Origin of the sequence: Azospirillum sp. TSH58 (genome assembly GCF_003119115.1) — a bacterium.
GTDB lineage: Bacteria > Pseudomonadota > Alphaproteobacteria > Azospirillales > Azospirillaceae > Azospirillum.
Genome location: NZ_CP022367.1, coordinates 225,136 through 278,774, shown reverse-complemented (window position 1 = coordinate 278,774; position 53,639 = coordinate 225,136). Strand labels below are relative to the sequence as shown.

Here is a 53,639-nt window from a genome sequence, read left to right as displayed (position 1 = left end):
TTTCCAGCGCTTGTTGGCGCGTGGCGGGATGTTGGGCGCGGCTCCCGCCTCTTCGATCTTCCGGCGAACAGCGGCACTGTCGTATCCCTTGTCGCCGTGCAGGAGATTGGTGGCGGGCATCCGGTCGAGCAGACGGTCGGCGGCGGTGCAGTCAGCCACCTGACCGCCGGTCAACAGGAAGGCGAGCGGCCGACCGCGCGGATCGCTCAGGGCGTGGATTTTGGTGGTTCTCCCACCTCGGGACCGTCCAATGGCCTGGGCGCGCTCCCCCCTTTCCCGCCACTCGCTGAACGATGGGCGCGGACCGCCGTGGAGTCGATCATCACCTGGGCTGGTGGGCCACCTGCCGCTGCCAACGCATGGAAGATGTCCTCCCACACGCCTTTGGCCGCCCAGCGGACGAAGCGGTTGTAGAGCGTCTTGCGCGGACCGTAGACCGGCGGTGCGTCCGCCCAGCGCCCACCCGACTTCAGCACATGGACGATCCCGCTGATCACACGTCGGTCATCCACGCGCGGCTTGCCTCGGGTATCGCGCGGAAGGTGTGGCTCAAGCCGTCCGAACTGCTCCACCGTCAACCAGAACTGACCGTCGTTCATAACAAAGCCCCTTTCCAGGGCTTTGAATCACAACGATTCCCTTCGGGAAAGGCTCTTTATGGGTCCGGACCCTAGGGCAAACCCGCTGTGGGGAGTTCTGTGGGGACTCTCTCACAGCGGAGGCGCCTGTATGACTGTCTTCAAGCGGGATGGTTCCGAGTTCTGGTGGATCGAGTTCCAATACAAGGGGGAGCGCTACCGGCGTTCCAGCGAGTCCGCCTCGAAACGCAAGGCCGAGGAATTGGAGCGCAAGTGGCGTGAGGAACTTCGCGCCAACGCCCTCTTGGGTAAGATCCCCGAATTGGCGTGGGGAGACGCCATAGACCGCTACTTCAAGACGGTGATTGAGCCGCGTAGGAACGAAGGAGCGGCAAAGCGTGACTTGTACGTTCTGAGCGTCCTCAAGGCGGAACTTGGCGCGGCTACCCTTATCAGCACTCTTACCGCACCTGCCATCGTGGAGTACCGGGGCCGACTCCTAGGCGTTGGCAAAGCGCCAGCCACGGCGAATCGGTACCTTGCGACTATCAAAGCGATTCTGCGCAAAGCGCATACGGAATGGGGTGCTCTAGCGGTTCAACCCTCTTTCAAGCTCCTGAAGCTCAGCAATGAGCGGTATCGCTGGTTGACCGACGAGGAGGAGGATCGACTCCTTATCCACTCCCCGGTCCATCTGCGCGACCTGTGCACCTTTCTCATCGATACCGGTGCACGGTTGTCGGAGGCTACGACGCTTACCTGGGCAAACGTCGATATGGAGCGTCACCCCCGCCCGTTGGTCAAGTTCATGGATACCAAGTCGGGAAAGCCCCGATCCGTGCCTCTGACCAAGCGCGTTGATGACATGTTCCGGCGCCTTCGCGCCAACAAGCCGAGCGGAGTGGAGCGGGTGTTTTTATACCGCCCCCTTGGGAATGATCGGCTACGGGAGGTGAAGAACGGGACGAAGGTCACACCGTTCCGTAATCCGCATGGTGCATGGTACAAGGCTACAACAGATGCAAGGTTGGATGACCTGAACCTGCATGATCTAAGACATACCTTTGCGTCTCGATTGGTCATGCGGGGGGTGCCGTTGCTGACTGTTTCAAAATTACTTGGTCATGCCACAATTCAAATGACAATGCGATATGCACACCTTGCGCCAGACGCTTTTGATGCAGCTATCGAGGCATTGGAGTGCAATCGTGTCACAGATACGCCGAATATGTGAGTTGAGGTGCAATAAAGTACTTTAATGAGTGCCTCTAGCGCTGAACATGGGCACAAAAAAAGAGGGTATACCGTCTCCGGTATACCCCTTGAGTTGCGCGGCGTCTCCGATATTACCGCCGCGAAGTCGATTTCTTGCCCTTTGTGCGGGCGGGCGTTGGTTCGGCTGGAGTGTCCTCAACAGCCTCAAACATGTCTGCATAGACGTGGAGAAATAGCATCTCGTGGAACTCTGCCAGCGTCTCCGCGTCGTCTTTGCAAGCCTCCCAAGCCTCGACAGGGAGGAACCATGCGGCATGGTCCGCGATCTTGTCGAGGAAGTCTTTTACAGCGGTCCCTTGTTCTACCAGGGCCTTCGTTGCGTCGTCAAAGCGTGGGATGAAATCGTTAAGCCGCTTTTCGGCGTACTCCACGGCTAGCCCTAGGAATTCGTCATAGCCTTCGCTGTCGATTCCGTGTTCCGCCATGTAGATTTCCGACCATGCACGCTGTAGAAGTGATTCGAATTTTACGTCGTGTAGGTGGGCGGGGATTTCACCAATCAACACTTGGTGATCTAGGAAGTACGCCGACGCGGCGAACTCTTGCGCTTGGCGTTGCCGTTCAGCCCTTCCCATAGGTCGGGGGTGATGATCTTGCGGGCGTACGCCTTGGCGAAGACGGGGAACCGGGCGGCGTTGTTGCGCTCCAGATGGCGCCCCTTGGTCTTGACGGCGTTGGCAGCGTGCGCGGACAGGGCGTTGACAAAGGCCGTATAGTCCGTGAATGCGGTTTGAATAAATTGCGTGGTCATTTGATATGCTTTCGTTTCGTCTAATGATGAGTCATGGGGGGATTAGTCCCGTCTAAACGACGGGACTGGGTAGGGCATTTCTTGCCGCTAGAGGCTATATTATACCAAAATTGGCCGGATGAATGAAGTACCAGGCACAAATATTTAGCCGAATAGAGCGTCATCTAGCTTTGAAGTGAAGGCTTCGCCACATTTGTGCGCGGCGTCATCAAGTTCATCCGTTCTTTTCTTCATATATTCGATGAGGCGAGTGCCCAACAGAGTGGCAAGAACGTTGTGAATTATGTCGCCATCCACGGTGAATTTCCGCCTGAATGGCGTACCCTTGAGCCAATAATCAGCTAAATCCTCGATTTGGTCGTTAAAGTCAGGGGTGGTTTCGATGAGGATGTGCGCTAGTTCTTCTTTGAGTTCTTCGAAGCGCTCGGGTGTTGGGTCGTACTTTAGTTCCCACAACATATCTTCCGCATGGTCTTCGAGGTTGCTAGTGCACTGTTCCATGAGAATGTTTAATTCGTGGAGGTATGCGCGGAGCCTGATGTTCTGTCCGCGCAATCCGTCGTTCTTCACGATCTTCAAGATTTGCCAGTCAGGAAGGCCCTTAAGCATGGGATACCCTCCGGAACTCCGCTACTTCGTCGGCGTTGGGGCAACCAAATTCCGCAGCGTGCTTGTCGTAATCCGGGTATAGGCCAACGATTCGCTGTTCAATCGCGTCTGGCGTGACGGTGGTACAGTGGATTACGCCACCGATGCACATACGATACCGATTCTCGGTAACCATCTCATGTTGGACCATCGCGACCTTGACCAGACGTTCGTCTGGCATCTCTGGAGGGAGCGGGCGGGTTTCACCGTTGAGGTGGGGATGTAGGTGCATCCCGTGCGGTAGGTCGGTGAAGGTTGATGAGTCGTCCGTGATCTCCCAGCGGTAGGCCGCGAGCCTCCCTTGCCGGGTGGACCAACCCATAATGACCGTCTCGGACGTTAGGTCGGGGGCCTCGGACGCCTTGCGGCGTGGGAGGTAGTCATACCAACGGTTCAGCAGCGGCGCGGCGCTATCAATGTCCTCGAACTCGTATAGGTTATTCAGGATGGCGGCATTGACCAGACATTGACCGCGCTGCGCAACGGCCATCGCGCCGATGATGTGAGTCTTTCGGTCGGTCAAACTCACTGGTGCATTCCTCCGATACTGCAAAGTATCAGAGGTGCATAGAATGCGATTGGGGTAGAAGAATAGGTTTACAACGCTCATGTTATGCTAGAGCCTTTTCAAGTTTCGCCCTGAATTTCTTTCGCGCCTCTGGCGTATCTGGAAATTCCTCGGCGCTAGTGGACATTTCTTCGAAGACGGCTTTTAGGCCGCTGGCCGTATCGGTCGCGTCTTTGCGTGCGCGTTCAAATGCCGTTTCGATTTCAGGGGTAAGGGCCTTGCCGGACTTTTTCAGTTCAGCGTAATGCCGCTCGATTTCCTTGAGCCGCGAAATGGCCTTCTCCTGCGGCGTAGCAGTCTCGTCCACAAGGTTGCGGGCGTAAGCGGCGGAATCGGCATAGGCACGGGCGGCTTCACCGGCTTCAAGGCGTAGGCGGATTTCTTCGCGGAGTGCGTCTAGCTCCTTGGCCTTGCTGTCCAATCCGAGTTCGCGGAGTTGCTTTTCAACAGCGATTTCGCGGGATACCCGTGCGTATGCTTCGGCTCCTTGTAGGGTAGATTCCGCTAGGTCCTGTTCTCAAACTCTGAGCCATAGTCGGATAGCCCCGATGTGGACCATGGCGAGGTAGTTGGCGGCGAGTTTCTCGTATCGGGTGGCGATGCGACGGAACTGTTTGAGGCGGTTGATCAGGCGCTCGATGGCGTTGCGGGAGCGATAGGCGGCCCAATCCACCAGAGCACAGGGCTTCTGGCTGGAGGGCTGTGGGATCACCACCCCGATCCCGCGCCGACGCAGGTAGCGGCGGATGGCTTGGCTGGAGTAGGCGCGGTCAGCGACCACGCGCTCGGGTCTTTCCCGCGGTCGTCCACCTGCCACTCGGCGCACTGCGACCGCCTCCATCAGCACCGTCAACGCGCTCTGGTCGGCGGCTTGACCGGGGCTCAGCACGAAAGCGAGCGGTTGGCCGTGGCGGTCGGCGCGCAGGTGGATCTTGGTTGAGAAGCCGCCGCGCGAGCGGCCAAGCGCTTGGTTCAACTGCCCCCTTTTGCGCCGGCGGCGTGCTGGTGGGCGCGGACCATTGTGCTGTCGACTTGGTGCAGGCTCCAGTCCAACTTGCCGGCCTCATCCGCCTCGGCCTGAACCAGTTCCAACACGCGCTCCCATACCCCGGCCTTGCGCCAGCGGTAGAAGCGGTTGGCCGCCGTCTGCCAGGGACCGTACTCGGCCGGAAGATCGCGCCAGGGCGAGCCGGTGCGGTTCACCCACAGGATCGCCCGCACGGTGCGCTCCAGGTCCCGCGCCGGCCGGCCCGTCCACGGGCGTTCCGGCGGAAGCAACTCCAGCAAATGCTGAAGCTGCTCATCGCTCAGTTCAGATCGTGCCATCCCCCTTCAACAGGGCACAGCCAAACCCTCACAGCCTTTGAGAACAGAACCTAGGGGAGTTGGTGGATGGCTTGGCCGAGGTTTGGGGGCTTCCGAGAACATCGGTGGACGCATACGCCAAGCCTCTGCGGAAAGCCGGCCTTATCTCGTCGTCAGGGCGTACCGGCCCTGGGGCGCCCGACATGACCGTCAATGATGCAACACATCTTCTGCTGGCGTTCCTGGGAGGCAGCACGACGAAAGCAGTCGAGAGGGCAAGGTACATTTCAGCTCTTCGATTTAGGCGTTTCACAAATGATGGGATGTCAGAGAATAAGGCTTTTTTAGATTTTCTAGGTATTACCAATAACCATACATTCTTTGATTTAGTTAGCTCTATGATCGAGATCGCCAGGGTTGGCGAGTTGGTTACAAGAATAGCTAGGAAGGTTACCCCAAGCACTCTTCCTATTGGGTATCTTTCGATAGCATTCGATGATTCCAAAGGATCAGTAAGTGTTCGATTTTTGTTCGGAGAGTACTCAAATAGTATTGAGTATGAAGGCGTTCTTCATGGCGACGCGGAAGATATTTTTGGTGTTCTGATTGGTGATGATCTAAGGGCGGTTGCGGATTACTCGTATAAATACAGCGAGTCTGACCTAACAGTATCAAGAAAGATCACTTCAAAGACCCTGAACAAGATTGCAGAAATACTCAACAGGTAGGACGACGATGCAGAATGCCGAACAGCGGGTAATCCCCGCCACTCATGAGCTTTGCCTTGCGGTCGCCAAGGCAACGGTTCGCAAGCCGACATCATCGGGTATGTCCATCGCCATGCATGTTGGCGACCATCTTGCCGACAGGTTGGCCGAGGAGCTGATGGCTATGTTGATTCAGGTCATCCCGGCCGCGATAACGGATACCATTTCCGCCGATCTGATGCCCGGCGCGGACAAGATTGCGGGATTTCTTGGGATGGATAGGCGGACCGTTTACCACCTCGCGCAAACCGGCAAAATTCCCGTCTTCCGGATGGGCAACACGATCTGCGCCAGGAAGTCGACGATCCTACGCTGGATCGCTGATCAGGAAAGCAGGGCCAGCGGTGGGACCGCCAGCATGAGCTGACGGTCCCACCACCTGACCGGGCGCCGCGCCAACGGCGTTCCAGTCGGCTCAATCGCATTGGAAAGGACACGAAAATGAGCGACCGCAATATGCGGGCGACGGGTGCGCTCGTCCACAATTCATGCGGTGATGGCACCACCATCGACCGCGCCCATACCGACCGCGCCACGCCGAAGCCCGCCGCCCAGATCACCAAGGCGGGATTCAGCGTTCCCGAGTTCTGTCATGGGGTCGGAATCGGCCGCAGCAAGGTCTACGAACTGATGACCGCCGGGGCGATCCGGTTCGTCACCATCGGGCGCCGCCGCATCATCACCGACTCCCCGGCTGAATTCTTGGCGCGGGTTGCCGATGCGGGGAGGGCCTGACCATGGCCGACACCAGCATCACCAACCCCGGCCATGTGACGTGGCATTACGCCGAGGGTGACGGCACCCGGGCGCCCGGCGTCGTTGGAATGACCGTCAGCCTCGGCGAGGGGCGGCACCTTTATGTCGGCGAGGTTTCGCAGGAACACCTCGCCGACCTTGACCCGAACCTGGACCTCCCCGCTGACCCCCGCGGATGGTGGATCACACTTGACACCGGGACCGGTCCGGATCTGGTCGCCAAGCCGATCGACATCTCGGCGGGGCATTGGCTGATTCAGACCCTGGGCGTTGCCATGGAGAGTTGCCGGCGGGCGGGCGGCTGCACGAACAATGGCAGCGAGATGGAGGCCGTCAACATCGGCGCCGGGGGTGCGGCATGACCGTGCTCGACAACAACAAGCTGGGCAAGGTGCTGGCGCTGGCCGGCTCCGACCAGGACGGCGAAGCGCTGGCCGCGCTGCGGAAGGCGCGAGACATGCTGAAGGCCGCCGGGATGACGTTTGGCGACCTGACGGTGAAAGGGGTGGACGCCCCCTGTTCCGTCGCGCCGACAGGTCCGGTTTTCACGAACCCCTTCGCCGGCTTCGAAGACCGCATGGAGGCCAGGGAACCCGGCTGGAAGGCGAAGCAGGCGGCGGCGCGCGCCGAGCAGATTCGCAAGGAGGCCGCGGAGCGCGAGGCGGTCCTCGCCAAGTACGGTTCGGAGCAGAAGGCCAAGCTGCCGAACGAGCGGGAACGGCTGCTGAACAAGGCCGTCAGCCACCTGTGGCGGAAGATCGGCAAGGACTACGCCAACGGCACGTTCAGCGTGGACAGCCTGGACGGATGGACGGGCAGCTACGGCGACAAAATGCCGGACACGGTGCGCGCCGCTGTCGAGACGGCCTACCTGATGCCGGTCACCCTTCGGGAGGCGCAGGATGAATACAGATTCTGGCGGGAGCGCGACCGTGAACTGGAGCGGGTGTGGTGTGCGCCCGGGGAGGTGGGTGGCGACACCTACCTGGACCTTCCGGCTCTCGCCCGCGAGCAGATCATCAACGACATGCTGCGCAAGGGTCCCATCGCCACGCTGGACGACCTGCTGGTGCGGATCGAGATGGCCGTCGAGTTGGACGGATTCGCCGAAGACGCCGCGCCAAGCATCCTTGAGGCCTTCAAGCGACTTGTGCCGAACATCCCTGCGCCCGCCGCTTTGAATGGACGGTTCAGTCTAGCCGATATCGAGGCAGATGCCGTCGGCGTCATCAAGTCCGTCGCCGTTGCGCACCCCGATCTGTGCTGGACCGGCTTCGGTCCAGATCCGCACGCGGTGAAGCGAGAGGGCAATGCGGAGATCGTGTTCAATAAGGCCCGCGCCGACATGACAGCACCGTGGCAGGTCGGCCAGTTCGTCCGGGCCGCGCAGTTCCTAGACCAGGCACCCCGCAGGAAATCTGTCCATCCCGGACGTACGTCATACGGCTGGAAGCACGCCGCTGAACGTTGGCACCGGCACCAGATCGCAGCCCGCACCGGCGTTCCGGCCAATCGCGTGATGGACGATGTCTACGTCTCTGATGGAATGCTGATCGCCGCCGCGCTGGCGCTGGGGTTTGTGGTTGAGCGGATCGGCGGAACAATCGATGCCCGAATCAGCCTGTCGGAGCACGCGGCGCGGGGGTTCTGATTTATGCATGACGCCCGCCACGCCACCATCCCCTTCGAGGACATCAACGCCGCCGCCCTGGCCGCCTATCCCGGCCTGCTGGCGGAGTGGTTCCCGGCCGGACGGCTGGCCGGTCACGAATTCCAACTCGGCGACCTCTCCGGGAAGCCGGGCGAATCGTTGTCCATCAACGTCAGCACCGGAAAGTGGGCCGACTTCGCATCCGATGCCAAGGGCGGCGATCCCATCAGCCTGTTCGCGGCAGCGTTCCATGCTGGCGACCGCGTCCAAGCCGCCCGTGAGCTGGGGCAAAGGTTCGGTGTCATGGGTGCACCGGCCCCGCGCCCGGCAGCACCCCCGCCGGCGGCACCCGCTGGCGAGGACTGGACGCCCCAGGTACCACCGCCCCCGGGCGCCCCTGAGGCGCCGCTCAAAAGCTGGGACCACGTCTACGCCTATCGCGACGCCGACGGGGCCGTTCTCCGCTACGTCGTCCGCCGTGACGCCCGCGCCGGCGCCACCGGTGCCGGGAAACGGAAGCAGATCCTTCCGCTGACCTACGGCGTCCTGAACGGCAAGCTGGGCTGGCACCACAAGCACGCATCCGCCCCCCGTCACCTCTACGGGCTGGACCGGCTGTCCCGCCCCAAGGCGGTCATCGTCTGCGAAGGCGAAAAAGCCGCTGATGCGGCGCACCGCATGCTGCCCGACAATCCGTGCCTGACCTGGAGCGCCGGTTCCAATGCGGTGCGCCTGACGGACTGGTCGCCCACGGCCGGGCGTGTTGTGGTGATCTGGCCGGACGCCGATGCCCCCGGACTGAAGGCCGCGGCCGAGATCGCCGACGTCTTGCGCGGCGTCGCGAAGAAAATCCTCTTCGTGGACACCACCGGCCTCGCCGATGGCTTCGATGCCGCCGATCTGGAGGTGCCGGACCCTGCTGTGTGGTTGCGGGAGCGGATGCGGGATGAGGCTCCTGCAGCGGCGGAATCCACGGTCGCGCCGACCACCCCAGCCGAGACCGCGGCACCACAGCCGGCTCAGGCTCCAGCCGCACGCACTGCTACACCATCCGATCCACGCCCGCCGGCCCATGATCCGCGCGACCGAGACCAGGACGGCGTTGAAGGGAACGCAGACGCGCCCTTTCGGTGCCTTGGGTACAACAAGGGCGTGTACTACTACCTGTCATTCGGTCACGGGCAAGTGGTCGCGCTGCCGGCATCCGGCCATTCCAAGAACACGCTGCTGACACTGGCGCCTCTGTACCACTGGGAATCGCATTACGCGGGCTCCAGGGGGTGCAACTGGGACATGGCGATCAATTCGCTTTTCCAGACCTGCCACGCCATGGGGGTCTTCGATCCGGAAACCGCGCTGCGTGGTCGCGGCGCGTGGCTGGACGAGGATCGTGCCGTCCTGCACCTGGGCGATTATCTGATGGTCGATGGGCGGCGCGTCGATATCAAGGATTTCGCGACCCGCCACGTCTACGAGATGGCGCCATCCCTGGCCGCCGCGCCCGCCGCCGCCCCGCTGAGCGCTGCCGAGGCGCACCGGCTCCTCGATCTGGTGCAAATGTTCCGGTGGGAGCGGCCTATGTCAGCCTACCTGCTGGCTGGCTGGTGCGTCATCGCGCCGGTCTGCGGTGCCCTGCGCTGGCGCCCGCATATCTGGGTGACCAGCCCAGCGGGATCAGGGAAATCGACCCTGATCGACGAGGTCGTGAAACCCATGTTGGGCGGCATGGCCCTGACCGTCATGTCGGTGACCTCCGAGGCCGGTGTCCGCCAGCGCCTCCAGAGCGATGCCCGGCCCGTGGTGTTCGATGAGGCCGAACAGGAGGATCTCGCCAGCAAGAACCGGATGAAGGGCGTCCTCTATCTAGCACGCGCCGCCTCCGCGGAGGTCGGTGCGGAAATCATCAAGGGGACGCAGTCGCAATCCGGCGCCAAGGCCTATCGGACGCGCTCCTGCTTCGCCTTCAGCTCCATCAATGTCGGGATCGAGCACTACGCCGACGAGACCCGCATCACGGTGCTTGGGTTGGAAAAGATTGATGGGTCCACGCCGGAGCGGCGCAGCCAAAACACCGAACATTGGCGTTCGCTCAAGGCCATGATCGTGGCCACGGTGAAGCCGGACTATGTTGCCGGCATGCTGGCGCGGACGCTGTCGCTGCTGCCGACAATCCGAGCCAACGCCGACACCTTCGCCGAAGCCGCCGCGCAGGTTCTGGGCAGCCGCCGCATCGGTGACCAGATCGGCGCCATGCTGGCCGGCGCCTATAGCCTGCACGGCGGCGGGCGCCTTACCGTCGATCAGGCCAGGGAGTGGCTGGTTCAGCATGACTGGGGCGAACTGACGGCGGCCGATGCCGAGAAGGACGAAAGCCGCCTTCTGGCCACGATCACCCAAGAGGTCGTTCGGGTCCAGATCGGCAGCAATCCGAACGCATCCAGGACGATCGGTGAACTGCTCAACGCGGCCCGAGACGCCGTGGATCGTGACATCGCTTCCGATGAAGCGGCAGCTCTGGGCAGGCTGGGCATCCGCGTCCATTACTGGCCCCCTAACCCAAAGGCGGCGGATGAAGCCCACCGGCCCGGCGGGTGGGGCTTCTACGTCAGCACGAGCCACAAGCAGCTCAAAGCCCTCCTCCGCGACACCCCATGGGGAGCGGGCTGGAGAAGGGCTTTGACCACGATCGACGGGCACCGCCGCCCCAACGGCAACATCAGCTTCGGTGGTGTCTCGACCCCCGCAGTGTGGGTGCCATTCACCGCCTTGTCATCAGACGCCCCCGGAACAGCCTCGGTTGCCATGAATGACTGAGAATTCGGAATTCAGACTCATCCGATAAGCCATTGATGCAGAAGAGAGAACGAGAAAATGAGAGAGAATGCGAAATCCACAAAGAGCTATACACACAGGCGCATATACACACATACACACACTCACACTCATAAATTCATATTATTATATATATCAATAACTTAGACCATGAATTGAGCCTGAATTTGGAATGAGCGCAAGAAAATTGCTCATTCTTGGCGCGACCGCATCCGCAGCTGGTCACTGCGCCTTACGAACCCATCCCGCCCAGACCCCATCCCGCCCAGACCCCATCCCGCCCGTCGAGGAATTCCGATGACGAACCAACCCCTGACCGACGAAGTCGCGGACCGCATCGAGCGGACCTATGACGCGCTGGAGCGGGCAATCGCCTCCGACGAGGCCAAGAGGGCGACCGCCCGCAAGGAGGCCCGAGCCGACTTCCTGGACGCCTTCGGGCGCCGCCGAAATGCCAACGGCGTCGTGGTCGATGTCCATGGCCGGGATCGCGGCACCGCCCAGACCAGGACCAAGCTGCGGCCTGACACGCTGGTCCTGCTGCTGAACCGTGGCCCGGAGCGCGGCTTGTCGCAGGAACAGTACGACGCCGCCCACCTGATCCGCACCGCGGTGCGGATCATCGTCGGCGGCATGGGCCTGAAGGCCTGCTCGATGGAGCGCATGGGAGGCGGTGGCCGCAGCGACGGCGAGACCGAGACGCAATGGGCGATCCGCGTCCAGGAGGACTACAACGCCTGGGTCGATGCCATGGCGGAGCGGGCGGTAGCGGCCAAACGGGCGCGCCGAGACAGCCGGGCATGGCAGACCGGCCCGGTGATGGACATCGTGGTCGACGGCATGACGTGCAACGAGGTTGAGGGAGCCCGCTGCATGCGCAACGGATCGGCCGCCGCGGCCTTGAGAGATGCACTGGACCTGTACCTTGATGTCCGCCGCTCTCGCAAAAGGGCTTGACCGACGGGGAACACTAACCTATCGTTAGAGGTACGTTGCAATACGCAGCGCTGAAACCCGCCCAGCCGCCGCTGAGGCGGGTTTTCTCATTCCGGGGCACCGATGGACGAACCGACAGGCGACAATCCGGCAGCGATCGCGGCGCAGGCCAGCGCAATGGTCCGGCTTACCGGCTGGGTTCCAGCCTCATAGAGCTGGACGCTCCGCTTGGTGATGCCGATGGCGTCGGCGGCTTCCTGTTGCGTCAGGTCCAGGCCCTTGCGCCAAGTCTTGAACTCGTCAGCGGTCATGATAACCTCTTCGGCAAGGAGGTGACGCGCTTCCGTCCTTCTGGGAGGTGGAGCCGGTTTTCCGGCCCCACCCTTAGGCCCCCTAGCTTCTGTCCCTGGTGTCCAGTTCAATCTCGGCGGTCAACCTGATCTTGAACCGGAATTTCGGGAAGAGGCTCTTGAGCCACCTCAGAAAGTCCACTGCGCGTCACCTCCCTTCGGTTTGTCGTCCGGGACCATCCCCGTCCGACAAGAGAAGAATAGGCGAAATCATTTCGCCAGTCAATCAGAAAAGCGAAACAATTTCGCCTTTTTGGCCCGCCCGGTCCGCCGCGGCGGGTTTCGTCGTCTCTGGGTTCCGGAGGGCACCATGACCGATCCCCTGACCGTCGCCTACATCGCCCTGGCCGTCTTCGTGTCGGTGCTGATCGGCATCGGTGTCCTGGCCGTGCTGACGTGGCGCGGCGTCTCCCGGTCCATCGCCCGCATCTCGGAGCGGATGGAGGCCCGGCGGGCGGAGTTCGAGCACGGGGCCGGGCTGACGGGGCGCCGCCTGCCGCTCTGAGGGCGCGTCGCCCCGAAAAATCGGCCATCTATGACCTTTTTCATAGTTGACAGACCGATGTTGCCCCGACCCGACCGAACAGGGCCGCGGGTCCTTCCCGGCGGCTGGGGAATACGGGTGGCAAAGGCGCGGTCGTCGTCCAGGTATGAAAATCCCATAGGGGGGTTCCGCTTCCGGTTCGGCCTTCCGGTGAGGTGTGAAGATGGCAACCCAAGCCGAGATCGCGGCGCACCTCGACCTGTCCGACCGCAGCGTCCGCGAGCTGAAAAACCGGGGTGTTTTCAGCGCCAACGGGCGCGGGCAGATGGATCTCGACGCCTGCCGGATCGCCTACATCCGGCACCTCCGGGAGCGCGCTGCAGGCCGCGCTTCGGATGACGCCGAAGCGGAAGGCCTCGACCTGACGGCGGAGCGCGCCCGGCTGGCCCGCGAGCAAGCGGACCACTACGCGATGAAGAACGCCGAGGCGCGCGGCGAGCTGGTCCGGGCCGGCGACTGCACCGCAGCGATGGTCTCGGTGATCGAGATGGCCAAGGCCAAGCTGATGCGCGTCCCGGCCAAGGTCGCCAAGTCCGATGGCCGCCTCAAGGACCGCATCGCCGATGCCCTGGAAGACGCGCTGGACGAGCTGAGCATGGCCCGCATCGAAGAGGAAATGGGCGGGGCCGGCAAGGATGGGGATGACGATGGCGACGAATGACGCGATCCATGTCCGCGGTCCGGTGCTGGCCGCCCAAGTCGCCCGATGGCTGGCCGCGTTGAAGCCGCGCCGCCGGATGACCTTGTCGCAGTGGGCGAACAGCCGCGCCCGGCTGGAGGACGGCACCCGCTACCGCCCGTTCCCTTTCCAGGTCGGCATCCAGGACGCCTTCACCGACCCGGAGGTGCGGCAGATCTCGGTGCTCAAGGCCAGCCGCATCGGTTACAGCCAGATCGTCAAAAACTTCATCGCCTACTGCGCCGATCAGGCACCAAGCCGGGTGCTGGTCTACCAGCCGACCATCGACGACGCCGAGGACTTCGCCAAGGACGACGTCGCCAAGTTGATCGCGTGGCCGGCGGTGCGCCGCCTGTTCTCGACCAAGACGCGGGACAGCAACAACACGATCCGCTCCAAGCGCTTCCCCGGCGGCTGGATCAAGATCAAGGGGGCGAACAGCCCGAAGGAGTTCCGCCGCATCACCGCCGACAAGGTGATCCTGGAGGAGGTGGACGGCTACCCCCTGACCGCCGGCATCGAGGGCGATCAGGTCGGGCTGGCCTTCAAGCGCTGCCTGACCTCGGACGAGCCGCTGAAGGCGGCGGGCTCAACCCCGACCGTGAAGGGGACGAGCAAGATCGAGTCGCTGTTCCTTCAGGGCACCCAGGAACACCGCTACGTGCCTTGCCCCTGCTGCGGCGAGATGCAGATCCTGGTGTTCGGCAACGGCACCGGGCCGGGCATCCGGTGGGAGCCGAAGGAGGTGCCGGCCAAGGCTTGGTACGTCTGCGTCAACGGCTGCGTCATCGAGGAGGACGCCAAGGCCGGAATGGACGAGCGCGGCGAGTGGCGGGCGCACGCCCCGCAGAACTGGCCGCATCGCTCCTTCCACGTCTGGGCCGGCTACAGCCAGTTCGCCGGGGCGTCCTGGCTGGAGATCGCGCGGGAGTTCGTCGCCGTCCGCAAGGACCCGAACAAGCTGCGCGTCTTCGTCAATCAGGTGCTCGCCGAGACCTACGAGGTGCGCGGCGAGGCTCCGGCGTGGCGCCAGCTCTACGACCGCCGCGAGGACTACCAGGGCGTTCCCGCCGGCGGGCTGGTCCTGACCGGCGGCATCGACGTCCAGAAGAACCGCGTCGAGCTGTTCGTCTGGGCCTGGGGCGCCGACTGGCAGTGCTGGCTGGCCGACCACATCGTGATCCCTGGCAATCCATACGAGGCCACGGTCTGGGACGAGGTCTCGCAGGCCATCCTGGGCCGCTGGCGCCACGCTTCCGGCGTGGAACTGGCGCTGTCCAAGGTCGGCGCCGATACCGGGTTCGCCACCACGCAGGTGGAGGCCTGGAGCCGCAAGCACCCCGGCTTGGTCATTCCGGTGAAGGGCGCCACCAGCCTCGGGGCGCCCTCCTTCTCGTGGTCGAACGTCCGCGAGGCGTCGCCCAACGGCAAGCGCCGGAAACGCGGTCTCCGCCTCGGCATGATCGGCGGTCACGCCCTGACGCTGGAGCTGTACGGCAAGCTGAGCCTCCAGCCCCCGACCGACGAGGAGCGGGCCGACGGCGCCGGGCATCCGGCCGGCTTCATCCATCTGCCCAAGCTGGCCACCGAGGAGGTGTGTAAGCAGCTCGTCGGCGACCAGTGGATGGAGGATCGGGGGGAGTGGAAGCAGGTCCACGCCACCGAGGCGCTGGACGGCTGGAAATACGCCCGCGCCTGCACCATCGCCATGGGCATGGAGCGCTGGACCGCGGCGCGGTGGGCCGCGCTCGCCGAAGAGTTCCCGCGGCCAATCGTCAAGCCCATCGAGAGCGGGGCTGTAGTTCCGATGTCGGCGCCGGCCGTTCAGCCCGCCGCAATTCCGGGGCCAACCGCCAAACGCCGCCGCATCCCAATGCCCAAGGCAACCTACGCCGACGATCCGTCTCTGTGAGGACCCAATGGCCGATCTCGCCACCCTTCAGGCCCGGCTCGCCGAGGCTGAGGACGCCTTGCATCGCCTGAACATCGGTGACCGGGAAACCCGGATCACCTACGACGGCAAGACGACCGAGTATGCCGACGCGCCGAAGCTGGAGCGCTACATCGCCGAACTCCGGGCGCGGATTGACCGCCTGTCCGGGAAGCCCCGCCGCCCGCTGTACATGAGCTTCTGATGCGCAACGCTGTCCAGATCCTCGACCGGCACGGCAACCCGATGCCCGCGCCGCGCCGCCGCGCCGCGTCCGACACGTCGTATGACGGCGCGTCGATGACGTCGCGCGAGCTGGCGTCTTGGCAGGTGCTGCCGACATCGGCGGACGCCGAATTGCTGCCCGAGTTGTCCACACTCGTGGCCCGTTCCCGCGACCTGTCGCGCAACAACGGCATCGCGGCCAGCGGCATCCAGGCCATCCTGGACAACGTCGTCGGCATTGGGCTTCGCCTGAATTCGACTCCCGATTACCGGGCTTTGGGTAGGGACAAGGCATGGGCCGACGCCTGGAGCGCCGCCGTGGAGGCGAAATGGCGGGCCTGGGCGGAGACGACGGATTGCGACGCCGCCCGAACCCTGAACTTCGCCGGTCTGACAATGCAGGTCGCCCGCGCCGGCCTGCTCAATGGCGAAGGACTGGCGTTGCCGCTCTGGCTGCCGAGCCGCGACAGGAAATACGCCACCAGCATCCAACTGGTGGAGGCGGACCGCCTGTCCAACCCGCTCGGCCAGCAGGATAGCGCCACGTTGCGCGGCGGCATCGAGATCGACCGATATGGCGCCCCGCAGGCCTATTGGGTCCGCAACAGCCATCCCGGCGACCTGCTGACCTGGGACCCCGGCCTCTATCAGTGGACGAAGGTTCCGGCCTTCACCCATTGGGGCCGGCGGCAGGCGATCCATGTGCATGACCGCGAGCGGACCGGACAGAGCCGCGGCAAGCCGTTGCTGAGTTCGGTCCTGGCGCAGTTCAAGACGCTGGACAACTACAGCAAAGCCGAACTTCAGGCGGCTGTGGTGAACGCGATGATCGCCGCGTTCATCAAGAGCACGGAATCGATCGATGACCTGAAGGAGTTGTTCGGGGGACCGGATGAATACCTTGCGGCCCGAGCCGAACACGCGGTCCGGCTGAAAGCGGGCGCGGTGCTGCCGCTGTTCCCCGGCGACGAGGTGCAGCCCTTTACCCCGGCCCGGCCCGCCGCGGCCTTCGACGCCTTCACCAAGTCGGTGCTGCGCCACATCAGCGCCGGCCTGAACATCCCCTACGAACTCCTGATGAAGGATTTCACCCAGACCAACTACTCCAGCGCCCGCGCCGCCCTGCTGGAGGCATGGCGATTTTTCAACGGCCGCCGTCAGTGGCTCGGCACCTATTGGGCGTCGCCGGTCTTCGAGCTGTGGCTGGAAGAGGCGGTGAACCTTGGCGAAGTCGAGGCCCCCGACTTCTACCAGAACCGCTACGCCTATTCGCGCTGCCGCTGGATCGGTGCCGGCAAGGGCTGGGTCGATCCGGTCAAGGAGGCGCAGGCCGCCAAGCTGCGGATGGAGATCGGCGTCTCCACCCTGGAGGATGAGTGCGCCGAACAGGGCAAGGATTGGCGCGAAGTGATGGAGCAGCAGGCGAGCGAGCAGGCTGAGCGCCGCCGGCTTGGCCTGCCCCTGTTGGCCCAGGCGCCCAAGCCGAACGGCGCCACAGTCGATCAGGCGACGCCCGACGATCAGACTGGAGACGAATGATGCTTCTGATGCCCGAACCCGGTCCGGCCCTGTTGGCGCCGGCCTGGGTGCCGCGCGCCGCCGCCGTGGTGGGCACGAGCGGTGACCCGCCCAAGGGGGCCGTTTACATCGGTGACATCGGCGCAGGAACGCGGCCATACGAGGTCGTCAACGGCGTGGCGGTGATCGGCGTCTCCGGCGTGATCGTGCCAACCTACTGGTATATCGGCTCGCCCTACGTCACCGGCTGCAATGGCCTGCGCCTGCAGCTCGCCATGGCCTTCGAGGACCCCTCCGTCCGAGCCATCGCCCTGGTGGTGAACAGCGGCGGCGGCCTCGTCAGCGGCATCGCCGATCTGGCCGACTGGATCACCGAGGCCAAGGCCGCGGCGGGCAAGCCGGTGGTCGCCATCCTGGCCGAGTTCGCTTATTCGGCGGCCTACTGGCTGGCCAGTGCCGCCGACAGCATCAGCGTGCCCCGCACCGGCGGCGTCGGCTCGATCGGCGTCATCATGGTGCATTGGGACCTCAGCGCCGCGCTGAAGGAGGTCGGCATCAAGGCGACGATCATCGCCGCCGGCGACCGAAAGGCCGACGGCAACTCCTATGAGCCGCTGCCTGACGAGGTCCGTGACCGCTGGCAGGCGGAGTGCGAGGACATCCGTCGGCTTTTCGCCTCCTCCGTGGCCCGATATCGCTCCGCCGCGGGCGCGTCACTCGACACCGACAGCGTCCTCGCCTCGCAGGCCAGGACCTGGGAAGGCCCGGCGGGGACGGCGGAAGCGGTCACGTCCGGCTTCGCCGATGCCGTGCTCGCCCCCGACCAAGCCTTCCGGGCGCTTCTCGACACCCTCACCACCTGATGGAGCTATCCATGAAGAACCTGTTCGCCCACCTCATGGGCGACACCAAGCCGGCTGCAGCCACGCCGCCCGCGCCCCCCGCGTCGCCGGAGGCATCCGCCCCGGAGAAGCCCGCCGCCGCGGCGCCGACTGGCGGGGCTCCGGCGGGGGAGGCCACCCAGGCCCCCGGAGACAAGCCCGCCGCGCCGCAGGCGTCCGCCGACGATGCGGCGGCCCGCGCCCGGCAGGACGAGCGCGCCCGTTGCGCGGCCATCTTCGCCGACCCCGCCGCCGCGGGGCGCGTCGCCATGGCCGCCACGCTCGCTTTCACCACCGATCTCACCGCCGAGCAGGCCGTCGCCGTTCTGAAGACGGCCCCCGCCGCGTCCACCACCACCGCCCCGGCCGGAAACCCGTTCTCCGCGGCGATGGGTGCGCTGGGCAACCCCGATGTCGGCACCGACACGTCGGGCGGGGATGGGGATGACCCCCAAGCCCTGGTCGCGCAGATCCTGAAAGCCGGCGCCTGACGCCGGCTTTCGCCTTTTCTGGAGAACCACGATGGGCATTTTCAAGCCGGGCGTCAGCTCGGAGAGCTACGCGCCGGACCTCCTTCTGGCCGGCGATTTCCCGCGCGTCACCCGCAGCGTGACCCTGGTGTCCGGACAGAACCTCGTCCGCGGCGCCGTCCTCGGCAAGATCACCGCGTCGGGCAAGTACGCCCTCAGCGCCTCGGCGGCGTCCGATGGCTCGCAGACCCCGGTGGCTGTCCTGGTGGACGACTGCGACGCCAGCGGCGGCGACAAGACGGTGGGCATCTACGAGAGCGGCGAATTCCTCGGCGCCGCGCTCACGCTCGGCGCCGGCCACACGCTGGCCTCCATCCGCGACGGCCTGCGCGACCTGAGCATCTACATCCGCTGACCGCCGGTCGGCCCCAGCCCCCGTGCGCCTCAGCGCCACGTCACAGGGAACGAGCATCATGAACATCTACGATACCGCCGTCCTCAACGGCGTGGTGCAGAGCCTGAAGCGCCCGAAGGCCTTCCTGCTCAACACCGTCTTCGGCACCATCCAGACCGAGACGGCGGAACAGATCGCCGTGGACATCCTGATCGGCAACCGCCGCGTCGCGCCCTTCGTCTCGCCGCTGGTGGCCGGCAAGGTGCTGACGCAGGACGGCTTCACCACCAAGCTGTACAAGCCGGCCTACATCAAGCCGAAGTCGGTGGTCGATCCGAACCGCGCCTTCAAGCGTCAGGCCGGCGAGCAGATCGGCGGCACGCTGAACCCGCAGCAGCGCCTGATGGCCACCGTGCGTGGCATCATCGAGGACCACGCCGACCAGATCACCCGCCGCCTGGAATTGATGGCCGCGGAAGCCCTGCGGCTCAGCCATGTCACCGTCACCGGCGAGGGCTTCGAGACCCAGGTCGTCAGCTTCGGTCGCAGCGCCGCCCTGACCATCGCCCTGACCGGCACCGACAAGTGGAGCGACCCCGCCAGCACGCCGCTGGACGATCTGGAGGCGTGGGCCGAGCTGGTGCACAAGACCGAGGGCGCGGTCATCAGCACCATCGTCATGGACCCGGATTCCTGGGCGGCCTTCCGCAAGAACGCCCAGGTCCAGAAGCTGCTCGACATCCGTCGCGCGGCGGGAACCCCGGTCGAACTCGGCCCCTCCACCTATGTCGGTGGCGCCCAGTTCAAGGGGAGCATCGGCTCCTTCGATATCTGGGTCTACAGCGAGTACTACGAGGACCCGGCCACCGGGACCGTCACGCCGCTGCTGCCCAGCGGCACCGTTCTGGGCTTTGGCCCGAACGTCGAGGGCGTGCAGGCCTTCGGCGCCAACCGCGACGAGGCGGCGGGCCTGCAGGCGCTGCCGATCTTCGTCAAGAGCTGGGTGCAGGAGGACCCGAGCGCCCGCTTCGTCATGAGCCAGTCGGCGCCGCTGGTGTACCCGCGCCGCCCGAACGGCTCCTTCGCCGCTACCGTGCTGTAAGGAAGGCTGACCATGAAGATCCGCACGCTCATCTCCGTGAAGCATGACGGGAAGCTCCACGCGCCCGGAGTGGAACTCGACGTGAAGGACGCCCTCGGCAAAGACCTGATCGAGGCGGGACGCGCCGAAAAGGTTCTGGTCGAGCCGCCGGCGGACACCGCCGAGACGGAGACCGGAAAGCCCGCTCCGGCGAAGAACTCCAAGGCGTAACAGCCAACCACAGGGGCGAGCGAAGGCGGCCCGTTGGCCGCCTTTCGTCGTTTGGAGGACTATCGATGTCCAGCCCTTTCCAGCGCTCAATCGACAGCGTGTTCCGACGGTTTGGCGTGGACGCCGCCTACACCCCGCCCCGCGGCGGCGCTCCGATGCCGTGCCGTGCCGTCTTCACCCAAGGCGACAAGGAATGGCGCTTCCGGGAGGCCGGCGCTTCCACCCCGGCCCGCATCGCCGAGGTGCGGGCGTCGGAAGTCCCGGTGATGGAGGAGGAAGGCACCCTCACCATCGGCGGGCGGACCTGCGTCATCGGCAACGCCACCCAGCCGGACGCCGACCGGCTGGTGTGGCGCCTGGAGTTGCAGTGATGCCGACCTCCGTCCGCGAACAGGTGCTCGCTGCGTTCGAAACGCTGCTGGGCTCCGTCACCGCGCCCAATGTGCCCGGCACCTTCGCCGTCTACCGCGGGCGCCGGAAGGCGGTTCCCGAAACCAACCTTCCGGCGCTGGTGATGCAGGCCTCCATCATCTCGCAGGACCAATTCAACGCCGGGGTGGTGCGCAACCTGGAGCGCGTGGCCGTCTCGGCGCTGGTCAAGGAAACCACCGATACTGCGCTTGACCAGGCGCTTGCCGACGTCTCAGCCGCCGTCCAGAAGGCCGTCGAGGCGGACCCGACCCTGGGCGGGCTGGTGGTGGACACCAACCTCAGCGAGGCCGATCAGGCGACGGCCAACGACGAGGGCATCGGGGGCATCGGCGAGGCCTTCCTGGCCTTCACCGTCGAATTCTGGACCCGCCCCGGCGACCCTTACACCGCGGCGCCCTGACCACACCCCACACACCGAGGACACTATGAACATCCCGGCCCATCGGGCGGCGGCGGTGGAGCCGACGCCTGCCGATTCCTTCGCGATGACGGAGGACGGCAAGACGGTCATCAACCTGACCGAACAGGAGCGCGCGGCCCGTGCCGCCGCCGAACAGGAGCGCGCCGAGCGCGAGGCCGCCGAGCAGGCGGAGCGCGAAAAGCAGGAGCCCGCGCCGGACGCCGCGCCCCCCGCCGAGCCGCCCAAGCCGGCCAAGGCCGCCGGATCGGCGAAGGCCACCACCACCCAGACGAAGGAGGCCTAACCCATGCCGCTTCGCAGCCGCAATCAGGCCCTGCTGGCCAAGATCGAAACGACCGAAGGCACCGACGCCAACCCCGTCGCTGGCACCGATGCCGTGCTGGTCGAGAACCTGCAGCACAGCTACAACCCGAACATCATCCAGACCAACGAGCACACCGGCAGTCTGGACAGCCGCGGCCCGATCACGGGCGGCATGACGGTCCAGGTTACCTTCGACGTGCTGCTCAAGGGCTCGGGTGCCCCCGGCACCGCCCCGGAATGGGGCAAGCTGCTGCGCGCCTGCGGCTGGGCTGAGACGATCACCTCCACCGCCGTCCCGGCCGCCGCCGAGGCCTGCGCGGCGGGCGGCTCCACCACGACGGCGGTGCTGGGCTCCTCCGCCGGCACCACGGCGCAGCAGTACCGCGGCATGCCCATCGTGTTCACGAACACGGTGGCCGGCACGTCCTTCATCACGGACTACACCGCGGGCAAGACGGCGGCCCTGGCCGACACGATGTCCGGTGCCATCGTTGCCACCACCTCGTACCAGATCCCGGTGAACGTCCGGTACGCCCCGGCCTCGATCAGTATCCCGTCGGTGACGCTCTACCTCTACCGGGACGGCAAGCTCCTCAAGGTGACCGGCGCCCGCGGCGCCGCCACGCTGGAGTTCACCAGCGGCGGCGTGGGGCGGATGCGCTGCACCTTCACCGGCATGTTCGGGTCGCAGACCGACGCCGCGGTGCCCACCACCCTGGTCTACGACAGCACCCGTCCGCCGATCTGGAAGGGGGGCCGAGCGCTGGTCAACCGCGCCAAGGCGGCCATGGCCTCGCTGTCCATCGACTTCGGCAACCAGATGACCAACCCGGACAACCCGAACGCGGCGGAGGGCTACGATCCGGCGATCATCACCGCGCGCAACATGACCGGCTCCTGCGACCCCCTGGAGGAGCTGGTGGCGACCCGTGACGCCATCGCCGACTTCCGGGCCGGCAACGCCCAGCCCATCGGCCTCAGCTACGGCACCGTCGCCGGGAACCGCATCGGTATGACCGTCCCGGCGGGCACCCACACCAACGTCCAGCCCGGCGACCGCAACGGCCTCGCCACGCAGGGGCTTCAGTTCGCCTGCACCGGTCAGGATGCCGGTGCCTTCCTCACCCTGTATTGACCCACCCCGGCCCGACACCGGGAAACCGATCGGCTCCGGCCGATGGGGCGTGAAAGCGCAGCGGGTGGCGATGTCGGCGCCACCCGCACCCCGCCCCTCAACCGACATGAGGTCTCCGATGCTTCCCGTTTCCACCAAGGACGTGATCCGCTTCACGCCCATCCTCGACCAGATCGCGCTGCTCGGAAAGCTCCAGGCGCAGGCCGAGACCGACGAACAGCGTGCCGCCTTCGCCGACCTGATCGCCAAGGCGCAGGGCGAAGCGGACGCCACTCCGCAACCGGTCTATCTGCTGGCCGTGCCGAGCTATCTCCAGCGCGCCGCGTGGCGCCGCGATGTCCGTGCCGCCGGGGCCATGTATCCGGGCGACGCCGAACTGTTCCGGGCGCTGAGGGACGACCTGCGCGCCTGCGCGCCTGCCAACCTGGACGAGTTGCTGGCCGTGGTGGACGAAGCGGAGACGGCCAGCATCGGCGATGTCGATCCCGAGGCGGTGGAGCGGCTGGGCGAGATCGACCGCATCGCCCGCGCGCTCGGCCGCCGCTACGCCGCTCTGGAGGGCGATCGCGAGTTCTTCCTGTCGGTGTCGCCGATCATCGCGGCCCGTCACTTCCTGCTGGGGTGGGAGGGCGTCAAGACGGCGGACGGCACCGACGCGTCGTTCGAACGCCGCGGCGGCCTGACCACCGACGAAACCTTGCAGCACCTGGGCGAGCGGGAGCTGCGATCCGTCGGCGCCAAGATCATCGGCCTGATGCGCGTTGGGAAGGATCAGGAAAAAAACTTCGTCTCGCCGTCGCAGTCGCACGACGGCCGGAAGCCTTCCCCGACGGAGACGAAGCTCCTGACGGAAGCGAATGGGACCTCTTCGGAGAGCGGTACCGGCGGAACCCCCGGTATCTGCTGAGCGAAGGGGATTGGGAGATGGTGCGTTTCTGGCGGTCCTTCCGGCCGGCGCCGGGGCGCATCGGCGGCATGGCGGCGGGCGTCGTGCCGGTGGCCGGCCATCTGCCCGAGGCGGGCGGCTACGGCGATCAGGCCGCGATCATGCTCGACGCCTTCGAGGTCATGAGCCGGGCCGAGGCGGAACTGGTGGAGGGCGAACCATGATGATCGTCGGCCGCATCCAGGGCGACCTGAAAGGCCTGCTGAACGAGCGGTTGGGCGAAATCGCCGACGCCGCCCGCGCGGCCGTGCGCGGCGCGGCGGAAGCGCTGCAGGCGGACCTGCGCGCCCAGGTCCGCGCCGCCGGGCTGGGCACCGGGCTGGAAAAGGCGTGGCGCCTCGACCTTTATCCGAAGAGCGGACGGAAGACGCTGCGCCCCGCTGGCCTTGTCTACTCGAAGGCCACCCGCCTTCATGACGCTTTCGACGCCGGCGAGACGGTGCGGGCGAAGGGTGGGAAGTGGCTGGCGATCCCGCTGGAGGCGGCGAAGAAAGCCGGGTTCGACCGCAGTTCGGAGCGAGACGACCTGACCGCCCGCCGTCCCGGCCCGGTCCCGGCGAAGTGGTCCAACGTCTCCGCCGCCGAAGCGCGTTTCGGCAAGCTCCAGTTCGTTCCGATCAACGGTGGCCGCCGCGCCCTGCTGGTGGCGGACGGCAAGGCGCGGGGCGACGTGCTGGCCCGCGGCGGCGCCGGCCGCGCCACCTCGATCCCGCTCTTTCTTCTGGTGCGGCAGGCCCGCGGGCGGAAGCTCCTCGACATCAGCGGCGCCGCCCAGCGGGCGCAAGCCCAACTCGCCGCCAACCTCTCCAATATCATCGGACGGTAGCCATGGCTGAGAAGAAGGTCAGTGTCCGCCTCGCCGTCGAAGCCGATCGGCTGGACGAGACCAAGCGCAAGCTGGAGGAACTGGGCGTCGCCATCAAGAGCGTTGGAAACGACAACAGCCCGGACAAGCTGCGCCGCCAGTTCGAAGCCCTGGAAGGCCGTTTGGACCCGGTGTCGCGCGCCACGCAGCGGCTTGCCCGCGATCAGGCAACACTGAACACCGCCCTGGCCTCCGGAGCGGTCAGCCAGCAGCGCTACACCGAGTTGATGAACGCCTCTCAGCAGGCGCATGATCGAATGATCGCCGGGCAGACTGCGGCGACTGCGAGCAGCGGCCAGTTCAAGGGCGCTCTCGGCAACCTCGGCCTGCAGCTTCAGGACGTGACGGTGCAGGCCCAGATGGGCACGTCTGCCTTCATCATCCTGGCGCAGCAGGGGCCGCAGATCGCCTCTGCCTTCGGCCCGGCCGGTATCGCGATCGGTACGGTCGTGGCGATCGCCTCCGTCGCAGCGGGGGTGATTTTCGGGCTTGGTAAGACGGCCGATGACACGGCCACCGCATTCAACGATTACGGCAAGGCTCTGGAATTCACGGCCAAGCTGCAGGACGAGCTTGCGCAGGCCACGCGTGGGCAGGCCGCTGCGATGGAGGCGGAAAAGCGCAACATCATCGAGGTCCGCAAGGAGGCTCTGCGACTGGCCGAGGCGCGCATGCTGGCCGCTCGCGCCGCCGCCGCGGACGAGGAGGGTGACGGGCTCCACACCGGCACCGGTATCAGCCAGAGCGCCCGGCAGTCGGCCGCCAACCGCCTTGAGGGGCGGTGGAAGGCCCTGCGCGATGAGTTGGAGATCCTGAAGGCGAGTGCCGGCGACTACAACGGCATGGTCGACCGCATGGTTCAGAAGAACCAGCGGGCGGCGACGGGCGTCACGACGTTGGACGAGGAAATCACCAAGGCCCGCCAGGGGATCGTCGAGCAGACGAAGGCGCTGGGGCTGGAGGCGGACACCTTCGGCAAGTCCAACGCGGAAAAGCTGCGTGCGACCCTGACGCAGCAGATGCTGGCCAAGGAATACAAGACCAGCGCCGACCAGTTGAGTGAGGCGACGAAGCAGACGATCAACGACGCCGTCGCCCAGCAGGACCGCATCGACAAGCTGGAGGCGCAGAAGAAGGCGCAGGAGGATGCGACGCGGGCCGGTGAGCAGGCCGCCCGTCACGCCGAGCAAGAGGATCGGAAGCGCCAGCAGGCGATGCGGACAGCGGACATCTACGTCGACCGGCTGCGAGGCGAGGCCGATGGGCTGGAGCTGACTGAGCGTGAGCGCTTCATCGCCAACAAGGCGTTGGAGCTTGAGCACCAACTGCGCGGCAAGCTGTCGCCGGAGGTGTTGGCGGAGTATATCCGGCAGGTGGAGTATGAGGCGGGAGCGCTCTACGACGTCACCGATGCCCGCAAGAAGAAGACGAAGGCGGATGAAGAGGCCGCCCGCGCACTTGATGCCTACCAGCGCGAGATGCGGACCGTCGCCACGGACATCGCCCGTGACTGGTCGGAAACCCTTTACGACAGCATCGTCCTGAAGGACAAGCGCGCGTCCATCGTGGACAGCTTCCGCGACTTGTTCAAACGGATCGCCATCGAGGCGATCAAGGCGAACATCGTCCTGCCGATCACCACGTCCATCGTGGGGAGCGTGCCGGGCCTGTTCGGCATCCAGTCCCCGGCCAACCAGAACGCCGCCAACCAGAACGGGGCCGCCGGGCTGACCGGTCAGGCCACCGACATGGCCACCAATTGGGGCATGTCCAAGGCCATGAGCTGGGGGGCTGACAAGATCGGCCTGACCGGGATCTACAACGGCGCGCTCAATTGGGCGGGGGAATCGTTGGGGCTTGGCGTGTCGCAGGCAGCCACCACGGCGGCCGCCGACACCCTGGCGGCAAGCGCCGGCGCCGACTTCACCGCGTCGGTGCTGGGCGGCGCCGGCGCGGACGCCGGCGCCAAAGCCGCGGCGGCGGCCACGCTGGCGGAGTCCAGCGGCAGCGCCGCGTCGGCGGCGGGTGGCGGTCTGTCGTCGGGCGGCGCGGCGCTGTCCGGCTATCTCGGCGCCGCCGGCGCCGGCGCGGTCGGCGGCACGCTGGGCGGGATGCTCGGCACCGCCACCAACAGCAAGGCCGTTGGCGGCCTGTCCGGCGCGGCGCTCGGCGCCGGCGCGTCGTCGCTGGCCGCCTACCTGGGTCTTGGCGCCATGGGCGGCCCGGTTGGGCTGGCGATCGGCGCCGTGGTTGGTGGTGTGATGGGAATGATCGGCACGCAAAAGGCCACGGTCGGCCCCAACGCCCAGGGCAACGTCGTCATCAGCGGTGGTCGCTTCGCGGAAGGGCCGTCCGCGGCGGACAATGGTGGCGACGCCACCGGGGTCCGGCAGGCCACGGCGCAGATTGCTGCGGCCTTCAACGCGATGGCGGACGCCTACGGTCTGAAGTCGCCGGACGGCACCTATGGCCTCTTTACCGGTGGCGACAAGGTGAAGGGGAACGGTGTCCGCACGCCCGAGGAGCTGATCCGGCAACTCGTCGGGTCCCTCTCGGCTGACGGGCTGGTTGGCCGCGCTCTGGGGGCGGACGTGGTGAAAGGCACCTCCGACCTGGAGCAGATCAACTCCTACCTGTCTCTGGCCAAGCGCATCGAGGCGACGACGACGGCGCTGTCCGAGCTGGACAAGTCGCTGGGGGGTGTCCAGAAGGCGGCCTTCAAGGCTGCCGCTGATGGGCTCTCCCCGCTGCTGGAGGAGATGAAGAAGGCCGGTGAAATCGGCGCATCGGCGGAGTACAAGGCGCTGGTCTCCGGGCAGGTGACGAGCCTGCTGGACGACATCGCCACCCCGCGGCAGTACACGGAGACCCAAACCGCGGTGGCGACCCTGACCGGGCAGCTGGCGGCCTGGAAATCGGTGCTGGAGCAGGTCAACCCCGAGTTGGCCAAGACCATCGACGCCATCGAGAAAAAGGGGCTGGAGCGCATCTATCAGGGCGTCCGGACCACCTACGACGCCAGCCTGAACGAGGCGCAGGGGCTGGGCTACCGGAACAACCTTCAGGGTGTCCGGGACTACTGGAACGCCCACGCCACCGACATGGTGCTGGCGGGACGGGACCCCAACGCGCTCTACGCGGCGCAGGCGCGGCAGATCATCGACGGGCTGACCGACAGCCAGATCGATGACGTCGTGTCCTACTTCCGCGATCTCGACCCCGTAATGGCCAAGCTGGCGGACAGCCTGCGCGGCACCACCACGGCGGCCAAGGAGGCCCAGAAGGCGGTGCAGGCCAATGCCGACAGCCTGACGGCATGGCTCAACGGCCAGAAGCTCGGGGACACCTCGTCCCTGTCGCCGTGGGAAAAGATGCTGGAGGCGCAGCGCCAGTTCGACGCCGCGATCTCCGCGTCGCGGCAGAACGGGGACATCGCCGGGGCCACGAAGGCCGCCGACGCCCTGCTGTCCGCGTCCCGGCCCGCGCTGGTGCTGGGGACGGAGGCCTACAGCCAGCGGGAGGACTGGATCACCTCCACGCTGCGCAATCTGGGCCACGAGTTGGGCCTGCCCGGCTTCAAGACGGGCGGTTCCTTCGAGGTCGGCGGCTGGGGCGGAGTGGACAGCACCCTGGTCCGCTTCATGGCGACGCCGGGCGAACGGGTCACGGTCACGCGGCCCGACCAGCAGGCGCAGGCGGCAGAGCGGACCGTCGTCGTGAAGGACAACAGCGATGTTGTCCGGGCGCTCAGCCAAGTGGTCAACGTCCTGTCCGCCAAGCTGGACGCAGTGACGGCCGAGCTGGCCAGCCTGAAGGGCGAACAGCGCAAGGGCGACAACCTCAAGCTGGCAGGGGCTGCATGATGACCTGGGGAACCTCTGCATGGGGTGCGGTGCCATGGGGCGTGCGGGGCTTTGCCGCCCTGCCGTCCCCGGCGGCCTTCACCGCGGCGACGCAGGACAGCGTGTGCGATGCCGTGTTCTTGGTCGAGATGCAGCCCGCTACCGGGGCCACGGCGACGGTGGAGAGCAAGTCGCTCACCTGGGGCACGTATCCGTGGGGCACGCTGCCCTATGCGCAGCCGGCGCCACCGTCGATCCGGCTGGACTGGTCGGATCGGGACTGGACCAGCCGGCCGGACGACGGGCGGGCCAACATCCACTTTGAAGGCCGGGTGGAGCCGCCGCAGTTCGACCGGTCCATCCCCATCGTGCCGGGGTCGGGCCGGGCGGCGGTGTCCATCGGCGAGCTGGTGGCGGTCAACGCTGATGGAATCTACGACAGTTACCCGGACGCCTACGCCATCGATGCGACACCGGTCAGAGTCGCCGTTCTGCCGAAGCGGTCCAGCCGCTACAGCGAGGCGGCCACCGTGTTTCAGGGTCAGGGCCTGGACTGGTGGGCAGACGGGAGCCTGCATGTTCGGATGCGGGATGCCGGGTACCTGCTCGACGTCCCGCTGCTGACCCTCTACGGCGGGACCGGCGGTGCGGATGGTGGCGCCGAGCTGGCCGGCAAACCGATCCGGCAGACCTATGGCCTGTGCCGTGGCGTGTCCGGCGATCTGGTCGACGCCGCGCGGCTGATCTACCGGTGCCACGACCGGCTGATGCAGGCCGTGGATGCCGTCTACATCAAGGGCGCCCCGGTGACCTGGAACGGCACCACCTACAGCAGCTACGCCGCCCTGGCCGCCGCGTCTGTAGCATCAGGGCAGTATGCGAAGTGGCTCGGCTCGGACGGGTCCGGCTGGAGGCTCGGGACCGGGCCGGACGGCACGCCCACCGCCGACGTCCGTGGCGATGCGGTCGGCGGTTACGTCTCCGACACCGCGGGCGTGATCCGGCGGCTTCTGGAGCGGGGCGTCCCGACCTCGGCCCTGGCGCTGTCCAGCTTCGCCAGCATGGCGGGCTACCTGCCGGGCGTGATCGGCTACCACGTCGCCGCGCAGAAGGACATCAGCGCCGCCGCGACGGAGGTGGCGGTGGCCGCCGCCGCGTGGTGGGGCGATGCCGGGGACGGTCTGCTGTCGGTCGGCCGGCTGGCCGCGCCGGTCGGCGGCGGGCTGTCCTTCGGTGAGGAGCAGATCCTCGCCGAGCCGGAGCCCATGGCGCTTCCCGGCGCCATCGGCCCCTGTGTCTGGCGGGTGGAGGCGGGGTACCGGCGGAACTGGACGCCGCTGTCGGGGACGGACATCGCCCCGGTGCCTACCATCGCCACGGAGCAGCGACGCCAAGAACTGGCCGACCAGTCCCGGCGCACGGCGGTCGGGCTGGTGGAGCGGCAGGCGCGCAACCAGCTCGCCCAGCCGCTCACCGTCGAGACGCTCTTCGACAACGAGACCGACGCCGCCACCCTCTGCAACAACCTGCTGACGCTCTACGCCGCCGGTCGCCGCTACTACCGGGTCCCGGTCGGCATGGCCGGCTACCTGCCGCGTCTCGGCGACACAATCAGCGTCACGTGGCCGCGCTGGGGACTGGCCGGCGGCCGGGCTCTGCGCGTCGTCGGGCAGCGTGCGCAGGGGCGCCGCGTCGATCTTCTCTGCTTCGGCTAATCGAGGCCAAACGAATCGGAGGTGCCGCATGGGCGGCTTGGTTGATATCCCGCTGAGCCGCCTGTCGGTGGCTCGGACGGGCACGGCTACGCGCGTCAACAGCGCGGGCGTGATCGAGACGGTGGCGGCCAACATGCCGCGCATCAGCAGCATTTACGGGACGGTCCTGCCCGGCGGATCGTGGGACAGCAACGCCGCCGCCGGACTGAACAGGGCGACCAACACCGAAACCTTCGCGTCCGGCTGGGGGACCACCGGCGCCACCATCGTCACGACCACCGTCCCGGCGCTCGCAGGAGGCCTGTTCCGTAAGATCGCAGAAACCGCGACCACGGGGTTGCACGCCATCGTGCAGGCGACTGGCTCGTACGCCGTGGGCCAGCTCGTCACCGTGTCGGTCTTCGCCAAGGCGGCGGAGCGCAGCCAAATCGCGATCACGCAATTCGGCGAGCCGTACGCGGCGTTCGACTTGTCCAGCGGCAGCGTGATCCTGTCGTCGGGCCTGCCCTGCGGATGCGTCGATTACGGCGGCGGCATCTGGCGGTGCTGGGTGACCTTCACGAAGACCGGGAGCTCCGGCGACACCTACATCCTGCCTTGGGCCGGCGGGCCGACCTACGCTGGTGCCGCCGGCTCTGGCGTGCTGGTCTGGGGCGTGAAGGTCGAGGCCGGGGGGCTCGCCGGCTACGTGCCGGAGCAGCCTGTCAGCGCCGGGCTGCTCGTGGAGGAGGTCCGTACCAACCTCCTGCCCGCATCGGGTGCGATCTATGCGGCGCCCTGGTCGGCCAGCAATGGCGTGGGCGGGGTCACCGCGACCGCGACCGGCACCGCCCCCGATGGCGCCGGGCAATGGGCGCAACTCACCGCCGGATCGGCAGGCGGCGACTGGCGGGTCAGCGGGTCCGCTGTGTCTGGTGGGGCTCGGGTAACGGGAAGCATCTATGCTCAGCGGGGCAATCAGCCGCTCGCGCGGTGGCAGCTGCATCTCATTGGAGGCGCCACGACGGGCCGCGCAGTGAGCTACAACTTCGACACCGGGGCGGTATCCGCAGACCCCGGCGTGACTGTGACGGTCACCCCAGCGGCTGGTGGCGCGGTGCGCATCGCCGCGACATTCACGGACGACGGCGACTCCGGCACGGTCACGCCGTACCTGCTTCTCCACACCAGCCTGACGGCAGGCGACACGACGCTCTATTGGGGCGCGCAGGTCGAAGTCGGGGGATGGGCGTCCAGCTACATCCCGACGACCGCGGCGGCGGCCACGCGCGGCGCTGATGACGTGACGATGCCAGCGGGGGCGTGGTGGTCGGCCACGGCCGGGACCTTCGTTGTGCGCGCCTGCCTCAGCGCCCGCAACACCTCTGTGCTGCAGGGCATCGCGCGCATCGATGACGGCACGAGCGCCAACAACATCCGGTTCCGCGTCACCACCAGCGGCGGGTTCCAGTATGCCGTGACTGCGGCCGGCGCAACGGTCGCGGCGAACACCGCCTCCGACACGGTCGTGGCGGGGTCGCCATTTCGGGTCGGCGTTGCCTTTGAGGCTGGAGCGCAGCGGGGCGCCCTGAATGGTGCGTTGCTGACGGCAACAGCCGGCGCTCTGCCGAGCGGCCTGACGACGCTGCGGCTGGGGCAGGACATCGGGGCCGGCTACCTCAACGGCCATATCCTGCGCCTGGAATACGCCCCGCGGCGGCTGTCCGATGTCGATCTGCAGGCCGTCACGGCCGGGGGCGCGCTGCCGGTGGTAGAGACGGTCCCAGCAAAGGGAAACTGCCTGCTGTCCTGGGTCAATCTGGCCCAGCGCTCGGCCACCACGGTCGCCAGCACCTCGTCGGCGGCTGGCCTGGGGCCGGACCGCCTGAAGGACCCACAGGTCAGGCGACGGATGCGCACCGGTCCGGGAGCGATCACGGTGTCGCTTCCCGTCGATCTGGGCAGCACACAGGAGGTCGGCGTCCTGGCGCTGCTCCAGCCCGACGACGCCGGGTGGATCGATGCGGACGGTGAGGCGGTGGGATATCTGGACCCCACCTCCGACACGATCCGGCACCGACTGGATGCCGCGACCACCGGCACCGGGGCGCTGTACGACAGCCTGTACTACCGCCCGTCCGACTATCTGGTGGATACGCTCGACCTGCACTTTGCGGCTCAATCGTACCGGGAATTCCAGAACGGGCTCGGCTCCGGCGTCGTGCGCGGCTACGGGCTTCATGCCCACATCCTCCCCGCCGCGGTGCAGGCCCGGTACTGGCAGCCAGACGTCGCCTTCCCGTCTCTGGGCACAACGCCGGGCTATCTGGACCTTGGCTTGCTGTGGGCCGGGCCCGCGTTCCGACCGTCCCGCAACTTCGTCTACGAGTGGGGCGACCGGTGGGACGACCTCTCCGACGTGACGGAGGTCCGGCGCAGCGGTCAGGAGTTCGTGGATCGCGGCCCGAAAAAGCGAGTCCTGACCTTCGCTTTCAAGTCCTTGACCGAGCCGGAGGCCAAGGTCGCCATGACCGAGCTGGGCCGCATCGCGGGCACGTCCCGTCAGGTGCTTTTCATCCAGGAGCCCAACGGCCCGTACATGGGCCGCCAAGCCATCATCGGGCGCCTCGTGGAGGTAAGCCCGATCACCCAGACGAACTTCGTGCAATTCGAGCGGGTCTTCCAGATCCGCCAATCCCTGTGAGGACGCCATGCTTTACGATCGGGTGGAGCAAACCACCATCGCAGTTGGGACCAGTGCCCTGTCCCTGATCGCCCCGACCGATGCCAGCCGGCGCAGCTTCGTGCAGGCCGCGGGGTCAGGGGCGCCGGTCTTCTACTGCATCGAGACGACCGATGGCCTGTCCTACGAATACGGCATCGGCACCTGTACCGCCGGCTCACCGGATACCCTGACCCGGACGACGGTGCTGCTGTCCAGCAACGGCGGCGCGCTGGTCAATTTTCCGGCGGGCACCAAGCGGGTGTTCTCGTGTCTGCCGGCGTCCCGTGCCGTCGTGGCGCGGGCTTACGTCGCCTTCGGCAGCGCAGGCACGATCCTGTCGTCCAACGGCGTTTCCTCTGTCACACGCAGCGGGACGGGGGATTACACGGTCACGTTCGCAGGGGCATTCCTCAACGCGAATTTCACCACCACGGCGGCGTCCTCTTCGACCGGAGGCGGGGAGCATGCGCTGCTGCAGCTCGGCGCTCGGACCGCCACGACGGCGCAGATCCTGTTCGTGCGCCGCGATACCGGTGCGTCCGTCGACCCTCTGTTCGTCTGTGCCGCCTTCTTCGGAGTCTGACCATGCCGATCATCTATGAACGCGACGGCCGCACCGTCATCGTCCACCCCGCGCCGGGAGTGGACGCGGAACAGATCGCCGCCACAGTGCCCGAAGGCATCGAATGGCGCATCGTCAGCGAGGAGGAGGTGGCGGCCATCATCGCCGCTGAGGCGCCCCCACTCGCCCCGGCGCCGCCGGCCATCAGCGACCGCCAGTTCTTCCAGGCCCTCGCGCTGGACGGCTACATCACCCAGGCCGAGGCCCTGGCCGCTGTGCGGACCGGCGCGCTGCCTCCCGTGCTGGCCGACCTGCTCGACCACATGGACGGTGATGAGCGCTTCGGCGCCGAGATGCTGCTGAGCGGCGCCACCGAGTTTCGCCGCGACCATCCGATGACCGTTGCCATCGGTGAGGCCCGCGGGATGACGCCGATCGAGGTGGACGACTTCTTCCGCCGCGCCGCCGCGCTCTGACCCCGCGACAACATTCCAGCCCATCCCGACCGACCCGGCCGCCGCGAGCGGCCTTTTCTATGCCCGCGCCCCGGGCCGCAGGAGACCACCATGAAGCTGCCCCACGTCGTCGCCCTGGCCGCCATCGGCACGGGCCTCCCCGCCGCGGTCGCCCTGGCCGATGATCCCACCGTCAACGGTCTGATCGGCTCCACCATCCAGGCCCTGACCGGGGCGCACCCCTCCGTCCAGGCCGCCGCGATCCTGTCCGCCGCCGGCCTCCTGGGCTGGCGGATGTGGCTGAACCGTCCGCAGCCGGCCAGCCATTCGATTGACGAGGTGTTCGCGCTGCTGAACAGCCTGTCCGAGCGGCTGGACGGGCTGCAGCAACGCATGGACACCCACATCGACCAGCACGACCGTCGGGTGGCGTGATGCCGGAGCCGGCCATCCAACCCGACGCCCAGCAGGTCGCCATGCAGGCCCTGGCCGACTGCGAGGGCAGCAAGGACGACGCGCTCCTGCTGCTGGCGCACCTCCTCATCAACGCGCGCCGGGGCATGTGCTCCGGCTTCCTGCGGCTCGGTCATACACCAAGCCGCTGAAAAACCTTGCGATTTCTCCTTTTCCCGAGGCCGCCTGCCTCTCCACCCATCGAACTAAGGAACCGGCCATGACCATGCCCGCCGGCGCGGCGATCCCGCGCGACATCCACCCCGACGCCCTGGCCCTCGTCCGCCACTTCGAGGGCCTGTACCTCCGGGCCTACCTGTGCCCCGCGGGCGTGCCGACCATCGGCTACGGCCACACCGCCGGGGTCCGGATGGGCCAGACCATCAACGGCCTCCAGGCCGAGGTCTTTCTGCGCGCCGACATGGCCGATGCCGCTCGCGATGTTGACCGGCTGGTGAAGGTCCCGCTGACCGATCGGCAGCGCGGGGCGCTCGCCTCGTTCGTGTTCAACCTGGGGGCCGGTGCGCTGGGCAGCTCGACACTGCTGCGCCTGCTGAACCAGGGCGACTATGACGGGGCGGCGGCCGAGTTTCCGAAGTGGGTCTACGCCACGGTCAACGGCGTCAAGAAGCAGCTCGACGGGCTGAAGAAGCGCCGGGCGGCGGAGATGGCGCTGTTCGAGGCGGGCTGATGCCTTAGTCCCAGGCGGTCCAGGCCCGCAGCCGGCGGACTATGACGGCTGCAACGTCCAGGATCGTCGCGGCTTCGGCTGTCGTCGCGTCGGACCGGATCAGGTCGTCAACCCGCTCATCCCACCACGTCGCGTTGTCGATGTAGCGGTGATGGCCGAGTAGACGGCGGACGCGCTTGATCGCCGCGCAGCCTATCGGGAGAGCGAGGGCGGATGGGGCTTGGCGGTGTTGCTCGAAATGCTGGGTGAGTTGGTAGCCGCCGGGGCGTGACGCCATCGTGGCCAGCCGCTACAATGTCGGCATGACTGATCCCGCACCCGCCTCCGCCAAGAAACGATAGCCGCGGTAGCACCGTCCACCATCGGACGGAATGCGCCGCGGCATCGAGCTTGGAGAGGCACGATGTTCAAGGATATGAAGCGGGCGCGCCGCCGGCATGACCGTGCGCGCATGGTCGCTAAAGCTGCTCGGTTGCGGCCGTGGGCTGCATTCCCGCAGAAGGGCGCCGACAATCTCGCGTCTTGCAGTTGTTGGATGTGCGGAAATCCTCGGCGCCATTGGCTGGAACCGACCATGCAGGAACGCCGAGCGGATCAGGCGGCCCAGGCAGATGATTAAGCGCCAGAGCACGGCTTGCGGAGCCTGATCATTGCGCCTACTTTCGACCCCGGCAGGCCTGCCATGAGAGCGGAAACGCTCGCCTGCCTCCGCCGGGGCGAAATGCAGGATGGGCTGCCGCCGCGGGGTTCGCCGACTTTCCTGACACAAAAAAAAGCCGGCACTTCGCATCGCCCAGCTTCTGGCAGCAACGCGCATGGTGCCTCGGGGCCATTAAGTCAAGTCGATGACTTCTTCGACAAGGTAGTCCCGCATCGAGCGGCATGACGATGTATCGCCACCTCGAAGCCTTGTCTTGGTGGTGGTTCAGCACGGCAGGCAGCCACCACCTTCAACGTCTTTCACGTGCGGTCTGATGATGACCCGCGGCGCCGCGGGCGACGTCGGGCCGGACGTGGCCGTCCTGCAGCGGGCGCTCCAGCGTTGCGGGTTCCCGGCCATCGTGGAGGACGGCGACTTCGGGCGGCGGACGGCCAACGCGGTCGAGCAGGTCCAGGCCGTGCGCCGGCTGCCGGTCACCGGGCGGGTGGACACGCGGACGGCGATCGCGCTGGGGCTGGTGTGAAGGAGGGGGAGGCTGATGCAGCAGGGCTAAGCAAGACAATGCCAAGGGTGCCATGCCCTTCCGAGACAGCACCACCTGCCTCATGAAATCATCGCGCGTCTGCAGCCCTTCAGGAGAGCTGCTGTCTTGGATCTGGCCGGGCGACTGCGGTACCTCTGTCGCGCAAGGCGCCTTGGTTGCGAAAAAGCCGTTCTAACTCCTGTGGAGGCTGCAAAGAGAGGGGCAGGTACGATATTTCCGTAATAGCTTCGATCGACGCAGTGCGTTAATGGTTTGTTCGGGTCGGCGTTCAGTCTGCATGGCGCAGAGCAAACCTGGGATGCCTTCAGATTAGGCAATAGAAAGGGAGGGAGTCGTGTCGGCTAAACAGTTCCTAGCGCTCCTGAACTCCCACATTGATGGTGACGAGGAGCAGTTCCTTTCGGTTGCGCTGCAGGTGGCGGCCCTTGAGGCACGGCAGGGCCGGACTGAGGACGCCGACAAACTGAAGCGTCTGGTGCAGAAGGCGCGAGACCAGCGACGGTCGGGGGGGGGCGGGCAGACTCCTATCCCTCTCGCGCGTCCCCGTGCCGAATTACAAAACCTAGTCGAGAGCACCTATCCTAAGACCATCCTCTCGGACATGGTTTTGTCCGAGGAGGTGGCCAAGCGCTTGGTCCGTGTCGTCCGCCAGCAGAAGGAGAGGGTGGCGCTTCGAGACCATGGCCAGAAGCCAGCGACTCATGTCTTGCTGATCGGCCCTCCGGGTACGGGCAAGACGATGACGGCATCAGCGCTTGCGGGCGAACTCCGACTGCCCCTCTTTGCAGTCCGTTTGGAGTCTTTATTCAGCCGCTATTTCGGGGAAACGGCGGGGAAGCTCCGCTTGCTCTTTGATCAAATTGCCCAGGTGCGTGGAGTCTATCTGCTTGATGAGTTCGACGCAATTGGAGCGCGACGGGGCGATTCCAACGATATTGGGGAGATCCGGCGGGTGCTGAATTCGGTACTATCCTTCATGGAGGAGCCGAATTCTACGGACAGCCTTGTTGTGGCAGCCACGAATCATGTTGAATTCCTCGATGAGGCGCTCGCCCGTCGTTTCGACGAGGTCATTGAATATACTCTTCCGGAGACCGCTGCAGCCCGTGTAGTCGTTGAGCGCCGCCTCGGGAAATTCAAGCTTCCAGCCAAGGCATGGGCATTGCTCGAAGACGTGTTGAGTGGGCTTAGCCAAGCTGAGCTGGTCCGTGCCGCGGATTCAGTGATTAAGGATGCAATCCTTGAGGGAGCATCCAAGGTCTCTTCTGATGCGCTACGAGAAGCCCTGAAGGGACGGCAAATGTTGAGGGGTAGGTTTCAGCGGCTGCCCAGCTAAGAATTAGTATCACCTGAGTGCTCCTCTTAGCGGAGCAGTGCCCGGCCAGCTTGGATCGGGAGAGGCTCTGCGCCGGCTGTAGCCGGAAGCAAGCGAAGGCGCAGTAGATCTGGTTGTCCTGCCCATCCTTCCCGATCCTCAAGACATTTGACATATCACCAGGTGTTCTGGATAAATAACTTTCTCGAAATCGGATTTTGTGCGTATACGATCCGTTAGGGAGTGCGTTGTGGCAGACGACGAGTACAGCCTTAGGCAGCTTCAACACGTCCTCATCGACTCTTTGCGCGAGACCGCCGAGTACAAATTTCCTCCGAGAAAGATCGAGCCAAAGCCCCTGCGTGGTGACTATGCCGCCCATGCTGCGGGACTTCTGAGGCAGCTCGATGCGGCTCTAAGCGCAGTGCCTGCGCCCGGTGCTGATACCCGGCTTCAAGTGGAGGGGTTAGGGTCCGGACCCATAAAGAGCCTTTCCCGAAGGGAATCGTTGTGATTCAAAGCCCTGGAAAGGGGCTTTGTTATGAACGACGGTCAGTTCTGGTTGACGGTGGAGCAGTTCGGACGGCTTGAGCCACACCTTCCGCGCGATACCCGAGGCAAGCCGCGCGTGGATGACCGACGTGTGATCAGCGGGATCGTCCATGTGCTGAAGTCGGGTGGGCGCTGGGCGGACGCACCGCCGGTCTACGGTCCGCGCAAGACGCTCTACAACCGCTTCGTCCGCTGGGCGGCCAAAGGCGTGTGGGAGGACATCTTCCATGCGTTGGCAGCGGCAGGTGGCCCACCAGCCCAGGTGATGATCGACTCCACGGCGGTCCGCGCCCATCGTTCAGCGAGTGGCGGGAAAGGGGGGAGCGCGCCCAGGCCATTGGACGGTCCCGAGGTGGGAGAACCACCAAAATCCACGCCCTGAGCGATCCGCGCGGTCGGCCGCTCGCCTTCCTGTTGACCGGCGGTCAGGTGGCTGACTGCACCGCCGCCGACCGTCTGCTCGACCGGATGCCCGCCACCAATCTCCTGCACGGCGACAAGGGATACGACAGTGCCGCTGTTCGCCGGAAGATCGAAGAGGCGGGAGCCGCGCCCAACATCCCGCCACGCGCCAACAAGCGCTGGAAAAACTGCTTCTCTCCCTACCTTTATCGGAACCGTAACGTCATCGAGCGCATGTTCGGACGCCTCAAGGATTTCCGGCGCATCGCCACCCGATACGACCGCTCCGCCACCAACTTCATGGCCGCCGTCCACATCGTGGCAACCGTCGCCTACTGGTTATGAGTCCGGACCCTAGGGTACGTGGCTGGCCAGTCGTCGCCGAGCCGCAGCCGGCTCCAGCGGCGCACCAAAGACAGCATCGAATCCTGTGGCGACAGCTCGCACACGCTCGCCGGCCAGACGGTGGACCTGCCGGACATCCCGGTGGACGAGATGGATTGAGGGCGTGACCGCCGGGTAGGGACGTCACCCCCTACGTTCGGTCGAGCCACCCGAAGGTGGGCCGACGCCGGCCCGTGTTGTCCGGTCCACACAGCGGTCACTGTCCGCGACGTGTGCGTGATGAGCCGAGGCTCCCCCGCCACCCAACGTCCGAAACGTCTTCGCAGACTGACCAGAGCCTACAGCACCGAGGTTTTACCCGCCAGCCGCCCAGCCCCCGCCATTTCTTCGTGGCGCTCCGGGGGATGGGGGGTGAACGGGCGCATGAACGAAGGAACAGCGTGGTCGCATTCTCCACAATCAAGCCCGGCGACGTCCTGTACGACTTGAAGAAGAGGAACTCCGCCATGGTATATGAGGTCCGGGTAATCGCTTCTATTCCGGGTTCGGCGATCGTCTCGTATAGCGGCAACCCGCCACGCAACGCCGGGCGGCGCGTCATCACCCGTCTGCGCCGCCCGCCCGATAAGGACGCCCCACCATGACCTGCCACCACTGCCGCAAGCCTCTGGATGGCAAGTTCTACGCGCTGAACGTCACCGCCATGAAGGTGGAGTCGCCGGGCCGCGCCATAATGATCGCTGACGGCGAACTCCCCGTGACGCTCTCCGCCGACATCGGCTACCACGACCACGATCTGGAGAAGCTGACCGGATCGGCCTCGGTCGATCTGCTGGACGGCCTGCCGATCCGCAACGTCCAGGCCGAAGCCTCCTTCTGCTCGAAGCGGTGCTTGGCCGGCTGGTTTGCCGAGAAGGTCAACAGCCTGACCGACCTTTCTGCCTGACCAGCCCTAACTCGTCTCCCGGCCCGTCACTCTGCCGCAATGGGCATTTCGCAGAGAGCTACTTCCTGCGACGGCGTCGCCGACCTGAAATACTCCATCACGTAGACCCGCACGGCGCTCGACAAGCTGTCTACGTCCAGCGCCTCCACGCGCTCGGCGAGGCGCGTGCACAGCCTGCTCACCGTCAGGTCTTCCCTCTGCGCGATCTCCTCCAGGGCATCCCAGAAGGCCGGCTCCAGCCGCATGCTGGTGCGGCGCCCGGCGACCATTACGTTCCTGAGCTTCTTCGACGACATGGCACGTTCACCGCTGCATGTTGCATTCTCGGGTATGTAGCGTCGCGAAGTCGGGGCCGAAAAACATGTGATGGACATCACATAAAACGGGGGGTCTCGCGCCGCGGCCGGCCAGGTCACAACGGGATCGCCGCCGGCCCACCCTTCACCCCGTTGACCGCTTAGGAGTGTTCTCGTAACGTTCCCCTATGCCGGCACCGAACCACCCACCGAAACACGAGCCGTCGTACAGGCTGAACGCCCTGGGCACCCTGGCGAAGCGCGGCGTCACGCAGTTGGAGTTCTGGTGCCCGATCTGTCGGCGCCAGAGCTGCCGGGACATGAAGCTGCTGCTCGCGAAATTCGATCCGGCCACTGATCTCTACATGCTGGCCTGCAAGGCGCGCTGCGGCGGATGCGGTCGGCGGGGCTGCCACATCCAGCCGGCGGAGCCACCAGCGCCGGGCACCCACGGATACCGGGAATGGCTGCGCGATGAAATGAACCGCTGCCAAGCCTTCCTGACGCAGGCCAGGGAGCAGATGTAGCCGCCCGACGCACACATCCACTGATCGATTACCCCGCCGCCCGGCATCCCGCCCGGCGGCTTTTTCGTGCCCGCAAGGATGGGCCATGAACATTCCGAATGTCGTTCTTGATCCCAATCCACAAGGTCTGGGCCGGCGACCCAGCAAGTGACGCCGCTGCGGGACTGGCATTATTCCTGCCCCAAGATGACGGATTCGACATCTTGTGGCAGGAATAATTGATTGACATATAAAATGGATTGTATAGCCCTGAGGGAAAATGACAACACACTATAGTATGTCAATTTCTGTCGAGCGCTGTTTTTAAAGACTTATAATATTTTAATAGTAACGTAAATTTGTCGAAATAATAAAATCTACTTATTAGTGACTACTCGCTTTTGGTTTATTGATTGGCGCTGTGCTCAATATATAAAATATCTATTCTTGATAGACCTGGGGAGGTTGAAATGGTTGGAAGAGTCTTCGGGGTGCTGACTTCTGCATTTGTTCTGAGCGCATATGGAGCAGCCAGTGCGCAAGAATGCACTGATATAGCCAGGGTTCTGGCGCGGGAGAGTGAGAAGCTTGGAAACTCCAGCCAGATCCAGATGCAGAACAAAGCTCACCTCTGCTCATCGAGATATGAAAGCGCCAGTAAGGATCAAAAAGCGCAAATAGAGGCTGCGTATAGCTTATTTAGTGGAGGGGCAAGCGCAAACAGCACCCAAATCCAACAGCTGCAGGAGCAGCAGTGTCAAAATCAGTTCGGTTCGTTTTGGTCAAGCCAAGTCAGTTCATCTGAGCTGCAAAGGGTTTCTAGTGTTGGCGCGGATGTTGTCCGTTCTTGTCTTGAATCGAAGGGTTTTCGAATTGTTGATCTAAAAATAAACAACGAGGCAGTAAGTGCGGTTTTCCGCTATGGTGGACTAAATGATACGATCATAAATGGAGTGATTATATCTCCGCCTGATTCTGCAAACTGTTCAGTTCTATATGGTGGAAGTAAAGAAAATGATATCTCAAAAGTGTCAGGGAAGAGGGTGAGTGCCAATAGTGCTATATCATTAGTTTGCGATAGGCTTCCAGACAAGTCAACGAGCGGTGTTGACCAGAAACACTATAGGGGTGGTATTATTGGTATTTCTACTACATCTGACACGGCGCAAGTGCCATTAATTGACTATGCGGTTCCACCATTGTCTCAACCAATGGCTGAAACAATAAGAAGTGAGATAGAGGATATCAAGAATAAACTAAACAATATAAATTCTAAAAATAGCGATCAAGATTTGGCTTTAAGTTCTGTTTCCGATCAAACATTTTATCAGTGTCCAGATAACAACGGAAAGGGCGGCGGAAGTCTTGGTGGTGGAGCATGGGGATATTATGGGTGCCAAGGCCAGATAACTACCCAGCAAAGCTGCATTGTCATTGAGCATCCAAATAACAAAAGCTATCAATGCAATCCAATTGGGAAGCTTAGAGTTTCTAAATAATGGTTAATTAAGTTTGTTTTTTAGCGCTCCCATCGTTATTGGGCATGGTGCTTGGATCAAGGCGCCTTATCGTGCTGAGGTCTCTGTCCATAAGGTATGCATCCTTGAACCCAGGACCCCGCTACTCAAGGTCCAAAACGTTCTCATAGGCTGTGCAGAGCCTACAGTACCGAGGCTTCACCTTTCAGCCGCCCGGCCCATGCCGAGGCGGCTTTTTCTATGCCCGAAGGAGGGGCACCCATCATGCTTCCACTGCTCATTCCCATCATCTCCGCACTGGCCCCGGTGCTGCTGCCGGAGGTCTTCAAGGCCGCCCTCGGCACCGGCGAGACCGCCCAGAAGGTCGGCGAGGCCGCGGTGTCCGTCGTCTCGACCGTGACCGGCCTGCCGATCACCACCCCGGAAGGTGCGGCCCACGCGGCGGCCACGGTGAAGGACGATCCCGCCATGCTGGCCGAGCTGTACCGCCAGCAGGGCGATCAGGTCGTGGCGCTGCTGCGGCTCGACAACGAGGACCGGGCCGACGCCCGCGCCCAGACCGTCCAGCTTGCCCAGGCTGGCAGCCGCATCTCCTGGGGCGCGCCCATCGTCTCGACCATCGTCCTGGTGACGTTCGGCATCGTGCTGTACCGGGTGCTGAGTCAGCCGGCCGGCGCGATCGACCAGAACGCCACGCTGATGCTGGGCGCCCTGACCACCATGGCTTCGGCGGTGGTTTCCTACTGGGTCGGCTCCAGCGCCGGGTCCGCGGCGAAGGACAAGCTGCTCCGGAAGTGAGGGAATCTCCATGACCATCCCTCACCTCTCCGACCTCGCCGGGGCTGCCGGGTTCATCCTGGTCGCCCTCTGGCCTTGGCTGTCCGGTCGCCGTGCGCTGCTGGCCGGGCAGGGCGCCTCCGCTGCGGCCTCCGCGCTGCACTATCTCCTGATCGGGGCTGGCACCGGCGCGGCGCTGTCCGGGCTGTCGGTCCTGCAGGTCGCCACCGCTTGGCCTGATGACCGGCCGATCTGGTGCCGGGCGGTGTACATCGCCACGGTGCCCGCGCTTGCCGTGCTGGCCGCCTCGACCTGGGCGGGTTGGCCATCGGCCTGTGCGGCGGCCGGGATGATCCTCGCCACCTCAGCACGCTGGTGCCGGTCCGCCCTCCTGCTGCGCCTGCTGTTCCTGGCCGCTGGTGCGTGCTGGGTCGCGCACGACCTGCTGACCGGCTCGACCTTCGGGCTGCTTGCCGACCTGCTTTGCATGGCCGGGCTGGTCCATGGCGCGCTGCGCGACCGCCGGGCCCCTGCCGCGGCCTGATCCGCCGCTCACCCAATCGACATCATCGAGGCAATCACCATGAACGCCATATTCCCGGCGCGCACCGTCGCGCCCGACTTCCGTCTCGTCGAAACCCTGAACCTGGGCACCAGCCCGCTCGCCCCAGCGCTCGGCGCCGCGCGAGACCGTCTCTGCGCCGAGCTGGTCGCCCGCGGCGTGACGCCGATCCTCTGCGAGTCCTGGTGGGATCTGCAGGGGCTGAATGCCCGGCACCGCGCCGACTGGTTCCCGCTGCTGCCCAAGCCCGCCAGTGCCCCGGCCTTCTGGCTCGGGCTGGTCGACGGCGAAGGGGAGGTGGTCGCCACCCACGCCGTGGTGCTGGTCGACTGCACCGCGTCCAGCTTTGGCGCCCGGCTGGAGGACCTGTCGGCGCTGCACGATCCCGGCGATGCGCCGGCGGACGAATGGGCTTTCGTCGCCAGCGAGGCGGCGCACGACACCAGTGGTTCGGTGGCCTGGATCGTCGCCGGCTGGACACGCCCGGACTGGCGCGGCGCCGGGCTGTTTCACCGGCTGGGCGAGCTGGTGCGGCTGGTCGCCCTGGCTCGCTGGAACCCGAAGTGGGTGGTTGGGCTGGTCGATCCGGAGACGGTGCCGGTGTGGAGCGGGCGGGGCGGTGGCCGCCGCCGGCTGGAGGAGCGGCCCGGCATCCTCTATCGCCAAAGCGGGGTCGGGCGGCTCCCGCTGCACCTCATGCGGTGGGGCCGCCACGCCGTCTATATGGATCTCGGTATCTGCGGCGGCCCCTCCTGGTGAACGAGGCCGCCGTCAGGTCAATGCAGCGTCTGGACGTCGACGGCGGACAGAACGGCACGGCGCCCGCCCTCCGCCCAGCCGTACAGGGCATGGGTGTAGACCAGCGGCTTTCCCATGCCGGTGACGCTGATTCGGTTAAATAGAGCCTCCCCGGCGCCGATGCTCTCCGCGTACTGCGCGCCCACCGAATGGGCGAACTCAGCGTGCGGATCGACCGTCTCGATCTGGCCAAGCATAGACCGACCCCAGCCGCGCCCGAGAACGCGGAGGGTCGGGTCCCCGATATGGAGGAAGCGCAGCTCTTCGCTGCCCACATCGGACGCCAGGAACGTGCAGCGGTCGAGGAGGCGGTTATCCTTCAGGAACGCGAACACGCTGGGTGTCAGCAGCCGTTGGCGCCGGCATTCCGCCGCGATGACCTGCTGCCAGTCGGTCGCATCGGCCAGGGTCAGGCGGGTGATGACCGTCACAACGGCGGAATGCTTGGGCTCGGCGCCGGGGAAGCTCACGACGGACATGTCAGGCGGCCTCTACGAGGTAAGCCGCCACAGCGGCCCGATAGCCGGCCCGGAACTGCTCCGGGTCCACTCCAGCCTGTTCCGCCGCGGCAACCATGCCATCCGTCGGCTCCGCCGGCAGCTTGACGCGCCCGGCCTCGGCGAAGAGGGCGGTGGTTTCGTTGAAGGCGGCGGCCGTGTCGGTGACGGTCTCGTTCGCCGCCATGGCCCGCAGACCGGCCTCCAGGCTGCGGGCGGCGGTGAGGTGGGTTTCCGTCTGCCCGGCCTCCAATCCGATGTTGGGATCGGTCAGGAGGCTGATGACGACGACGGCGTCGGCGGGCGTGGTGGGGATGCTGGCCGCGATCATCTCGGCGAGGTCCCAGCGGGCATCCGAGGCGTCGGGGTCGGTGAGGGCGGCGGCGAGCTGGGCGGAGAGGGTGAGGAGCGTGGTTGCGTAGTGCGCTTCAGGCAAAGGGGTAGCGTTGTCGGAATCGGTCATTCCGAGTTCTCCATACAGGGGGTGGCTGTCAGAGGCCGGTTACTCGCACCCAATCAGAGCTATTTGGCCCTGATGGGCATAGTGATATCTGAATAGATAATTCTTTCCCGCTTGACCGTCAACGCCTAAGTGGTATCAATTTATCCAAACGGATAAATGGAGCGGATGGCGTGCTTTACGGAGAGCAGCTTCGAGCGGCGCGTGCGTTGCTACGCTGGACGCTGAAGGATTTGTCGGCCAAGGCGAGCGCCATCGAGCCGGTTTCCTCGGACGCCCTAAAAAAATGGGAAGCTACAGACGGGCCAATCCGCGGCATCAACACCAAGATCGATGCCGTCGTGAAGGTGCTCGAATCGGCTGGCGTCGAGTTGCTGAACAGTGATGCTCCAGGTGCCCGGCTGCGGAAAGGCCTTCTAGCCTCTAATTGAATTGGATAACTTACAATTCCACCCCGCAGTAGACAAAATCCGAAAAAAGTAAATATCAACCTCTCATGACAAGGCGATTCAATGGAATGCTTACATTGTGCAAAGCACTTTCACGATGATTGGAAGCACGCACAAATCAGCAATAGCGCATGGTACGCCTCTATTACTAGATGCCCGGCGTGCAATGAATCAATTATTAAGATTACCGACAATATTATGGGGAAATCGTATATAGGATATCCACAGTTACCACCCGGTCGAACTCGCGTTGACTTGAAAAACATACCAGATGATGTAGCAAACGACTATAAGGAGGCATGCGCTGTAATTCCGGTTAGCTCAATGGCCGCCGCAGCACTTGCGCGTCGTTGCCTTCAAGCCATTCTCAGGAACCAGGGATACAATCATCGTGATTTAGTTCAACAGATTAAAGGAGTTCTGGAAGAGACAGATTCACGAAAATCTTTGCCTCAGTCGCTCTTTGACAGCGTAGATGCGATTCGGAATTTTGGAAATTTTTCCGCACATCCGATGAATGATATAACAACACTTCAAGTTATACAGGTCGAGCCGCATGAGGCGGAATGGTGCCTTGAAATTGTGGAGGAATTGTTTGATTATTACTACAATCGTCCGGCTGTAGCGGCAGCAAAGAAAGCTGCGCTGAATGACAAGCTTAAGGCAGCTGGAAAACCTGCTGCATTGGGCGGACTTGCTGAGAGTGCAGATCAAAGCCTTAACCATCCACAAAAAAGTCAATGACTTAATACTATGAAGGCGAATCATTGATCAGCACTCAATAACCGGTTGTGTAACCCGGCCTATCCCCTACCGTCCCACATTGTCGTTGCATACCGCCAGCGCCAGCGGTGACACCCTGGCGCGCAGGTCCGGGCGGACCGGGGTGCGGCTCATCTCCCCTTACCAGACCGATCCAGCAGAAGGGCGGCTAACTTGCTAACCATCGGTCTGAGATGACGGCAAAGCGCTCCGATCTTGCCGGCCTCCCCTTCTGGCCTCGCATGCTCAGCCGAGAGCAGGCGGCGGCGTACCTTGGCGTGTCGGACCGCATGTTTGACCAGGAGGTTGCCGCCGGCATCTGGCCGCGCGGGATACCCCGCGGAACCGGTAAGCGCCTCACATGGGACCGGCACCTGATTGACCGCTTCGCCGATGCGCTGTCGGGCCTGGATGAAGGTGGCGCTTACGAGGATGACCTAGCTATCCGCCGTGAGGCGCGGAATCGGCGGCGTGCCAACAAAGCCGTGCGCTGATGGCCGGCGGAGGGCATGGGGGAAATCTCCATACCTTCCGCCGGCACTCTCCGTCGTGGAGAGTACCCCTCCCCCATTCAGGGGGCGCCTCTTCGGAAATTCACATCCCACGAATACTTTGGAATGTGGCGCGCCGCCCACCGTCCAGGGGCACCCTCTCCACGGTGGAGCGGGTCCCTGCAGATTTGCGGTGATAGGCTGTGCAAGCCGGCCGGCGAGAGGCTTTGATTCTGCTCAATAGCGGGAATTCCCGTTTTCGCTGGCGAGGGTTACCCTCGGCTTTCCGAGGGATTGACCCTCTCCGCATCTACCCACGCGTTTGCCGCGTTCCATGGTGGAACGCCGAAGCGGGACTTTCCGCCACCGTGGCGGTAAACACCCCTACAACGGAATTTCGGCGGACCCAGGCGCCCGCCGCGGTCAGGTCGCCCCGGCTTTGAGACGATCAGGCTATCCCTGCAAATCTGCAGGGATAGGGAAAGCTCCCGGATGAACTCTTCCGTCCCCACGTTCCGCTCGTATCCCGACCACTCCTTCCCATTCGCCTTGCACATAGCCGTGGCGTTCAGGTAGCCGTCGTCCCGCTGGCCGATCGGTGTCCCGTTGAAGGTGCGGGTGATGTTCGTCATCGCGTCAATCCTCCCTCACACCCGCTGCGGCATGACCAGCGCCAGCAGCGCGGCCTCGTCCGGCCCGGTCCCGGCTGGCCACAGCGCGACGGGGGACGCGCGGTCCGTCAGGCGTGCAACGATCCGGCCGGAGGGCATGGCTCCCAGCGCTGAACCCAGCAGCTTGGACCCAAACCCGATGGACAGGTCTCCGTCGCCGCCGGCGTGTCGGACTTCGCCGTGATGAAGATCGCCTGTTTGCGGTTGAGGTGAAAGACGTCCACCTCATGGCTGGCCCCGTTGGCGCGGAGTTGCGCGCCACGGTGGCGCGCAACGGTGCCGAGCTGGCTCAGCGCCGTTTCATGCCGCTTGATCAGCTTGCGAATGTCGCGCGGCTGCGCAAACCCCAGCCGTTCGGCGAGGCTCACGTCCAAGATGCGCAATTCCCCCTGCACCAGCGAAGGGGTCAACAACTCGTTGCGATTTTGCCCCTGCGCTTGGCCTCGCGCGGTATCTACATCCATGGATTTTCAGCCGGCACATCCGCCGATTCAGCGATCCCGCTCCGCCTATCCTGCGCGATGTCGAGCAGCTTGCGATCCCATAGGACACGCCCACTGCGATGCTCTCCAGCCGGCCAGAGACCGGCTCGTATCTCCGCAACGAACTTTCCCGGGCTAACTCCGACATAGGCGGCGGCCTGATCGCGTGACAGGCAGCGCGGCCAGAAGGGGAGTCCGGACAGATCGGAGCGTCCTGCGACCATGTCTTGCCTCCCGCACACCCGCTGCCGTCTGACCAGAACCGCCAGCGCGGGCATCCCATTGTCAGTCATGGCACCGAACGCGGTCTGATTCGTAGTCCCGCCAAGCCAAGAGGTCTATGGCAACGGCCGGCGCGAGAAAGTCGCCAGCGAAGCCCATCGTCCAATGCCATTCATGAAGCCAACAGGCGGATGATGCGATCGGTTGCTCCTGACGCCTGGGGTTGAACCCGATGCGGATGCTGGGCCGCTCCTCCTGCCGGTGTTGACTACTCGGACCCGTGCGCAGCGGGGGTGCCGCTGGTGTCGGCGGTCAGATCTGTAGAGGGGTGGGTTCTGGGCGGAGTTCGGCGGCCCGGATCATTCATCCGCCACCGTCCACCAACAGCGGCGTCAATCCATCAAGAAATGTGGGGTAAACTGTGGGATATGCGCGCCATAGAAACGAAAAATCCCAAGTAAATCAATTGCTTGGGCTAAATTTGTGGCGGATGGGGTGGGATTCGAACCCACGGTGGGGTTGCCCCCACGCCAGTTTTCAAGACTGGAGCCTTAAACCGCTCGGCCACCCATCCAATCAACGCTTTCAAGGGTTTACCCCTTGGAGGCCTGGGAATCAAATTATCTTGCTCCCCACTCCGATCCCCAAAACCAGCGCCAGTTATCGGCACCCACCTTGCCCGAGATCAGAAGCGGGGCGAACATGCCGCGTCACCGTTCATCGGTCAACTCGCTTTTGATCCCCGTCGCTCATGAACCGCCTCGGTTCAAGGCGGGCGCCTCACATGCGGATCGGGCGGCCCAGGTTCGACAACCGTTTCGTCGGCTTCGGGGGCGTCGGGGAGTCTGAAAAATCCGGCAGGCTGGGGGCGCGGCTGATGACCTTGCGAATCATGACGCCGGTCGCTTCCAGATCCTCGATCACCGTGGCCGAGACGCGGCCCGCGTAATGCGGGCGGTCCAGTTTGGTGCGCATCTCCTCGATGATCTTCAATTCCGGCTCGAACAATTCGCGGGCGCCGATGGGAAGCGCCTGATCGTCCCGCATGCGCTCGAAATAGTTCCGGGTGGAGCGGGCCAGCAGGCCGGTCAGCAGAAGATCGATCCGCTCGAACTCCGTGCGCAGGTCGGCCAGCTTGAACGTGTTTACGGTCGTCAGGCGCTCTTCCGTCAGCGCGACGAGGGCGCGGACCTCCTCCACCTTCCGGCGGAAGCCGAGGAAGGAGGAGAAGCGGTCCTCCTGGATGTCGCGCTGAGCCCGCGCGCCCAGAGCGACGGCCTCGCCAGCCTGCTGCTCGATGGCCGTCAGCAGTTCTTCAATCGCTCTGCGGCCGGTGTCCTGTCCCCAGACCATCGTCTTGCCGCCTCTCCCCGCGGGTGGACGCTCGCTCGGTTTCCGAGTCGGCCTTGAGGATGCGTGAAAAAATTTAAGAAATGTCTGACCCGTCGCGCAGGTCGAGCAGGACGGGCGTGTGGTCGGACGCTTTTTCCGCACCGCGCGGGCGGCGGTCGATCCGGCACTCCACCAGACGATCGGCGGCCTGCGGGGACAGCAGGAAGTGATCGATGCGCAACCCCAGATCGCGCGGCCAGCAGCCCGCCTGATAGTCCCAGAAGGTGTAGGCGTGGTCGTCGTCGTGCAGGGCGCGGTAGGCTTCGGTCAGGCCCAGATTCAGCAGGGCGCGGAACTTCGCCCGCGATTCCGGCTGGAACAGGGCGTCGCCGGCGAAGGCCACCGGGTCGAAGACGTCGCGCGGCTCCGGAATGATGTTGTAGTCGCCGCCCAGCACGAAGGGGACTTCCTGCGCCAGCAGACCGCGGGTGTGGGCGTGCAGCCGGTCCATCCAGCGGAGCTTGTAGGCGAACTTTTCCGTCCCGATGGGGTTGCCGTTGGGCAGATAGAGCGAGGCGATGCGCACGCCGCCCACCGTGGCCTCGACGTAGCGGGCCTGCTCGTCCTCCGGCTCGCCGGGCAGGCGGGTCAGCACATCCTCATGCGGCGCCTTGGAGAGGAACGCCACGCCGTTGTAGGACTTCTGCCCCACCGGCGTGACGTGATAGCCGAGATCCTCGAAGGCGGCGCGGGGGAAGGCCGCGGTCTCGCACTTGATTTCCTGGAGCAGCGCGACGTCCGGGGACTCCGCGCGCAGCCAGTCGGTGATCAGCGGAAGGCGGGCCTTCGCCGAATTGACGTTCCAGGTGGCGATCTTCACGTCGTGTTCTTCTTGTTCGGCAAAGGCCAGGGGCGAAAAGGAACCGTCAGGCGGCGAAGGAGTTGCCGCAGCCGCAGGAGGCCGTGGCGTTCGGGTTCTTGATCTGGAAGGCGGCCCCCATCAGGTCCTCGACATAGTCGAGGGTGGAGCCGGCCAGCAGGTCCAGCGAAACGTCGTCGGTGACGACCTTCACGCCGTTCTTCTCGAACACATGGTCGTCCTCGTTCGCCGTGGCGTCGAAGGCGAAGCCGTACTGGAAGCCGGAGCAGCCGCCGCCCGACACGGTCAGGCGCAGCATCAGGGCCGGGTCGCCCTCATGTTCGATGAGGAAGGCGACGCGCTTGGCGGCGCTGTCGGACACGGTCAGAACGCGCGCACCCTCTTGCGCGGTGGCGGGAAGGGCGGTGTCGGGCATGGGACGGACCTCGGTGTTTCGCGGGGGTGTTTCGCGGGACAGACGACACGATGACGAATGTAAGGGTGCGTCCGCCTTTCGTCAAAGGCATGTCCGGTCCTCTCATGCCTGACCTGCGGTTTGCCTGCGCCCGAATGCCTGACGCGGCTGCCCGATGTCTCGGCGGGTCTCCGCCTTCGCCGTTGCACAGCGCGGTTTGCGTCGGTAGTGTCCGCGCCATGACGGCGGACTTCTTCCAGGATCGCCCGGCGCCCTATGGCTGCGACCCCGCACAGACGCGCGGCCGGCTGTTCCCGGAGCCGGAAAGCCCGACGCGCTCGTGCTACCAGCGCGACCGCGACCGCATCGTGCATTCCGGCGCCTTCCGCAAGCTGAAATACAAGACGCAGGTCTTCGTCTATCACGAGGGCGATTATTTCCGGACGCGCCTGACCCACAGCCTGGAGGTGGCGCAGATCGCCCGCTCGATCAGCCGCGCGTTGGGGCTGAACGAGGATCTTGCGGAGGCGGTGGCGCTCGCCCACGATCTCGGCCACACCCCCTTCGGCCATGCCGGGGAGGACGCGCTCGACGCCTGCATGGCGCCTTACGGCGGTTTTGCCCACAACGACCAGACGCTGCGCATCCTGACGATGCTGGAGCGTCGCTACGCCGACTTCGACGGGCTGAACCTGACCTGGGAAGCGCTGGAGGGCGTGGTCAAGCACAACGGCCCGCTTCTGCCGCTCGGTGATGGCAGCGCCCGGCTGCCGACGACGCTGGCCGCCTTCCAGGAGCGTTGGGACCTGGAGCTTCACACCAACCCGGGCGCCGAGGCGCAGGTGGCGGCCCTGGCCGACGACATCGCCTACAACAACCACGACATCGACGACGGGCTGCGCGCCGGCCTGTTCACGGTGGACGAAGTGGCGGAGCTGCCGCTGGTCGGCCCGGTGGTGCGGCAGGTCTGCGACCGCTATCCGGGGCTGGAGCGGTCCCGCCTGATCCACGAGACGATCCGGCGGATGATCAACAACATGATCGTCGACCTGCTGGCCGAGACGCGGGAGCGGCTGGACCGTCACCGCCCCGGCAGCGCCGCCGAGTTGCGCGCCCTGCCGGAAGCGGTCGTCAGCTTCTCACCGGCGATGTTCGAGGCGCAGCGGCCCTTGCGCGCCTTCCTGAAACAGCGCATGTACCGCCATTACCGGGTGAACCGGGAAATGAGCAAATGCAAGCGGGTGGTCACCGCCCTGTTCGACCTGTTCATGGCCGAGCCGAACACCCTGCCGACGCAATGGCAGGAGGATGTCGCCAGACAGGGAGGGCACGGGGATCGGACGGTGCTGGCGCGGCTGGTCGCCGACTACATCGCCGGGATGACCGACCGCTACGCGCTCGCCGAATACACCCGCCTGTTCGACATGGACGCCAAGACTTAAACGGCTAAGACCTAAACGGCCCAGACCTAAAGCAAGAATTGAAACGATGAACATCTTCAAGGTCTTCGAGAACGACATCCGCAAGCTGCTGGACGAGCTGGCCGCCGAGGGCCAGATCCCGGCGGGGCTCGACACCGCGCGCCTGACGGTCGAGCCGCCGCGCGAGGCGGCGCACGGCGACCTGTCGACCAACGCGGCGATGATCCTGGCCAAGCCGGCGGGCAAGCCGCCCCGCGCGCTGGCCGAGCTGCTGGTGGCGAAGCTGAAGACCCGCCCCGACGTGGCGAGCGCCGAGATCGCCGGTCCGGGCTTCGTGAATCTGCGCCTGTCCGCCGACGTCTGGCGCGACCGCATCCGCGACGTGCTGACCGCCGGCACCGCCTATGGCGAGAGCACGCTGGGCGGCAAGCGTCCGGTGAACGTCGAGTATGTGTCGGCCAACCCCACCGGCCCGCTGCACGCGGCCCATGGCCGCGGCGCCGTCTTCGGCGACGCGCTGGCCGCCCTGCTGGAGAAGGCGGGCTACGCCGTCTCCCGCGAATATTACATCAACGACGCCGGCGCCCAGGTCGACGTGCTGGGCCGCTCCACCTTCCTGCGCTACCGCGAGGCGCTGGGCGAGGACATCGGCGAGATCCCGGCGGGCCTCTATCCGGGCGAGTATCTGAAGGAGGTCGGGCAGGCCCTGGCCGAGCGCGACGGCAACAAATGGGTCGGCGCGGACGAGGCCGAGTGGCTGCCCGCCTGCCGCGACTTCGCCATCGCCACCATCATGGAATGGATCAAGGAGGATCTCGGCGTCCTCGGCGTCCGCATGGACGTCTACAGCTCCGAACGCGCGCTGGTGAAGGCCGGTGCGGTGGACACGGCGCTGAAGGCGCTGGAGGACCGCGGCCTGATCTATGTCGGGGTGCTGGAGCCGCCGAAGGGCAAGAAGCCCGACGATTGGGAGCCGCGTCCGCAGACCCTGTTCAAGTCCACCGACTTCGGCGACGACGTCGACCGCCCGCTGAAGAAGTCGGACGGCTCCTTCACCTACTTCTCCAACGACATCGCCTACCACTACGACAAGCACCGCCGCGGCTTCGACCTGCAGATCGACGTGTGGGGCGCCGACCACGGCGGCTACGTCAAGCGCATGCAGGCGGCGACCACGGCGATCACCGAGGGCAAGGCGTCGCTGGACGTGAAGCTGTGCCAGCTCGTGCATCTGATGAAGAACGGCGAGCCGGTGAAGATGTCCAAGCGCGCGGGCACCTTCGTGACGCTGCGCGACGTGATCGAGGAGGTCGGCCGCGACGTCGTCCGCTTCATCATGCTGACCCGGCGCAACGACCAGACCCTGGACTTCGACTTCGCCAAGGTCGTCGAGCAGTCGAAGGACAACCCGGTCTTCTACGTGCAGTACGCCCACGCCCGCTGCCGCTCGGTCCTGCGCCACGCGGCGACGGCGCTGCCGGGGGCCGACCTGTCGCTGGCGG

At 65.2% G+C, this 53,639-nt stretch carries 64 protein-coding genes, 1 tRNA gene and 1 pseudogene (2 of these 66 only partly in view); 48 read left to right on the top strand and 18 right to left on the bottom strand.

Annotated features, from left to right (window positions below; genetic code table 11):
- A protein-coding gene (locus tag TSH58p_RS22950) for an IS5-like element ISAzba5 family transposase (RefSeq protein WP_109469197.1) occupies window positions 1-599 on the bottom strand; the annotation gives its coding sequence in 2 pieces (ribosomal slippage) (window positions 1-266 and window positions 266-599; 759 coding nt in all) (it extends 159 nt beyond the left edge of the window).
- Window positions 600-729: 130 nt separating this feature from the next.
- Between TSH58p_RS22950 and TSH58p_RS22945 the strand changes: the two genes are divergently transcribed.
- Window positions 730-1,812 carry a site-specific integrase gene (locus tag TSH58p_RS22945; RefSeq protein ID WP_158282672.1) on the top strand — a complete coding sequence of 361 codons (1,083 nt, stop codon included), beginning with the start codon at window positions 730-732 and terminating at the stop codon, window positions 1,810-1,812.
- A gap of 112 nt (window positions 1,813-1,924) precedes the next feature.
- Here the strand turns inward: TSH58p_RS22945 and TSH58p_RS22940 are convergent, their stop codons facing one another.
- The 6 genes and pseudogenes from TSH58p_RS22940 to TSH58p_RS22920 all read right to left on the bottom strand — a co-directional run bounded on the left by TSH58p_RS22940 (window position 1,925) and on the right by TSH58p_RS22920 (window position 5,146).
- Entirely contained in the window at window positions 1,925-2,278 is a 354-nt protein-coding gene (locus TSH58p_RS22940) for a hypothetical protein (protein WP_109469445.1), read from the bottom strand.
- Window positions 2,279-2,367: 89 nt separating this feature from the next.
- Window positions 2,368-2,604, bottom strand: coding sequence for a hypothetical protein (locus tag TSH58p_RS22935; protein ID WP_109469444.1), 237 nt, complete (start codon window positions 2,602-2,604; stop codon window positions 2,368-2,370).
- A gap of 144 nt (window positions 2,605-2,748) precedes the next feature.
- The gene (locus TSH58p_RS22930; protein ID WP_109469443.1) at window positions 2,749-3,213 is read right to left on the bottom strand and encodes a hypothetical protein; all 465 of its coding nucleotides are present in this window, start codon (window positions 3,211-3,213) and stop codon (window positions 2,749-2,751) included.
- A complete protein-coding gene (locus TSH58p_RS22925; RefSeq protein ID WP_109469442.1) occupies window positions 3,206-3,781 on the bottom strand; it encodes a hypothetical protein in 576 nt (191 codons plus the stop codon). Before TSH58p_RS22925 ends, TSH58p_RS22930 begins: the two co-directional genes overlap by 8 nt.
- Before the next feature lie 82 nt (window positions 3,782-3,863).
- Window positions 3,864-4,241, bottom strand: coding sequence for a hypothetical protein (locus TSH58p_RS33350; RefSeq protein WP_146205985.1), 378 nt, complete (start codon window positions 4,239-4,241; stop codon window positions 3,864-3,866).
- A 96-nt stretch (window positions 4,242-4,337) separates the two neighbouring features.
- Window positions 4,338-5,146, bottom strand: a pseudogene (locus TSH58p_RS22920) (IS5 family transposase).
- Window positions 5,147-5,328: 182 nt separating this feature from the next.
- Between TSH58p_RS22920 and TSH58p_RS33345 the strand changes: the two are divergent.
- The 7 genes from TSH58p_RS33345 to TSH58p_RS22885 all read left to right on the top strand — a co-directional run bounded on the left by TSH58p_RS33345 (window position 5,329) and on the right by TSH58p_RS22885 (window position 12,088).
- Window positions 5,329-5,853, top strand: a complete 525-nt coding sequence (locus tag TSH58p_RS33345) for a hypothetical protein (RefSeq protein WP_146205822.1) — start codon at window positions 5,329-5,331, stop codon at window positions 5,851-5,853.
- A gap of 7 nt (window positions 5,854-5,860) precedes the next feature.
- A complete protein-coding gene (locus TSH58p_RS34235; RefSeq protein WP_199230026.1) occupies window positions 5,861-6,259 on the top strand; it encodes a helix-turn-helix domain-containing protein in 399 nt (132 codons plus the stop codon).
- A 74-nt stretch (window positions 6,260-6,333) separates the two neighbouring features.
- Window positions 6,334-6,627, top strand: a complete 294-nt coding sequence (locus TSH58p_RS34230) for a helix-turn-helix domain-containing protein (protein ID WP_199230027.1) — start codon at window positions 6,334-6,336, stop codon at window positions 6,625-6,627.
- Window positions 6,628-6,629: 2 nt separating this feature from the next.
- Window positions 6,630-7,010, top strand: coding sequence for a hypothetical protein (locus TSH58p_RS22905; RefSeq protein WP_109068360.1), 381 nt, complete (start codon window positions 6,630-6,632; stop codon window positions 7,008-7,010).
- Window positions 7,007-8,299, top strand: coding sequence for a hypothetical protein (locus tag TSH58p_RS22900; RefSeq protein ID WP_109068361.1), 1,293 nt, complete (start codon window positions 7,007-7,009; stop codon window positions 8,297-8,299). The genes TSH58p_RS22905 and TSH58p_RS22900 overlap by 4 nt, the downstream gene beginning before the upstream one ends.
- Window positions 8,300-8,302: 3 nt before the next feature.
- Window positions 8,303-11,113 (top strand): hypothetical protein, encoded by a 2,811-nt coding sequence (locus TSH58p_RS33340; RefSeq protein ID WP_146205823.1) that lies wholly within the window; start codon window positions 8,303-8,305, stop codon window positions 11,111-11,113.
- A gap of 315 nt (window positions 11,114-11,428) precedes the next feature.
- Complete coding sequence (locus TSH58p_RS22885; protein WP_109068364.1) at window positions 11,429-12,088, top strand: hypothetical protein; 660 nt, start codon at window positions 11,429-11,431, stop codon at window positions 12,086-12,088.
- Between the two features lie 86 nt (window positions 12,089-12,174).
- Here TSH58p_RS22885 and TSH58p_RS22880 read toward each other — a convergent pair whose 3' ends face one another.
- Entirely contained in the window at window positions 12,175-12,378 is a 204-nt protein-coding gene (locus TSH58p_RS22880) for a helix-turn-helix transcriptional regulator (RefSeq protein ID WP_109068365.1), read from the bottom strand.
- A gap of 349 nt (window positions 12,379-12,727) precedes the next feature.
- Between TSH58p_RS22880 and TSH58p_RS22875 the strand changes: the two genes are divergently transcribed.
- The 25 genes from TSH58p_RS22875 (at window position 12,728) to TSH58p_RS22760 (ending at window position 34,894) form a co-directional block, all read left to right on the top strand.
- A complete protein-coding gene (locus tag TSH58p_RS22875; protein WP_109068366.1) occupies window positions 12,728-12,922 on the top strand; it encodes a hypothetical protein in 195 nt (64 codons plus the stop codon).
- Between the two features lie 202 nt (window positions 12,923-13,124).
- Window positions 13,125-13,622, top strand: coding sequence for a hypothetical protein (locus TSH58p_RS22870; RefSeq protein WP_109068367.1), 498 nt, complete (start codon window positions 13,125-13,127; stop codon window positions 13,620-13,622).
- Complete coding sequence (locus tag TSH58p_RS22865; RefSeq protein WP_158282559.1) at window positions 13,609-15,552, top strand: phage terminase large subunit family protein; 1,944 nt, start codon at window positions 13,609-13,611, stop codon at window positions 15,550-15,552. The genes TSH58p_RS22870 and TSH58p_RS22865 overlap by 14 nt, the downstream gene beginning before the upstream one ends.
- Before the next feature lie 7 nt (window positions 15,553-15,559).
- Window positions 15,560-15,775, top strand: coding sequence for a gpW family head-tail joining protein (gene gpW / locus TSH58p_RS22860; protein WP_109068369.1), 216 nt, complete (start codon window positions 15,560-15,562; stop codon window positions 15,773-15,775).
- A complete protein-coding gene (locus TSH58p_RS22855) occupies window positions 15,775-17,334 on the top strand; it encodes a phage portal protein (RefSeq protein WP_199230028.1) in 1,560 nt (519 codons plus the stop codon). Before gpW ends, TSH58p_RS22855 begins: the two co-directional genes overlap by 1 nt.
- A gap of 8 nt (window positions 17,335-17,342) precedes the next feature.
- Window positions 17,343-18,176 (top strand): S49 family peptidase, encoded by an 834-nt coding sequence (locus tag TSH58p_RS22850; RefSeq protein WP_158282560.1) that lies wholly within the window; start codon window positions 17,343-17,345, stop codon window positions 18,174-18,176.
- 11 nt (window positions 18,177-18,187) lie between these two features.
- The gene (locus tag TSH58p_RS22845) at window positions 18,188-18,685 is read left to right on the top strand and encodes a hypothetical protein (protein ID WP_109469441.1); all 498 of its coding nucleotides are present in this window, start codon (window positions 18,188-18,190) and stop codon (window positions 18,683-18,685) included.
- Window positions 18,686-18,716: 31 nt separating this feature from the next.
- The gene (locus TSH58p_RS22840; RefSeq protein ID WP_109068372.1) at window positions 18,717-19,079 is read left to right on the top strand and encodes a head decoration protein; all 363 of its coding nucleotides are present in this window, start codon (window positions 18,717-18,719) and stop codon (window positions 19,077-19,079) included.
- 58 nt (window positions 19,080-19,137) lie between these two features.
- Window positions 19,138-20,160 (top strand): major capsid protein, encoded by a 1,023-nt coding sequence (locus tag TSH58p_RS22835; RefSeq protein WP_109068373.1) that lies wholly within the window; start codon window positions 19,138-19,140, stop codon window positions 20,158-20,160.
- Between the two features lie 12 nt (window positions 20,161-20,172).
- Window positions 20,173-20,370, top strand: a complete 198-nt coding sequence (locus TSH58p_RS22830) for a hypothetical protein (RefSeq protein WP_109068374.1) — start codon at window positions 20,173-20,175, stop codon at window positions 20,368-20,370.
- A gap of 65 nt (window positions 20,371-20,435) precedes the next feature.
- Entirely contained in the window at window positions 20,436-20,741 is a 306-nt protein-coding gene (locus TSH58p_RS22825) for a hypothetical protein (protein ID WP_109068375.1), read from the top strand.
- Entirely contained in the window at window positions 20,741-21,202 is a 462-nt protein-coding gene (locus TSH58p_RS22820; protein ID WP_109068376.1) for a hypothetical protein, read from the top strand. The genes TSH58p_RS22825 and TSH58p_RS22820 overlap by 1 nt, the downstream gene beginning before the upstream one ends.
- A 25-nt stretch (window positions 21,203-21,227) precedes the next feature.
- Window positions 21,228-21,506, top strand: coding sequence for a hypothetical protein (locus tag TSH58p_RS22815; RefSeq protein ID WP_109068377.1), 279 nt, complete (start codon window positions 21,228-21,230; stop codon window positions 21,504-21,506).
- A gap of 3 nt (window positions 21,507-21,509) precedes the next feature.
- Window positions 21,510-22,661, top strand: a complete 1,152-nt coding sequence (locus TSH58p_RS22810; RefSeq protein ID WP_109068378.1) for a hypothetical protein — start codon at window positions 21,510-21,512, stop codon at window positions 22,659-22,661.
- A gap of 118 nt (window positions 22,662-22,779) precedes the next feature.
- Entirely contained in the window at window positions 22,780-23,568 is a 789-nt protein-coding gene (locus tag TSH58p_RS22805) for a hypothetical protein (RefSeq protein ID WP_109068379.1), read from the top strand.
- 17 nt (window positions 23,569-23,585) lie between these two features.
- Window positions 23,586-23,771 carry a hypothetical protein gene (locus TSH58p_RS22800; RefSeq protein ID WP_109068380.1) on the top strand — a complete coding sequence of 62 codons (186 nt, stop codon included), beginning with the start codon at window positions 23,586-23,588 and terminating at the stop codon, window positions 23,769-23,771.
- Complete coding sequence (locus TSH58p_RS22795; RefSeq protein WP_109068381.1) at window positions 23,768-24,433, top strand: DUF6441 family protein; 666 nt, start codon at window positions 23,768-23,770, stop codon at window positions 24,431-24,433. Before TSH58p_RS22800 ends, TSH58p_RS22795 begins: the two co-directional genes overlap by 4 nt.
- Before the next feature lie 2 nt (window positions 24,434-24,435).
- On the top strand, window positions 24,436-28,335 hold the full coding sequence (locus TSH58p_RS22790; RefSeq protein WP_109068382.1) for a phage tail length tape measure family protein: 3,900 nt from the start codon (window positions 24,436-24,438) through the stop codon (window positions 28,333-28,335).
- 41 nt (window positions 28,336-28,376) lie between these two features.
- Window positions 28,377-30,029, top strand: a complete 1,653-nt coding sequence (locus tag TSH58p_RS22785) for a hypothetical protein (RefSeq protein WP_247873857.1) — start codon at window positions 28,377-28,379, stop codon at window positions 30,027-30,029.
- A gap of 28 nt (window positions 30,030-30,057) precedes the next feature.
- Window positions 30,058-32,712 (top strand): hypothetical protein, encoded by a 2,655-nt coding sequence (locus tag TSH58p_RS22780; protein WP_109068383.1) that lies wholly within the window; start codon window positions 30,058-30,060, stop codon window positions 32,710-32,712.
- 7 nt (window positions 32,713-32,719) lie between these two features.
- Window positions 32,720-33,316, top strand: coding sequence for a hypothetical protein (locus TSH58p_RS22775; RefSeq protein WP_199230029.1), 597 nt, complete (start codon window positions 32,720-32,722; stop codon window positions 33,314-33,316).
- Window positions 33,317-33,318: 2 nt separating this feature from the next.
- On the top strand, window positions 33,319-33,771 hold the full coding sequence (locus TSH58p_RS22770) for a hypothetical protein (RefSeq protein WP_109068384.1): 453 nt from the start codon (window positions 33,319-33,321) through the stop codon (window positions 33,769-33,771).
- A 90-nt stretch (window positions 33,772-33,861) separates the two neighbouring features.
- Window positions 33,862-34,185 (top strand): hypothetical protein, encoded by a 324-nt coding sequence (locus TSH58p_RS22765; RefSeq protein WP_109068385.1) that lies wholly within the window; start codon window positions 33,862-33,864, stop codon window positions 34,183-34,185.
- A complete protein-coding gene (locus tag TSH58p_RS33675) occupies window positions 34,185-34,355 on the top strand; it encodes a hypothetical protein (RefSeq protein WP_199230030.1) in 171 nt (56 codons plus the stop codon). Before TSH58p_RS22765 ends, TSH58p_RS33675 begins: the two co-directional genes overlap by 1 nt.
- 68 nt (window positions 34,356-34,423) lie before the next feature.
- Window positions 34,424-34,894, top strand: coding sequence for a lysozyme (locus TSH58p_RS22760; protein ID WP_247873858.1), 471 nt, complete (start codon window positions 34,424-34,426; stop codon window positions 34,892-34,894).
- Window positions 34,895-34,898: 4 nt separating this feature from the next.
- On the opposite strand, the gene TSH58p_RS22755 is transcribed toward TSH58p_RS22760, so the two are convergent.
- Window positions 34,899-35,171 (bottom strand): hypothetical protein, encoded by a 273-nt coding sequence (locus TSH58p_RS22755; RefSeq protein WP_109068386.1) that lies wholly within the window; start codon window positions 35,169-35,171, stop codon window positions 34,899-34,901.
- Between the two features lie 697 nt (window positions 35,172-35,868).
- On the opposite strand from TSH58p_RS22755, the gene TSH58p_RS22750 reads away from it, so the two are divergent.
- The 5 genes from TSH58p_RS22750 (at window position 35,869) to TSH58p_RS22735 (ending at window position 39,659) form a co-directional block, all read left to right on the top strand.
- Window positions 35,869-36,078, top strand: a complete 210-nt coding sequence (locus TSH58p_RS22750; protein ID WP_109068387.1) for a peptidoglycan-binding protein — start codon at window positions 35,869-35,871, stop codon at window positions 36,076-36,078.
- Window positions 36,079-36,433: 355 nt separating this feature from the next.
- Complete coding sequence (locus TSH58p_RS22745; protein ID WP_109068388.1) at window positions 36,434-37,435, top strand: AAA family ATPase; 1,002 nt, start codon at window positions 36,434-36,436, stop codon at window positions 37,433-37,435.
- A gap of 520 nt (window positions 37,436-37,955) precedes the next feature.
- A protein-coding gene (locus TSH58p_RS22740; RefSeq protein ID WP_109469197.1) for an IS5-like element ISAzba5 family transposase occupies window positions 37,956-38,713 on the top strand; the annotation gives its coding sequence in 2 pieces (ribosomal slippage) (window positions 37,956-38,289 and window positions 38,289-38,713; 759 coding nt in all).
- 18 nt (window positions 38,714-38,731) lie between these two features.
- Entirely contained in the window at window positions 38,732-38,872 is a 141-nt protein-coding gene (locus tag TSH58p_RS33335) for a hypothetical protein (protein ID WP_162600077.1), read from the top strand.
- A 481-nt stretch (window positions 38,873-39,353) separates the two neighbouring features.
- Window positions 39,354-39,659, top strand: a complete 306-nt coding sequence (locus TSH58p_RS22735; protein ID WP_109469440.1) for a hypothetical protein — start codon at window positions 39,354-39,356, stop codon at window positions 39,657-39,659.
- Window positions 39,660-39,685: 26 nt separating this feature from the next.
- Here TSH58p_RS22735 and TSH58p_RS22730 read toward each other — a convergent pair whose 3' ends face one another.
- Window positions 39,686-39,955 carry a ribbon-helix-helix domain-containing protein gene (locus TSH58p_RS22730; protein ID WP_247895558.1) on the bottom strand — a complete coding sequence of 90 codons (270 nt, stop codon included), beginning with the start codon at window positions 39,953-39,955 and terminating at the stop codon, window positions 39,686-39,688.
- Window positions 39,956-40,275: 320 nt separating this feature from the next.
- Between TSH58p_RS22730 and TSH58p_RS22725 the strand changes: the two genes are divergently transcribed.
- From TSH58p_RS22725 to TSH58p_RS22710, 5 genes are all read left to right on the top strand, one after another.
- Window positions 40,276-40,482 (top strand): hypothetical protein, encoded by a 207-nt coding sequence (locus TSH58p_RS22725; protein ID WP_109469439.1) that lies wholly within the window; start codon window positions 40,276-40,278, stop codon window positions 40,480-40,482.
- A gap of 449 nt (window positions 40,483-40,931) precedes the next feature.
- Window positions 40,932-41,960: a hypothetical protein gene (locus TSH58p_RS33330; RefSeq protein WP_146205999.1), complete on the top strand. Its 1,029-nt coding sequence runs from the start codon at window positions 40,932-40,934 to the stop codon at window positions 41,958-41,960.
- Window positions 41,961-42,203: 243 nt separating this feature from the next.
- On the top strand, window positions 42,204-42,737 hold the full coding sequence (locus tag TSH58p_RS22720) for a hypothetical protein (RefSeq protein ID WP_109469438.1): 534 nt from the start codon (window positions 42,204-42,206) through the stop codon (window positions 42,735-42,737).
- A 10-nt stretch (window positions 42,738-42,747) separates the two neighbouring features.
- Entirely contained in the window at window positions 42,748-43,260 is a 513-nt protein-coding gene (locus TSH58p_RS22715; RefSeq protein ID WP_247874346.1) for a YgjV family protein, read from the top strand.
- 39 nt (window positions 43,261-43,299) lie between these two features.
- Entirely contained in the window at window positions 43,300-44,037 is a 738-nt protein-coding gene (locus TSH58p_RS22710; RefSeq protein WP_199230270.1) for a hypothetical protein, read from the top strand.
- 17 nt (window positions 44,038-44,054) lie between these two features.
- Here TSH58p_RS22710 and TSH58p_RS22705 read toward each other — a convergent pair whose 3' ends face one another.
- Window positions 44,055-44,555: a hypothetical protein gene (locus tag TSH58p_RS22705; RefSeq protein ID WP_109469437.1), complete on the bottom strand. Its 501-nt coding sequence runs from the start codon at window positions 44,553-44,555 to the stop codon at window positions 44,055-44,057.
- 1 nt (window position 44,556) lies between these two features.
- Window positions 44,557-45,036, bottom strand: coding sequence for a hypothetical protein (locus tag TSH58p_RS22700; RefSeq protein WP_109469436.1), 480 nt, complete (start codon window positions 45,034-45,036; stop codon window positions 44,557-44,559).
- A gap of 170 nt (window positions 45,037-45,206) precedes the next feature.
- Here TSH58p_RS22700 and TSH58p_RS22695 point away from each other — a divergent pair, with 170 nt between their 5' ends.
- From TSH58p_RS22695 to TSH58p_RS22685, 3 genes are all read left to right on the top strand, one after another.
- On the top strand, window positions 45,207-45,464 hold the full coding sequence (locus tag TSH58p_RS22695) for a hypothetical protein (protein WP_109469435.1): 258 nt from the start codon (window positions 45,207-45,209) through the stop codon (window positions 45,462-45,464).
- 342 nt (window positions 45,465-45,806) lie between these two features.
- Window positions 45,807-46,226, top strand: a complete 420-nt coding sequence (locus tag TSH58p_RS22690) for a DUF4145 domain-containing protein (protein ID WP_199230272.1) — start codon at window positions 45,807-45,809, stop codon at window positions 46,224-46,226.
- 212 nt (window positions 46,227-46,438) lie between these two features.
- On the top strand, window positions 46,439-46,738 hold the full coding sequence (locus TSH58p_RS22685; protein WP_109469433.1) for a hypothetical protein: 300 nt from the start codon (window positions 46,439-46,441) through the stop codon (window positions 46,736-46,738).
- A 269-nt stretch (window positions 46,739-47,007) separates the two neighbouring features.
- On the opposite strand, the gene TSH58p_RS22680 is transcribed toward TSH58p_RS22685, so the two are convergent.
- The 6 genes from TSH58p_RS22680 to erpA form a co-directional block, all read right to left on the bottom strand.
- Complete coding sequence (locus tag TSH58p_RS22680; RefSeq protein ID WP_109469432.1) at window positions 47,008-47,367, bottom strand: KilA-N domain-containing protein; 360 nt, start codon at window positions 47,365-47,367, stop codon at window positions 47,008-47,010.
- 107 nt (window positions 47,368-47,474) lie between these two features.
- Window positions 47,475-47,870: a hypothetical protein gene (locus TSH58p_RS22675; protein ID WP_109469431.1), complete on the bottom strand. Its 396-nt coding sequence runs from the start codon at window positions 47,868-47,870 to the stop codon at window positions 47,475-47,477.
- Between the two features lie 724 nt (window positions 47,871-48,594).
- Window positions 48,595-48,684 (bottom strand) — tRNA-Ser (locus TSH58p_RS22670).
- A gap of 206 nt (window positions 48,685-48,890) precedes the next feature.
- A complete protein-coding gene (locus TSH58p_RS22665; protein ID WP_109469430.1) occupies window positions 48,891-49,463 on the bottom strand; it encodes a hypothetical protein in 573 nt (190 codons plus the stop codon).
- Between the two features lie 73 nt (window positions 49,464-49,536).
- Entirely contained in the window at window positions 49,537-50,322 is a 786-nt protein-coding gene (locus tag TSH58p_RS22660; protein ID WP_109469429.1) for an exodeoxyribonuclease III, read from the bottom strand.
- 46 nt (window positions 50,323-50,368) lie between these two features.
- Window positions 50,369-50,737, bottom strand: coding sequence for an iron-sulfur cluster insertion protein ErpA (gene erpA, locus TSH58p_RS22655; protein ID WP_040134010.1), 369 nt, complete (start codon window positions 50,735-50,737; stop codon window positions 50,369-50,371).
- Window positions 50,738-50,955: 218 nt separating this feature from the next.
- Between erpA and TSH58p_RS22650 the strand changes: the two genes are divergently transcribed.
- Together TSH58p_RS22650 and argS are read left to right on the top strand one after the other, a co-directional pair.
- Complete coding sequence (locus TSH58p_RS22650) at window positions 50,956-52,158, top strand: deoxyguanosinetriphosphate triphosphohydrolase (protein WP_109469428.1); 1,203 nt, start codon at window positions 50,956-50,958, stop codon at window positions 52,156-52,158.
- Window positions 52,159-52,204: 46 nt separating this feature from the next.
- A protein-coding gene (argS, locus tag TSH58p_RS22645) for an arginine--tRNA ligase (protein WP_109469427.1) crosses the window boundary here: on the top strand, window positions 52,205-53,639 show its 5' portion. It continues 326 nt past the right edge of the window; the window shows 1,435 of its 1,761 coding nt (coding positions 1-1,435); it begins with the start codon at window positions 52,205-52,207; the stop codon falls past the right edge of the window.

Bases quoted from the DNA above. Each gene is read 5' to 3' on its own strand.
- TSH58p_RS22945 (WP_158282672.1), top strand. From the start codon at position 730: ATGACTGTCTTCAAGCGGGATGGTTCCGAGTTCTGGTGGATCGAGTTC.
- TSH58p_RS22940 (WP_109469445.1), bottom strand. From the start codon at position 2,278: ATGGCGGAACACGGAATCGACAGCGAAGGCTATGACGAATTCCTAGGG.
- TSH58p_RS22935 (WP_109469444.1), bottom strand. From the start codon at position 2,604: ATGACCACGCAATTTATTCAAACCGCATTCACGGACTATACGGCCTTT.
- TSH58p_RS22930 (WP_109469443.1), bottom strand. From the start codon at position 3,213: ATGCTTAAGGGCCTTCCTGACTGGCAAATCTTGAAGATCGTGAAGAAC.
- TSH58p_RS33345 (WP_146205822.1), top strand. From the start codon at position 5,329: ATGACCGTCAATGATGCAACACATCTTCTGCTGGCGTTCCTGGGAGGC.
- TSH58p_RS34235 (WP_199230026.1), top strand. From the start codon at position 5,861: ATGCAGAATGCCGAACAGCGGGTAATCCCCGCCACTCATGAGCTTTGC.
- TSH58p_RS34230 (WP_199230027.1), top strand. From the start codon at position 6,334: ATGAGCGACCGCAATATGCGGGCGACGGGTGCGCTCGTCCACAATTCA.
- TSH58p_RS22905 (WP_109068360.1), top strand. From the start codon at position 6,630: ATGGCCGACACCAGCATCACCAACCCCGGCCATGTGACGTGGCATTAC.
- TSH58p_RS22900 (WP_109068361.1), top strand. From the start codon at position 7,007: ATGACCGTGCTCGACAACAACAAGCTGGGCAAGGTGCTGGCGCTGGCC.
- TSH58p_RS33340 (WP_146205823.1), top strand. From the start codon at position 8,303: ATGCATGACGCCCGCCACGCCACCATCCCCTTCGAGGACATCAACGCC.
- TSH58p_RS22885 (WP_109068364.1), top strand. From the start codon at position 11,429: ATGACGAACCAACCCCTGACCGACGAAGTCGCGGACCGCATCGAGCGG.
- TSH58p_RS22880 (WP_109068365.1), bottom strand. From the start codon at position 12,378: ATGACCGCTGACGAGTTCAAGACTTGGCGCAAGGGCCTGGACCTGACG.
- TSH58p_RS22875 (WP_109068366.1), top strand. From the start codon at position 12,728: ATGACCGATCCCCTGACCGTCGCCTACATCGCCCTGGCCGTCTTCGTG.
- TSH58p_RS22870 (WP_109068367.1), top strand. From the start codon at position 13,125: ATGGCAACCCAAGCCGAGATCGCGGCGCACCTCGACCTGTCCGACCGC.
- TSH58p_RS22865 (WP_158282559.1), top strand. From the start codon at position 13,609: ATGGCGACGAATGACGCGATCCATGTCCGCGGTCCGGTGCTGGCCGCC.
- gpW (WP_109068369.1), top strand. From the start codon at position 15,560: ATGGCCGATCTCGCCACCCTTCAGGCCCGGCTCGCCGAGGCTGAGGAC.
- TSH58p_RS22855 (WP_199230028.1), top strand. From the start codon at position 15,775: ATGCGCAACGCTGTCCAGATCCTCGACCGGCACGGCAACCCGATGCCC.
- TSH58p_RS22850 (WP_158282560.1), top strand. From the start codon at position 17,343: ATGCCCGAACCCGGTCCGGCCCTGTTGGCGCCGGCCTGGGTGCCGCGC.
- TSH58p_RS22845 (WP_109469441.1), top strand. From the start codon at position 18,188: ATGAAGAACCTGTTCGCCCACCTCATGGGCGACACCAAGCCGGCTGCA.
- TSH58p_RS22840 (WP_109068372.1), top strand. From the start codon at position 18,717: ATGGGCATTTTCAAGCCGGGCGTCAGCTCGGAGAGCTACGCGCCGGAC.
- TSH58p_RS22835 (WP_109068373.1), top strand. From the start codon at position 19,138: ATGAACATCTACGATACCGCCGTCCTCAACGGCGTGGTGCAGAGCCTG.
- TSH58p_RS22830 (WP_109068374.1), top strand. From the start codon at position 20,173: ATGAAGATCCGCACGCTCATCTCCGTGAAGCATGACGGGAAGCTCCAC.
- TSH58p_RS22825 (WP_109068375.1), top strand. From the start codon at position 20,436: ATGTCCAGCCCTTTCCAGCGCTCAATCGACAGCGTGTTCCGACGGTTT.
- TSH58p_RS22820 (WP_109068376.1), top strand. From the start codon at position 20,741: ATGCCGACCTCCGTCCGCGAACAGGTGCTCGCTGCGTTCGAAACGCTG.
- TSH58p_RS22815 (WP_109068377.1), top strand. From the start codon at position 21,228: ATGAACATCCCGGCCCATCGGGCGGCGGCGGTGGAGCCGACGCCTGCC.
- TSH58p_RS22810 (WP_109068378.1), top strand. From the start codon at position 21,510: ATGCCGCTTCGCAGCCGCAATCAGGCCCTGCTGGCCAAGATCGAAACG.
- TSH58p_RS22805 (WP_109068379.1), top strand. From the start codon at position 22,780: ATGCTTCCCGTTTCCACCAAGGACGTGATCCGCTTCACGCCCATCCTC.
- TSH58p_RS22800 (WP_109068380.1), top strand. From the start codon at position 23,586: ATGGTGCGTTTCTGGCGGTCCTTCCGGCCGGCGCCGGGGCGCATCGGC.
- TSH58p_RS22795 (WP_109068381.1), top strand. From the start codon at position 23,768: ATGATGATCGTCGGCCGCATCCAGGGCGACCTGAAAGGCCTGCTGAAC.
- TSH58p_RS22790 (WP_109068382.1), top strand. From the start codon at position 24,436: ATGGCTGAGAAGAAGGTCAGTGTCCGCCTCGCCGTCGAAGCCGATCGG.
- TSH58p_RS22780 (WP_109068383.1), top strand. From the start codon at position 30,058: ATGGGCGGCTTGGTTGATATCCCGCTGAGCCGCCTGTCGGTGGCTCGG.
- TSH58p_RS22775 (WP_199230029.1), top strand. From the start codon at position 32,720: ATGCTTTACGATCGGGTGGAGCAAACCACCATCGCAGTTGGGACCAGT.
- TSH58p_RS22770 (WP_109068384.1), top strand. From the start codon at position 33,319: ATGCCGATCATCTATGAACGCGACGGCCGCACCGTCATCGTCCACCCC.
- TSH58p_RS22765 (WP_109068385.1), top strand. From the start codon at position 33,862: ATGAAGCTGCCCCACGTCGTCGCCCTGGCCGCCATCGGCACGGGCCTC.
- TSH58p_RS33675 (WP_199230030.1), top strand. From the start codon at position 34,185: ATGCCGGAGCCGGCCATCCAACCCGACGCCCAGCAGGTCGCCATGCAG.
- TSH58p_RS22760 (WP_247873858.1), top strand. From the start codon at position 34,424: ATGACCATGCCCGCCGGCGCGGCGATCCCGCGCGACATCCACCCCGAC.
- TSH58p_RS22755 (WP_109068386.1), bottom strand. From the start codon at position 35,171: ATGGCGTCACGCCCCGGCGGCTACCAACTCACCCAGCATTTCGAGCAA.
- TSH58p_RS22750 (WP_109068387.1), top strand. From the start codon at position 35,869: ATGATGACCCGCGGCGCCGCGGGCGACGTCGGGCCGGACGTGGCCGTC.
- TSH58p_RS22735 (WP_109469440.1), top strand. From the start codon at position 39,354: ATGACCTGCCACCACTGCCGCAAGCCTCTGGATGGCAAGTTCTACGCG.
- TSH58p_RS22730 (WP_247895558.1), bottom strand. From the start codon at position 39,955: ATGTCGTCGAAGAAGCTCAGGAACGTAATGGTCGCCGGGCGCCGCACC.
- TSH58p_RS22725 (WP_109469439.1), top strand. From the start codon at position 40,276: ATGAAGCTGCTGCTCGCGAAATTCGATCCGGCCACTGATCTCTACATG.
- TSH58p_RS33330 (WP_146205999.1), top strand. From the start codon at position 40,932: ATGGTTGGAAGAGTCTTCGGGGTGCTGACTTCTGCATTTGTTCTGAGC.
- TSH58p_RS22720 (WP_109469438.1), top strand. From the start codon at position 42,204: ATGCTTCCACTGCTCATTCCCATCATCTCCGCACTGGCCCCGGTGCTG.
- TSH58p_RS22715 (WP_247874346.1), top strand. From the start codon at position 42,748: ATGACCATCCCTCACCTCTCCGACCTCGCCGGGGCTGCCGGGTTCATC.
- TSH58p_RS22710 (WP_199230270.1), top strand. From the start codon at position 43,300: ATGAACGCCATATTCCCGGCGCGCACCGTCGCGCCCGACTTCCGTCTC.
- TSH58p_RS22705 (WP_109469437.1), bottom strand. From the start codon at position 44,555: ATGTCCGTCGTGAGCTTCCCCGGCGCCGAGCCCAAGCATTCCGCCGTT.
- TSH58p_RS22700 (WP_109469436.1), bottom strand. From the start codon at position 45,036: ATGACCGATTCCGACAACGCTACCCCTTTGCCTGAAGCGCACTACGCA.
- TSH58p_RS22690 (WP_199230272.1), top strand. From the start codon at position 45,807: ATGGCCGCCGCAGCACTTGCGCGTCGTTGCCTTCAAGCCATTCTCAGG.
- TSH58p_RS22685 (WP_109469433.1), top strand. From the start codon at position 46,439: ATGACGGCAAAGCGCTCCGATCTTGCCGGCCTCCCCTTCTGGCCTCGC.
- TSH58p_RS22680 (WP_109469432.1), bottom strand. From the start codon at position 47,367: ATGACGAACATCACCCGCACCTTCAACGGGACACCGATCGGCCAGCGG.
- TSH58p_RS22675 (WP_109469431.1), bottom strand. From the start codon at position 47,870: ATGGATGTAGATACCGCGCGAGGCCAAGCGCAGGGGCAAAATCGCAAC.
- TSH58p_RS22665 (WP_109469430.1), bottom strand. From the start codon at position 49,463: ATGGTCTGGGGACAGGACACCGGCCGCAGAGCGATTGAAGAACTGCTG.
- erpA (WP_040134010.1), bottom strand. From the start codon at position 50,737: ATGCCCGACACCGCCCTTCCCGCCACCGCGCAAGAGGGTGCGCGCGTT.
- TSH58p_RS22650 (WP_109469428.1), top strand. From the start codon at position 50,956: ATGACGGCGGACTTCTTCCAGGATCGCCCGGCGCCCTATGGCTGCGAC.